Genomic DNA, 51,290 nt, shown 5'->3' on the forward strand with positions numbered 1-51,290 from the left:
GAGTGGAAGGAAATGGCAATGACCGGGCCCTGCTGCATCCAGTTGCGCACCACCAGTGAAGCGCCAATCAGGATTGCCAGGATCGGCACGATCCACACCAGCGACACATTCCAGCGCCGGGTGCGTACTTCAACCTGCCCCGCGCCTTCGCGCTCGTCAGTCTGCTGCCCCATCAGTGCGGCCTCCCCTCGTTGGCATGGCTATCCCAGATCAGGCGTGGATCGAAGCTCATCGCAGAAAACATGGTCAGCACCACCACCATGCCAAAGAACAGGATGCCCACCCGCGGCTCGATGGTGCCCAGCCCGCGCAGCTGCACCAACGCCGCCACCAGCGCCACCACCATGACATCGAGCATCGACCAGTACCCGATCAGCTCGACGAAGCGGTACAGTTGCGAGCGCTGGCGGCAGGCCCAGCGGGAACGGTGCTGGGCGGTGAACAGCAGCAGGCCGAGCGAGAAGAACTTGATGGCAGGCACCCCCACGCTGGCAATGAAGATGATCAGCGCAATGTCCCAGGCGCCGGCCTCCCAGAACTCCAGCACACCACCACCAATGGTGCTTTCGCTGCCACTGCCAAGCATTTCGGTGTGCATCACCGGCAGCAGGTTGGCCGGGATGTAGAACACCAGCGCCGCCAGCAAAAACGCCCAGCCACGAGCGATGGCATTGGCCTTGCGCCGGTGAATGGCGGCGCCGCAGCGCGTGCAGGTGTGGTCACCGCTGCTCAGATCACAGGCCTGGCCGCAGCCATGGCACAGGCACAGCCCCAGTTGGTCGGCGTTGGCCGGGTGACTCATACCTGCACCCACAAGTCGCGAATATCCTTACCGGCGATACGGATGATCAGCATGCTCAGCGCGGCCAGGGCCAGCAGGCCTATACCAGGGATGACATCGAGCAGCCCGGCCAGCTTGATCACCGCCACCATCGCCCCCAGCAGGCATACTTCCAGCATGCTCCACGGTCGCAGGCTTTCCAGGCCGCGCATGCACAGGGCAAAACCGGGGGCACGCTGGCCGGCCAGGGCAAAACTCAACACCCAGCACAACATGGCAATCTGCAGCACCGGCGCAAAGATGATCGACAACGCCATGACCAGGGCGATGAAGGTGATGCTGCCGTGGCTGAGGATCTGCACGGCATCCCATAACGTCGCCGAATGGGTGAGGCCCTGCATGCCGATGGTCATCACCGGGTAGGCGTTGGCGAACACCAGCAGGATGCCGCCGGTCACACTCAAGGCCAGCCGCTGCTCGATGGTCAATGACGTGTGCCGGTACAGCACGCCGCCACAGCGCTGGCAAAGGGCGCGCTGGTGCTTGAGCAAAGGCGTACGCTGGTACACCGTGTCGCAGTACTCACAGATGATCAGATCTTGGCACTGGGTCATGTCGATTCCACGGATAGACCTGCAAGCCGCACCTAAGTCAGCAAGCCTAGACGGGAAAACTGCAATGCGTCAGCGGATGTGCCCATTGTCCCGAACCTCCTGGCAAGCGCTGCCCGGAGGGCACCTGGTTTGTTTTCGGCAAGCCGTTTGGCTGGCCCACTCGATTTACGTTCGACCGGCCTGTCGCTGGCTTGCAGCCGGGCTATCCTGTGACACGGGCTTTCTGCCCGGTGGAGGTGTGCCATGCGTACATTCACGTGGAGTTACCTGCTGGTGCTGCTGTGTGCGGCATCGGCAGCCCAGGCGCAGTCGGTAGTGCCGCTCAAGGGCCAGAGCAGCCAGCAGATGCAACTGGACATCAACGATTGCAATACCGTCGCTACCAATGCCGCGAACAGCACCGCGACGTCCAGCGAAGCCCATGTCGGTGGCCGGGTGCGTGGGGCAGCAGCAGGCGCCGCCGCCGGTGCCGTGGGCGCGCAAGTGCGCGGCAACCAGCACGAAGAGCTGTATGACCGGGCCAGTGACGATGCCAAACAGCAATACCGGCAAAACCGTGCCGGCGAAACGGCCGCTGCCGGTGCGGCGGTCGGCGGCATGCGCCAGCGCCAGGACCGGCGCCAGGATCGGCGCAGCGAAGGCGAGGCCAAAACCCAGGCCCATGCCAGTGCCTACAGCGGTTGCCTGCAAGGGCGCGGCTATCAGATCAATCCTTGATCAGCGGGCACGCCATGCCCCTAGATGTACAGCATGGCGTGCCGCTTTCAGAACTTCGCCAGTTCTTCCCGGCAAAACTCCACAAACAACTGTGCAGGCTTGGTCAGTTGCACCCGCTTCAACCACGCCGCCGCCAGCCCCGACAGCGCCACCGGCTCGGCGATATCCAGCAGGGCCAGACGCTGGCCGTCGTAGGTGTATTCCGAATGCGGTCGGGTCACCAGCAGCGAAAAACCGAAACCCTGCCCGACCATGCCCCGCACCATCTCGATCGACGGTGAGCTGAAGACGATGTTCGGCGTCAAACCCATCTCGTTGAACAGGCTGACGAAGTAGGTGCGGCTGGGAGCCACGTCCAGCAGGATCATCGGCTCCGGGCACAGGTCACGCAGCGATACCTGGGCCTGGCCGGCAAAGCGGTGGTTTTCTGGCAGCAGCACGTAAGGTTTTTGCGGCGGCATCAGCGGCTCGGCTTCGATGGTGCCGTCCAGGTCATGATCGTAGAGAAACGCCAGGTCGAACGTTCCGGCAGTCAGGCCCTGTATCAGCTCTTGCTGCTCGCCGTCGCGCAGGCGGATATCCACGCCTGGGTAACGCTGGCGGAAGGCGGCGATCAGGCGCGGCAGATACAACGGTGCCACGGTTTCGAAACAGCCGATGTCGATCTGCCCGGCGACGGTGTCGTTGTCAGCCAGGGCGTTCTGCTCGAACTCGTGGGCCATCTGCAGCAGGGATCGGGTCTTGGCGTAGAAACGCTTGCCGCTGGGCGTCAACGACACACCCTGGGCATGGTGGCGAATGAACAGCTGCACGCCGAAACTTTCTTCCAGGCTCTTGATGGCCGTGGAAATGGACGGCTGGGCGATGTACAGCTGGCGAGAGGCTTCGGCAACGCTACCGGCCTCCACGGTGGTGACGAAGTACTTGAGTTGTCGCAGGGTATAGGCAGCCACGGGCACCTCTTTGACGCCGTTTTGGGCGCGCAGGGATCATGCCTGACACTTTAACCCCGCTGGCTGGCGGACGGGGGCCGGGTGATGAAGGATTTACCTATGGCTTGAGCAGTTTTTTTGTAGAGCGATCGCCCGAGCCCGGGAACAGCTGCTGGCCAAATACTCCCGAACGTCTTTACTGATACCCAACGGCCTCAGCATTACGGTGTACGCCTATGAAGATCGTGGTCACCAGCATTCTTGTCGACGACCAGGCCAAGGCCCTGGCCTTCTACCACTACGTACTCGGTTTCGAGCCCAGGCACGACATCCCCATGGGCCGGCACCGCTGGCTGACGCTGACCTCCCCCAACGATCCCAACGGCGTCGAGCTGTTGCTGGAGCCCGACGCGCACCCGGCGTCCAAGGTGTACAAGGCCGCGCTCAAGCAGGATGGCATCCCCGCCACCTCGTTTGGCGTGCGCGATATACAGGCCGAATACACCCGCCTCTGCGCGGCGGGCGTGCAATTCACCCAGCCGCCCACCGACATTGGCCCCGTCACCGTGGCCGTGTTCGATGACACCTGTGGCAACCTGATCCAGATCGCCCAGAAACACAGACAGCCCCACGCGCACCAATAAGGAAAACAGATGCGCCACGAATTCAGCGAAGTACTGAACGACCTGGTCGATTACTTTCTGCTTGGCGATATCCAGTTGCTCGAACGTTTCAAGCAGGAGCATGAGCTACCGGACGACCTCGCCTACGCCTTTACCCATGGTGACATCGGCGACAAGGCGGTACGCGAAGGCGTCGTGCTGCCGCTGGCGGGGTCGACAACCTGCCCTACCGCATTCTGTTCACCCTCGATGGCCATACCCCGGCCCTGCGCGAAGCTGGCAGCCGCCTGAAGCACCGGCGTAATGGCTATGTTTTGCGGGTCGAGCACGGTGCGCTGATGCTGTACACCTGGCGCATCCTGCAGCACTTCACACCCAAGACCCTGGGTGACCTGATTGCCCGCTACCAGGTGCCGGGGCGGCCGATCATCGAGCTGGACAATGGCTGGTATGACGTGGAGGTACTGGCGGGGGCGCTGGTGCGCGACGGGTTGTACGAGCCGGCGTTCGAGTTCGTGCTGAAGAAGCGCTGGGGCCGGGGTGAGGCGGCGCAGGTGGATACCGGGTACGCCTTTGGCCTGCGCGGCTACTTCGATTGATTAATGGGCTGTACCGGCCTCTTAGCGGGCTCGCCCGCTCCCACAGGTACAACACAGGCCGTGAAATCTGTGTTGTATCTGTGGGAGCGGGCGAGCCCGCGAAGAGGCCGGCACAGCTGCCCCATCAGTTGATATCCCGGTCCTTGGTCTCGGGCAGGAACAGGATCCCCAACACCGCCGTCATTACCGCGATCACGATCGGGTACCACAAGCCGTAATAGATATCCCCGGTCGCCGCCACCATGGCGAACGCAACCGTCGGCAGGAAGCCGCCGAACCAGCCATTACCGATGTGGTAAGGCAGCGACATCGAGGTGTAGCGGATACGCGCCGGGAACAGCTCCACCAGCCAGGCGGCGATAGGCCCATAGACCATGGTCACGTAGATCACCAGGATGGTCAGCAACAGCAGCACCATCGGGTAGTGGATCTTCGCCGGGTCAGCCTTTTCCGGGTAGCCTGCTTCTTTCAACGCACCACTCAAGGTGGCGGTAAACGCCTCGCTCCGCACTTTGAAGTCCGCTGCGGCCATGCTGCTGCCTTCAAAGCTCGGCAGCACCCGCTCACCAATACGAATCTGCGCCACGCTGCCAGGTTCGGCCGCCTGGTTGGTATAGGGAATGGCGCGCTTGGCCAGCAGGCTCTTGGCAATGTCGCAGGAGCTGGTGAATTTGGCCTTGCCCACCGGGTCGAACTGGAACGCGCACTGGCCAGGGTCAGCCACCACCACGACCGGGTTCTGCTCCTGGGCGACGAACACATCCGGGTTGCCGTACTCGGTCAACGCCTTGAAGATCGGGAAATAGGTCAGCGCAGCGATGATGCAGCCGGCCATGATGATCTTCTTGCGGCCAATGCGGTCGGACAGGCTACCGAAGAAGATGAAGAACGGCGTGCCGATCAGCAACGAGCCGGCAATCAGCAGGTTGGCCGTCTGCGGCTCGATCTTGAGCATCTGCAACAGGAAGAACAGCGCATAGAACTGCCCGGTGTACCAGACCACGGCCTGCCCGGCGGTGCCGCCCAGCAGCGACATGATCACCACCTTGAGGTTGTCCCAGCGGGCGAACGACTCGGTCAGCGGTGCCTTGGATGCCTTGCCCTCGGTCTTCATCTTCAGGAACACCGGCGACTCGTTGAGCTGCATACGGATGTACACCGAGATTGCCAGCAACAGGATCGACAGCAGGAACGGTACCCGCCAGCCCCAGGCCTCGAACACCTCGGTACCCATGACCGTGCGACAGGTCATGATCACCAGCAGCGACAGGAACAGCCCCAGGGTCGCGGTGGTCTGGATCCAGGCGGTAAAGAAGCCGCGTCGGCCCTTGGGCGCATGTTCGGCCACATAGGTGGCCGCGCCGCCGTACTCGCCACCCAGGGCCAGGCCCTGCAGCAAACGCAAGGTGACCAGGATGATCGGCGCGGCCACGCCAATCGTGGTGTAGCTTGGTAGCAGGCCCACCAGTGCCGTAGACAGGCCCATGATGACGATGGTGATGAGGAAGGTGTGCTTGCGCCCGATCATGTCGCCCAGGCGACCGAACACGATAGCTCCGAACGGCCGTACGGCAAAACCGGCAGCGAAGGCCAGCAAGGCGAAGATGAACGAGGTGGTTTCATTGACGCCGGCAAAGAAGTGCCTGGCGATGATCGCGGCCAGTGAACCATACAGGTAGAAGTCGTACCATTCGAACACCGTGCCCAGGGACGAGGCGAAGATGACCTTGCGCTCCTCCTTGGTAATGCCGCGTTGGGGCGCGCTACTGCCCGTGGATGCGCTGTCGATAACCGCCATAGGTTGCCTCCGTCTTGTCGTCAGGCAGGCCGGAGCACCTCACAACCACTTCACCGTCGCACCCAGGCCCTGGGGCTTGCTTTGGTTGCGCGAAGCACGACGAGGCGGGCCGCCTCGGATCGCAGCAAGGTAAATGAAGCATAATCGGGATTGCCGGGATATCCACCCGCCTGGCCATGCACAAGAGGGCGGCATGAACGATACGGCATCACCGGGTGGGCTGCCAATGACAGTGCTGCGGCAATGAAACCAATGAAGAACAGTGCGGCGTAGAGGGTGCGCATGCAGAAGCTGTAGCGGCACATCACGGACTTTTGTGGGAGCGCCAGCCGTCAAGACCGACTATGTCCGCAAAGGCATCACCGCAAAAACCGTGCGACCGCCTTCAATACTGCCTCCGCCTGCTCCCGATGCGGCACATGCCCGCACCCTTGCAGCAACTGCATCGCCGCCGGCCCGCCCGCCAGCGCCACCAGTCGCTCGGGGTGCGCGGGCGAGCCAAACTCGTCGTCATCGCCATGCAGGCTCAACAAAGGGCAGCGCACCTGCGCCAACGCAGCATCCAGGTTCCAGTCGGCAAAGTCCTCGGACAGCCAGTTGTCCACCCAGGCGCGCAGCACCCATTCGGCCTTGTTGCCGTGGTAGCGTTGCAGCCGTTGCAACTGCCCGGGCTCGGCAAACTGCAGGTCGGCTGCGCGAATGCCTTCAAGGGTGCGTGCTTCGACAAACGCCTGTGCCGACTCGGTAATCAGCCCCACACACTGGCTGGCGAAGGCCGCCGCGCAGGCCACGGCCATGCCGCCGCCGACGCTGTGACCAAACACAATGAAATCACTGATGCCGAAATACGTGCGCAGCGCCGCGAAACCCTGCTGTGCCTCGCGCTCGACAAAGCCCAGGCGCAAACTGCCCGGATGCGCGTCCGAACGGCCAAAGCCCAAGCGGTCGTAGGCGATTACCCGGTGCCCGGTGGCTTGCGCCAACTGCGCTGGGAAGTCGCGCCACAACGCCACACACCCCAGCGAATCATGCAGCAGGACAATGGGCGCCCCCTGTGCCTGCAACGGCGTCCAATCCTGGGCGAACAACTTGCCTTGCGCGGTGTCGACCCAGTGCTCGCGCATGTGCAGGTCGCTCATACCGCCTCCGCTACCGGCCCCTTCAACTCGACCTGGTTGCCATCCGGGTCAAAGCAGTACAGCGAAAGCCCCTCGCCTTCAGCGCCATAGCGCTTTTCTGCCGGTTCCACTTTTACCCCGGCAGCTTCAAGGTAGGCGATCAAGGCGGCCTCGTCGAACGGCTCGATACGCAGGCAGAAATGGTGCAGGTTGCGCCCTTCCAGCCCCGGCGCCGCCCCGCCTGGCCGCCCCAGCGGGCCGTCCAGGGTCACCAGGTCGATCATCGCCGTGCCCGTGGCCAGGTGCACCATGCCCAGGTCTTCGCGCACGCGGCTGACATGGCAACCGAGCAGCTCGGTGTAGAAGGCAACACTGCGCGGCAGGTCGCTGACCCGCAAAACAAGATGATCTATGTGCTTGATAGCGAACGGTCGCATACCGGGCTCCTTGTGCCGTGAGTGCGAATAGTTTCGCCACCATAGCCCAGCTTCGCCCGGAGTGAACAGAACCAGCTACTCGTTTACCAAGCGTTGCAGCACGCCCCCTTCATGGTGCGCCAGGATCCGCAGCAGCTGGTCGACCAGCGCCCGGTCCGGGGCATCCAGGTGGAAGTGGTGCCCGCCGGGGTGCCAGGAAACCTTGGCATGGCTGGGCAAGGCTGCCTGACGCCGGGTAAAAGCCTCGCCGGTGAATGCCCCTTGACGGCCGAACAGCAGGTACAGCGGGCAGCGGATCTGGTTGAGCAGGTCGCATGCGTCGCGCTCGGTCAGCGGCATGGGTTCGGGCAACACCAGCCGCGGGTCGTGGCGCCAGCAATAGCCATCGCCCAGTTGCAGCAGGTCGCGCAACGCCAGCAGCCGTGCGGCACCTTCCGACAGTTCGGTGTCAAGGCGCTCGCGCCGTTGCGCCAGGGCGGTGTCAAGGTCGTCGAAGCGGCCGACGTCCGGCTCGGCAAAGCCCGGCAGCTGGCTGCGCTGGACCATACGCTTGAGCCGGTAAGCCCGCGCCAGGTGCTGCACGCGGTCATCCTCGGCCACCGTGAACGGTGCCCCCATGCCGTCGAGGAAGGTCATGCTGGCAATGCCACTGGTCATGGCCGCCAGTAGCGACGCCACACCGGTGCCCATGCCATGGGCCAGCACATGGAATTGCGCCAGGCCCAGGCTGTCGGTCACCGCCAGCATGTCTTCGGCATGCTCCCACAGGTAATAGCCACTGTCGCGGCGGCGATGGTCCGAACGGCCATGGCCGACCAGGTCGGGGGCCACCACAAAGCAACCGTCCAGCATCGGTGCCAGGCGTTCGAACGAGGCAGCGTTATCCAGCCAGCCATGCAAGGCCAGGACGGGAATACCGTCTTCGGCGCCCCAGGTGCGGACCGCTATTTCAATACCATCGAGGTCGAGCAGGTGATCTTTCGGACTGCACAGCGAACGCATTGCAATTCTCCTTGGCTGAAGCCTGCAACATGACCTGCCTCACCCTCTCGCAGATGCTCCCTCGCTGCCAGCCCCCCACCGACCCGCGCATACGCAGGACCGACCGCGGCCAACAACTATCTACCGCACCCCGACGCCTTGATCAGCGTGGACTATCTCCTTCCACAAAAGAGATGGTGACCATGACAACCCCGACACCGTTACATCAAAGCCAGATAACCCGATCGTTACCGAAATGGAGCAAGGCGCTTCAACCCACGCATACACGCAAAGTGGTGCAGAGCCTGTACAAGGAGTACCTCGATGAAGATGGCGCCCCTTACTCGTGGTATGCCACTGCCGATGGGCCAATGCGTGAGCAGTTGCACAACGCGTTGCAAACCCGTAACAAACGGCTGGCGCAAGTCAAAAAGGCGCTAGGCGAGTTCAAGGACATCATCGCGTTCTGCGGCCCTCTGTTGACCGAGCGGTTGAAGCTGAATGTGCCTGTAGACAGGGCGCAGTATGTGTTCCAGCCCTTTGAGTCAGAGGCCAACATCTGGGTCGGCGTTCCCGATGTGGAAACGCCTTTGGTACCGGACGTGGAAGCGGACGTGCTGGCCACCCGCCCCGTAGGCCAGCCGCAAACACGCAGCTTGCTGGAGGCTGCCCTGCACAACTTCGAGGGGCTGGACGAAGTCGGCCCCTACAGCAGGCTCACCAACGCCCCAGGCAGCGACACGCCCCTGGCAGGCCTGACGATGGCGGACTTCGTCAGGCATTGTCGGGCGCTGGACCTTGGCAAACGCTATCAAGACCATTTGCTTGCAACCCATGAAGGAGCCAATCGCGCTGAAATCCAGCGCCTGTCGATTGCAGCGAACCGTGAGGCCTTGAGGGTCCAGGCATTGATCGCCAAACTCAAAGGCCTGCTGAGCCAGGCCGGGCTCGATGCACTTGGGCAACTGTGCGACGGCAACCCTCACCCCACCTATGAAAACGAGGCGTTGCATTGTTGGCACTTCAACCTGTTCGATATACCCGTCCATGAAATGCTGTTCATCGGGCCAGACAATCCTGACCGGACAAACCCCTGCGTCCTGTATATGCCTGGCGACAGCGAGCACCCTATAAGGGAGTTTGCTTCTCGCCAGGAAGCCGGCAAACACCTGCGTAGCCGCCTGTTGCAAAGCGAGTTTCGCCAAAGCGTGGTGCATTTCGCCTACAAAGACAGGCAAAGGGAACTGGCCGACAAACTGGAACATGCGCTGTTCGAGCAGGATGAAGCAGGCATACGCAAACCCAGAAAAATGCCCGTAATCCCCTTCACCCTCTCGCCAATCAGAACCGACCCTTGGGCGACCGTGTACAACGCCCACCTTGCGCGGATGAAAGCCGACGCAAGAACCATTGCGGTCCCCACCGCCGAGGTCGACGCCAGGGCACGCGACAAGCGACTGAAGCACTGGCTCGAGTTGGGCATGAATGTGCTGAACGTCGCTGCGTTTTTCGTGCCCGGGTTGAACACAGTCATGCTCGGCGTTTTCGCTTACGACCTGATGGGCTCGGTTTTCACCGGGTTCGAGGCGTGGGAAGAAGGCGATACCCGGGAAGCACTGGCGCAAGTGGAATCGTTGGCAATCAATGCGGCAGTGATTGCCGGCTTTGCTACCGGCGCCAAGCTCGTCCAGGCGTCAGGCTTTGTCGATGCGCTGACGAGTGTGTGGCATGAAGACAAAGAAGTGCTCTGGCACCCCGACATGACGCCCTATGCGAGCACAACGGTGATCCCTGATGGGGCCCAACCCGACTTGCTCGGCCATGTGCACATCGATGGGAAGACCTTTCTCCAGCTGGATGGGACGCTGTACGAAGTGTTTCAGGACGCAGACCAGCAATGGTACGTGCGCCACCCCGAGGATGCACAGGCCTATGCCCCACGCTTGCTCCACCACGGTAATGCCCGCTGGCAACTGGCTCATGAGCAGCCTCTGGAATGGGACCGCGAACAGCTCATGCGCCGCCTTGGCGACCATAGCGCAGGCCTGGACGACAGCGAACTGGACCATGCCATGCGCGGTACCGGTACCGATCCAGACGTGCTGCGCCGCGCTCAGGCAGGGGGCCTGCGCCCACCCGCTTTGTTGATCGACGCGCTGCAGCGCTTGCAACTGGACAATCAAACTCAACAGATCATCAACTGCGTACGCCATGGGTTGCCGCTGGCTGCGTACAAGAACTTCGCCTTGCCTGAGTTGCTGCGCCTGCCGGGGTGGCCCGAGGGGAACGTGCTGAAGGTTTACCAAGGGCCAGAACCCTGGGGCGAATCTGTGCGCTACGGCCCCCCGCACACGCTGGGCCAAGTGGACATCGAAATTACCCGTACCGACCTCGACAATGGCCAGCTGAGCCAGACCGTGCTGGATCAGATGGATGAAGGAGCCATTGAGCAGTTGCTAGGTGACACACCCGCCGAGCACCGATCGCACGCGCTGAACAACAAGCTCGCGCAACACCTGGAACAGCATCGCGAGGCGCTGTTCGAGAGCCTGCTAGAAAAACCCCGTCCCACACGCCCAGCAACCGCACAAACCCTCGCCCGGCAGTTTCCCGGGCTACCGGACAGCGCGCTTGAAGAACTGCTTGCCAACATCAGCAACGCCGAACGGCAACGCCTGACAAACGGGCGGGTGCCGCTTCGCATTGCCGAGGAAGCTCGCCTTCTGCAAGCTCGAGTGCGACTTGACCGCGCCATCCTCGGTATTTTCAGGACCAGCCTGGCCAACGACGACAGCCTGCGCCTACAACAGGCGCTGCAAGCCGAACACCCGCAGGCTGACCCTGCCCAGTTGCTGGAACTCGCCCTCGGCGATCGCCAGCACTGCGCCTCACTGCTCGGCCAGCAACCCATCAATCCCAGGTTCCGCTCCCCCTTGCGATTGGCCAACGGCCAGCTTGGCTATCCCCTGAGCGGCCGTGGCTTGCAAGGGCGAGCCTTGCCGGCCGCGCGAAGACTTCGGGCACTCTACCCCGAACTCAGCAGCCAGGACATCAGCGCGCTGCAAACCGAACTTGCCCAGGGAGGCGACCTGGGTAGTGCAATCAGCCAATTGGAAGCCGAGCAGCGCACGCTTAACCGCGATCTGAACCGCTGGGTCAGCACCTCACGCACCCTTGAAGAACGCTTTGATCGCCAGCAATTCACCGAGCGACTGATGAGTGCTTCGCGCCGTGAAGGCGGCGCGCAACGCGCAGTGCTGGAGCTGAGCCAGATGCAACTGGAAGCGCTGCCAGCGTTCACTGCCCGTATGCCGCATATCCGGCAACTCGTCCTTGATGGGTTGCAGATGCGACGCCTGGAGGGTGGCTTCCTGGCAAACTTCCCTGACCTGGACACCCTGGAAATCATCGGTAACCCGGAGATGGACGCTGAAGCATTGTTCGAGGCGCTCAAGTCTGCACCACGGCTACGCGAACTGGGCCTGACAGGCAATGGCCTGACTACCCTTTCAGCCACTGCTCAGCAGGCCATTGGGGCGATGCCTGGCCTGCGGGTGCTCGGCCTCAGCCGTAACCGGCTGCAGCTCGATAATGCCAGCTTGGCCTTCCTGACGCGTTTGCCCCTGGATGGACTTGGGCTGGGCCACAACCAGATCACACTTGATGAGAGCCTTGCCGTCCAGTTTCAGGACATGATCCATCCCAAGGTATTGCACCTGTCGGGCAACCCACTGCGGCTGGCGCCAGACCTGCGCTTCATGGCCCGCCTCAGCCACCTGGACCTTGACCGCTGCGAACTGCAGCAATGGCCCGACAGCCTGACAATCCTCATGAGCCAGCCCCAGTACCAGCTGCGCTATCTGAACCTCTCCTCCAACCGCATTCGTACCCTGCCAGACTTGCCAAGTGTACTACGCACCCCGTTCGCCCGCGATGTCGCCGCTCGCTTGCCTGAGCGCCGCTGGCTGTTCAACTACAACACGCTGGAAGCCGAGGCACGTGCGCGCTTGGGCAGCAGTGGCGTCAATGTATTCGAGCACGCCGAAGACGTCTCCCCGTGGCAAGGCTTTTTCCGTGACGGGGCAAGCAGTGCCGAAGAGCAGCTGTGGAGCAATCTGTTTGATCAAGGTGAAAACGCAGCTTTGCTGGGGGTACTCGAGCGTCTTGCCCAGTCGGCAGAAGCGCGGCGTGATGCCCAGGCCCTGGGGGCGCGTGTATGGGACCTGCTGGATGCCGCTGCCCACGACACCGTGTTGCGCGAACGCCTCGCGACAGTCGCCGGGGACTTCCCCCCAACCTGCGGCGACGCAGGTGCCGACGCATTCAGTGCCTTGGAGATAGAAGTGCTGGCCCACGACGCTGCCGGCCATGCCGGTAGTCGGCCGGCCGATCTACTGAACCTGTATCGAAAGTTGTATCGTCGCGATCAGGTCAATCAACTGGCGGACCGCATCAGCTGGAAACGGTCCTTGCGCCAGCAGGCGCTACTGAATGATGGTTTCGATGAAGGCCTACCCTCATACGATGTGCTCGACGAACCCTCTGCCTTTCCGGACTCCGCCCTGGCAACCGGGCTGGTGGACGATATCGAGCTGCGCCTGGCCTTGCGCCAGTCCTTGGCTACCGTGCTGGACTACCCTGAGCCGAGCAGCGGCATGCTGTACCGCAGCACGGCCAGGATCAACCAGACAATCATCGACAAGGTGAAAGCTGCGGTCCTTGAACTGGATACGGATGCCACCGCTCGAGAGCAATGGTTGACCCAGCAACCGGGCTGGGTCGAGTACTTGAAACGAGAGCATGCGGCACAGTTCAGCCTGATAACCAACTTCTGGCGGCCAGGCCTTGACTACCTCTATTACTGCCTGGATGAAACCGCCGACCCAGTGACATCCCTGGACAGCTCTGTGCGACGAGCCTTGGCCAGGGTCATGCCTGAAAGCCCGGTGGATGCCGAGGGCAGGCTGCGTCGCGTCGCGCTCAACGAGCAGCAGTATCGCCAAGGCGTGGACGCGCTGACTGCTGAGCAGCAGCAGGTTGAAACCGGTCTGCTGATCAGCCTCACCCGCCAGACGCAAACAATCGGCCGCTGAGCCCCACTCACTGTCCGCGCAGGTCTTCGAAGAAGGCCTGCCTGCCATCCACCCGGCCGGACGCCCGTGGGGCCGCTGCGGCGTCACCACTGGCGGCCTCCACGTGCCAATAGCAGTGCTGCACCGCGCGGGTCACCGCCACGTAGGCCAGGCGCTGCACTTCTTCCTTCTGCGCCGTATCGAACGGTTGGGCATCCCCGGCCTTGCCCAGACCCGCCTGGCGGTACACCTGGTTCTTGTAGGGCGAGCTGGTCAGGTACTGGCAGTCGCCCAGCATGAACACCGCATCGGCCTGCAGGCCCTTGGCACTGTGGTAGGTCAACTGACGCAGCCGGCGCTGCTCGGCCGGCAACGCCGCCTCGGCATGCAGCACACTCTGCAGGTGCTCGCTCATCAAGGCCCTGTCGCTGCCCTTGCGGTACAGCATCATGACCGTCTCACCCCGTTGGTAGTGCTCGATCAGTGTTTCACCCAAGGCGGCCTCGTCACGGTCGAACACCTTGACCGCAGAGCCCGGCAATTCGGCTGCCGGGCCACTGGCGCGGGCTTTCTTGCCGGCAATCGCCGGGGTGCCTTTGACCAGGTGCTCGGCCGCGTCGATCACCTGCTGCTGGCAACGGTAGTTGTCGACCAGCATCACCCGCGTGTTGGCCGGCGACGGGAAAGCTTTAGTGAATTCCATGAAGTACTTGGGCGAACTGCCCCGCCAGCCATAGATCGACTGCCAGTCGTCCCCCACACACAGCAGCGACGAATGCTGGGCATGGCGCCCGGTGTGCATGGTCGGGCCACGTCGGCGGATTTCAGCCAGGCTGGCGCGCAGCCAGCTGACGATCTGCGGCGACACGTCCTGGAACTCGTCGATCATCAGGTGCGCCAGAGGCCGCAACAACGGGTCGGGCAGCAGTTGCAGGTTTTCCGGGTTGTTCTCGCTGAACAGGGCGAACATGCGGTTGTAGCTCATCACCGGCGGCGACTGGTCCAGCAGGTGTGCTTCCAGGGCCTTCCAGTACAGGGCCAGGGCCTCGAAGAACAAGGCATCGCTGTCGCCGGACGGGAAGCTCATCGCCGCCACCGCGTTGTTCACGTCCAGGCCAAGGTTCTCGATGAAGTTGGCCGCGCCGACAAAGGCGTCCAGCAACGGCGCCGGTGCCAGTTCGCCCTTGACCTTGTACTCGAACCCCGGGCCGGCAACGGCATCGCCAGCCAACGAGGCCGCCAAGCGGCGGGCCATGGCGTAGTTGTCGAGCCAGATCAGCGGCCGGTCGCAGAAGGCCTGCAACAAGGTTCGTTTTACCGCCCACTCGGCACGCACCGCCAACTTGGCACCGGGGCGCTGGTACTGCGCGCTTTCAGCCGGGTCGAAGCCCAGCACCACCAACGGCCCCTGGCCACCCAGGCGGCCATGCACATGGAAGCGGCTGCCACGGATGTCGACAGTTTCGCGGCAAGGCTCGATGCCCTTGATCGGCCAGGCGCCGGCGGCGAACCACAGGTCCTCGATTACGTCGCACAGTTCTTCGTCGCGCTGGGCGGCCAACTGGGTCACCTGTGCGCGCTTCTGCACGTCAGGGTTGTTCGGGTCCAGTGGTTTGAGTTGCAAGGCTTCGCTGCGCAACAGGCCGACCAGTTCGGCAAAACGTGGGCTCTCACCCAGCACGCTGCTATAGCACTGGTTCAGTTGCTGGCGCTGGGCATCGTTCAGGCGCAGGTCGAACGGGTTGCTGTCGGCCTCGGCCTCGCGCCCGGCAGGCATCTCGTTGCCCAGCGTCTCGAAGGCGCGCACCTGGCCGAAGCCCGGCAGGCTGCGTACCAGCGGCAGGATGCGCGAATGGAAGGTACGCACCAGTTCGCGGGCCTGCACCGGTTGCAGGCTGATCTGCCACAGGGCGAATACCTGCACCAGGCGCTTGATGAAGTCCTTGCGCGACTCGCGGGTGAACGTGACCACGGTCATCGCATCCAGCTCGTAACCCAGATAATGGCGCAGCAGCAGGATGCGCAAAACCAGCGACGTGGACTTGCCTGCCCCGGCGCCGGCCACCACACAGGTGGACGGGGTGTCACTGAAGATCAGCTTCCACTGCGCGGCGCTGGGTTGCGCCTCGGCGGGCAGGCGTTGGGCGACGTCGGTTTTGAAGCGCTTTTTCAGCTCGGCTGTCAACGGCAGGCGCCAGTCGTCGAACAGGTTGTCGTCCTGACCGGGCACGGCAGCGATGTCAGGCCGGGTATCGCGGATCACCAGCACCTGGCGCCCGGCTTCGTAACCCTCCACCCGCCCGCGGTCGAACCCTTCACGCACGCCATCGGCATGGCCACTGCGCTGGCCGGTCGCGTGGCCGAGGAACCAGGAGTCACGGTGCTGGGCTTGCAGACGGGTCAGGCCACGCCCCAGCAGGCGGGCGGCCAGGCGGCGAAACCAGGGCAATTGCGCGGGTGGGGTAAGGTCGGCGGGGGCCTGGGGTTGCTCGTGGGCCACGGTCACTCCGTTGAAAAACAAAAACAGCTGGCATGTTCGCCGCATCGACGGAAAATCGCCAGCGAATGCTTGCAGATCAGTAGATTAGGCGATGAAGCGAATAAAGCAGGGCAGTAATTTACATCGAACAATATGATCGTTTTAAGCCGATATTTACGCTTATTTTCGATGTTTCATTGGCGCATCATGGCGTCATTCCACTGATTCAAGGAGCACGACCATGCTGCAACTACGACCCTTTGAAGGCCTCGGCCACGCCAACCACGGCTGGCTCGATGCCCACCACCATTTCTCATTCGCCGAATACTACGACCCGGCGCGCATGCACTGGGGCAACCTGCGGGTATGGAACGACGACCTGATCGCGGCTGGCAACGGCTTCCCGCCGCACCCGCACCGCGACATGGAAATTATCACCTATGTGCGTGAAGGCGCGATCAGCCACCAGGACAGCCTGGGTAACAAAGGCCGTACCGAAGCCGGTGACGTGCAGGTGATGAGCGCCGGTACCGGTATCGTGCACAGCGAGTACAATCTGGAAGACGTCGATACGCGTATTTTCCAGATCTGGATCGTGCCTGAGCGCACGGGTGAAGCACCGCAGTGGGGCAGCCGGCCGTTTCCCAAAGGGGAGCGTGGCGAAGGCTTCGTGACCCTGGCCAGCGGCCGTGCCGGTGATGAAGACAGCCTGCAGATTCGCACCGATGCGCGACTGGTAGCTGCCACTTTGCGTGCAGGTGAAACCGCCGAGTACCGCTTCGATGCCGCACGCCGGGGTTACCTGGTGCCGGCCAAGGGGCTGGTGGACGTCAACGGGCTGCGTGCCAAGGCACGGGACGGTGTAGCGATCGAGCAGGAAGACGTGCTGCGGGTGACCGCCATCGAGGACAGCGAGATCGTGCTGGTGGATGTGGCCTGATGGATCGGGCTGGTGCAGGCTGCCTTGCAATACCTGTACTGGCCTCATCGCCGGCAAGCCAGCTCCCACAGGCACCGAACAGGTTTCGGGCCCACGCCATATTTGTGGGAGCCGCCTTGTGTCACGAAAGCGGCGCGCAGCGCACCCGACTGTCGACAAGCACCTCCCAATCCCGCTGAACATTGGCGCCATCGGCCACCCTGCACTAGCGTTGTGCTACCAGCCAGCCCCAACGTTCATGCGGAGCCCTCACCCATCATGCCGGACCTGCGCCCGAACCCAACGCTGCGCCTGGAGTACTGTGCCGACCAGCCGATTCACCACGCCTTCCTCGAGCAGGCCGGCCGCTGCCCGGATGCCACCGCCATCCTTGCCCGGCACACCAGCTGCAGCTATGCCCAACTGGCGCAGATAAGCCAGGGCATTGCCGCGTTTCTGGTAGAAAACGCTGCCAGTGGCACCGATCGTGTGGTCATCGTCGCCAGCCGCAGCGCCGCCCTGGTGTACGCCATGCTCGGCTGCCTGCGTGCCGGCCTGGCCTTTACCGTGGCCGACGCTGCATACCCTACCGCGCGCATCGGGCAGATCATCCGTACACTGGCGCCTGCCGTCGTCCTGCGCTGTGGTAATGCATCCCTCGACGCCTCCGGCCCCATTGTGGTTACGGTGCCGCAAGCCCCCGCCGAGGCACTGCAAGCCTTTCCCTGGCAACAGGTCGCGCTGCCCAGCGTCAACCCCGAGCAACCGGCGTACATCACCTTCACCTCGGGCAGCACCGGTGAACCCAAGGGTATCGTTACTCACCACGCGCCGCTGGTGCACTTCATCGACTGGCATGTGCGCCAGCATGGCTTTACCCAGGCTGATACTTTCTCCCTGCTTTCCGGTCTGGGCCACGACCCGGTATACCGCGACGTGTTCACGCCCCTGTCGATTGGCGCGACCATCGCCTGCCCCGCCCAGCCGACCCTGACCGACCCGTCACAGCTGGCAGGCTGGATTCAACAGCACGGCGTGAGCGTAATCCACCTCACCCCGCCGCTGGGCAAGCTGATCGAGACCGGCGCACACATGAATGGCCAGGTACTCGATCAACTGCGCTACCTGTTCTGGGGCGGCGATGCGCTCAGCCCGGCGCTGTACCAGCAGATCCGCGCCATTGCGCCCTGTGCTGTCAGTGTCAACTTCTATGGCACCACGGAAACGCCACAAGCCATGGCCTTCCATGCCCTCTCCCCTGACTGGGACAGTTCACGGGTGCCCTTGGGCAAAGGTATCGCCAATGCGCAGTTGCTGGTGGTCAACGCGGCCAACCAGCTGGTCAGCGTGGGCGAAACCGGTGAAATCCTCATCCGCAGCCCCTATCTGTCGCAGGGTTACTGGGGCGACCCGGCGCTGACCGAGGCCAAGTTCATCGTCAACCCGTTCACCGGGGACGCAGGCGACCGCTGTTACCGCACCGGTGACCTGGGCACCTACCTGGCCGATGGCAACGCCAGTTTCCTGGGGCGCGGTGACAGCCAGGTGAAAATCCGTGGCCACCGCATCGAGCTGGCGGAAATCGAGAACGCCATCACCCGTCACCCCCACATCGGCCAATGCGTGGTCGTGGCCAACCACGACAGCGCGTCGATCCGGCTGGTGGCCTATTGCGTTTGTCAAAAGCCCACCAGCGCCGATGAACTGCGCCAGGCGCTCGCCGGCCAGCTGCCGGACTACATGGTGCCGGCGCTGTTCATGTTCCTCGAGGCCCTGCCGCTCACCCCTAACGGCAAAGTGGACAAACGCGCCTTGCCTGCGCCATTTGACGACAGCGCCAGCCTTCCCTTGTCCCCCTTGGCGGAAAAACTGAGCACGGCCTGGGCGCGCATCCTCCAGGTACCGCGCCTGGACGCCAGGTTGAGCTTTGTCGAACTGGGCGGCGACTCGCTGTCGTTCGTGCAAGCCTCGCGGGTGCTGGAGGAGCTGATCGGCCACCTGCCGCAGCGCTGGGAAACGCTGCCGGTGTGCCAGCTGGCCGAGCTGAATGCGCCCCCGAAAAGCGCGTGGCGGGTGATGGAGATGCCGGTGTTCGTGCGGATGCTGGCCATCATCCTGATCGTGGTCGGCCACCTGAGCGAGTTCGACCATTGGTTGATCGTCGGGGAAACATCGGTGCTGTTCCTGGTCTCCGGCATCAGCCTGGCGCGGTTCCAGCTCAAAGCCATCGAAGAGCGTGGCGATGCGCGCACGCTGCTCAGGTCGCTGACGGCCATCGTGGTGCCCACACTGTTGTACACCGCGCTGATCCAGCTGGTGTTCGACCGGTTGCACTGGCAATCGCTGCTGCTGGTGTCCAACTGGTTCCCGGCCAGCGAGGTCAGCCTGTTCAATTACTGGTACATCGAAGTGCTGGTACAGATGATCCTGATCATCGGTGTGGTGCTGTCCATCCGGCGCGTGCGCCAAGCCGTCCTCGCCGACCCGTTCCGCTGCCTGATCATTGCGGCCTGTGCGCTGGTGGCGCTGGATGTGCTGCTCAGCCGCTTCGTGTTCGACGCCAGTGCGCTGCTCAACCGGGTACCGCAGCACTTTCTGGCGGTCATGGTGCTGGGCATGGCCGTGCACCATGCTGATACCACCGCGCGCAAGTGGGTGGCCAGCGCGGTGGCCGTGCTGGTGGTCGGCGAGCTGGACCTGATGGCGGTTGCCGGCGTTGGCTGGGAGGCTTTCTCGCGTTATATCGATATCGCCCTGCCGGCGATGCTGGCCCTTATCTGGTTCCGCTCGGTGCCAGTGCCCGCCCTGGTAGCACGGGGCGGCGCGGTCATCGCATCGTCAACCTTGTTCATCTACCTGACGCATTTCCAGTTCCAGTCGCTGGCGGACCATATCGTCAGGCACCCGCTGTTCGAGGTCGCCCTGGCACTCGCCGGAGGGGTACTGGTGGGTTACTGCTGGAACACCCTGTTGCGTCTGCTGTTTACGCGATGGAACAAGCAAAACCAGGCGCGTGGAGCCGATGCGGCCGAGCGTGCTACCTCTGCTTGAGCTGACTTGCCGGCAATGGCGCTGCGATTGCAAACCCTGAAACACTCTGCCTAAAATGCGAACCATTAACATTTGTAAACATTTTCAGGCGGCACGGATGAGCATTCCGGATATAGCTTTTACTTCTCAAGTCAGCCAGCTATACCGCGCCCAGAGCAAATGGTTGCATAACTGGCTGAAACCGCGGGTGAACTGCAGCCACCTGGCAGCAGACCTCGTCCAGGATGTGTTCGTGCGTGTCATGTCTGCTGCCGACGCTGCCGCAAAGCTCGACGCCGTACGCGAACCCAAAGGCTACCTGGCAACCATCGCTCGCCGCCTGATGATCGATCACCTGCGCCGGCTGCACCTGGAAAGGGCCTGGCTACAGGTGCTCGCCGAGCAACCCGAAGCACTGGACATCTCACCTGAGCAACGCGTGGCGTTGCTGCAAACCTTGTTCGAGCTCGACGCCATGCTAGCCGCGCTCGGGCCCAAGGTACGTGAAGCGTTTTTGCTTTCGCAGATCGATGGCATGCCCTACAAACACATCGCCACCCAGCTGGGTATTTCCGAAGTCAGTGTGCGCCGCTACATTGCCAAGGCGGCCGAGCACTGCATGATCTACAGCCTTGGGCATGGCCACTGAGCATGAACCTGAATGCCGAGCAACTGGCTTCGTTGCGCCAGGCCGCGCACTGGTTCAGCCAGCTCAACAGCGGTGAGGTGCAGGCCAGTGATTACTCAGCCTGGCAGCTGTGGCTGAATGCGACGCCCGTCAATGCCTGGGCCTGGCAGCAGGCAGAGCGCCTGCAAACGCGCATGGCAGCCAGCGAAAACCCGGCGTCTGCACGCGTACTGGCGCTGGCAGCCCACGGCCGCAACGCTAGCCGTCGGCGGGTGGTCAAGGCTGGCTTGATACTGCTGGGCGGCGGCGCGCTGGGCCTGGGGGGATACCGGGAGGTCAAGCAGTCTCCACTGCTGGCAGACGTGCGCACCGGCGTGGGCGAACAGCGTTCGCTGATGCTGAGCAATGGCACTGCGTTGATGCTCAATACCGCCTCTGCAGTCGATGTGGATGACGCCCTCGGCCCTGCACGCTTGCTGCTGCGCCAAGGTGAAGTCATGGTCACGGTGCCAACTCGCCAGCATTGCACGGTCAGCACCCGAAACGGCACGGTCGAGGCAGGCGAAAGCCGCTTCGCCCTGCGTTTGTTCGATGACGGCAGCAGCCTGGAGGTATTTGCCCGGCAGGCGCGTGTAACCCTGAGCTCGGGCCAGACCCTGCTGGTAAACAGCGGCGAGCGCTGTCGGTTCAACGACCAGGGCTTCGCCGCGCTGGAAACCGTCCCCTTGGCCGCAGATGCGTGGGGCCGGGGGTTGCTGATCGCCAATGACCAGCGCCTCGACGCGTTCATCAGCAACCTTTCACGCTACCGCCCGGGCTGGCTGCGCTGCACGCCAGCCGTGGCAGGCCTGCGCATCAGCGGCACCTACCGGCTCGACGATACCGACCAGATCCTGCGCGCGCTGACCACGTCACTGCCGGTGCAGGTCCAGGTGCGTACGCGTTTATGGGTCACCATCACGGCAGGGTAAAAAAATGCTGAGCGCCTGATCACTTTGCCAGGGCTTATCCGACTCATAGGTATCCCGACTTTTACCTATCAGAGAAACGCGACGATGACCTGCCGCTTCAACACCAGGCCTTTCACTGCGCCAGGCCTGCGCACCTGCCTGCTACTGACTGCACTGCTAGCGGGGCCTGCCGCTGCCAGCGCCGCGCAAGCCCATGACTACCACCTGCCGCAGGGCGATCTTGGCGAAACGCTGACCCAGTTCGCTGCCGAGTCTGGCATCGTGCTATCGTTCGACACCCACTGGACGCGCGGTAAACGTTCGCCTGCTCTTGAGGGGCGCTATGACGTCGATCAAGCCTTGCAGATTCTGCTCAGTGGCACCGGGTTGCAGGCTACTCGGGAAAGCGACGGGCGCTATTCGCTGCTGTCAAGCACCCAACAGGGCGATGCCCTGGAGTTAGCCCCCAGCCGCGTCGATGCCCTGGGGCTGGGTAACGTCACCGAGGGTACCGGCGCCTACACCACCGGCGGTTCTACCAGCGCAACCAAGCTGCCGCTGACCCTGCGCGAAACGCCGCAGTCGGTCAGCGTGATCACCCGCCAGGTGATCGACGACCATGGCTCGCAAGACATCGGCGACGTGCTGCGCAACACGCCCGGGGTTTCGGTTCAGGCTTACGACAGCGAACGCATGGAGTACTCCGCACGCGGGTTTGCCATTACCAACTACCAGTACGATGGCATCAACACCATCTACGACGGCGTCTACGATGAGGGCGTGACCCACGTCGACATGGCCGCCTACGACCGCATCGAAGTCATCAAGGGTGCGACCGGCCTGATGACCGGCTCTGGCGACCCCTCGGCGACGGTCAACCTGGTGCGCAAGAAGCCCACCCACGACTTCAAGGCGTCGATCACCGCCAGCGCAGGGTCCTGGGACAACTACCGTACCGAAGGTGATATTTCGGGTTCGCTCAACGACAGCGGTAGCGTGCGTGGCCGCCTGGTGGGTGCCTACCAGGACCGCAAGTCGTACCTGGACCACTACAAGCAGAAAAAGGATGTCTACTACGGCATTCTTGAAGCCGACCTGACGCCAGACACCCTGCTCTCCTTCGGCATCGACAACCAGGCCACCACCCCGCGCGGGTCGTCCTGGACAGGTAACCCGACTTACTTTTCCGACGGCAGCCGCACCGATTTCTCGCGTTCACACAACCCGGCGGCAGACTGGAGCCGCCGCGACTTCCAGTCCACCACCTACTTCACCTCACTGGAGCAGGCCCTGGCCAACGACTGGAAGGTCAAGCTCAGCCTCAGCCACATGATCAGCGATCATGACACGCGCCTGGCGTCCGCCAGCGGCGGCAACCCGGACCCGGCGACCGGCGAGGGGATGTTCCTGTACTGGGGGCGCTGGGAAGGTCACCGCGTGCAGAACACCGCAGACGTGAATGTCTCCGGCCCGTTCACCCTGTTCGGCCGCGAGAACGAGCTGGTGGCAGGCTTCATGACCTCGCATTCGAAGCAGACCGGCGATACCTACGACGGCAGCGCGTTCGCCATGGTGCCCGGCTCCATATTCGACTGGAATGGCAAACTGCCGGAACAGAACTTCCCGAAAAACGGCGACTACACCACCACGCAAAGCCAGAACGGCGCCTACGTGGCCACCCGCCTGAGGCCGACCGACAAGCTTTCGCTCATCCTCGGCACCCGGGTCAGCACCTTCAAGTACAACGATGATCAGGACTATTACCCAACGTCTTCGTTGAGCGACACCCACGCAAGCTACAAGGAACACGGGGTGGTCACCCCTTATGCGGGCGTGGTCTATGACCTGGACGACACCTACTCGGTGTATGCCAGCTACACCTCGATCTATCAGCCACAGGTTTACAAGGACATCAACGGCGCCACCCTCGCCCCTGTCGAAGGTGACGGCTATGAAGCCGGGCTGAAGGCTGCCTGGTTCGACGGCAGGCTGAACGGCACCCTGGCGTTTTTCCGCATCGAGCAAGACAACGTCGCCTCCAACATCGGCACCAACCCGGTGACCAACGAAGGCATCTACAAGGCCATCGACGGCGCCACCACCAAGGGCGTCGAACTGGAGCTGGCCGGCGAACTGGCACCCGGCTGGAACGTCACCGCCGGCTACACCTACGCCCGTACCCGCGACGCCGACGACCAACGGATTTTCGGCTTCCCTCTGGCAACCACCAAGCCTGAGCACGTAGTGCGGCTGTTTAACACCTACCGACTGCCTGGCGCATTCGACCAGGTGACCGTGGGCGGTGGGCTGCGCTGGCAGAGCGGCTTCTACGGCAACATCTACAGCCCGATCGCCAACGACTACACCCGCATCAAACAAGGCGGCTACACCCTGGTGGACCTGATGGCCCGTTATCAGTACAGCGAGCACTTGAGCTTCACGGTCAATGCCAACAACGTGTTCGACAAGGTCTACCTGACCGGGCTTGGCAACTTCGATACCACGTACTACGGCGAGCCACGCAACATGATGGTCACGACCCGCTGGGACTTCTAGGGCTACTGCCTTGCGCTGCCCGTCCTGGCCTCATCGCCGGCAAGCCAGCTCCTACAAGAACCGCGCAGAACTTGAGACCTGCGCTGGACCTGTGGGTTGCCTGTGCTGGCCTCATCGCCGGCAAGCCAGCTCCTACAAGAACCGCGCAGAACTTGAGACCTGCGCTGGACCTGTGGGAGTTGCCTGCGCTGGCCTCATCGCCGGCAAGCCAGCTCCTACAAGAACCGCGCAGAACTTGAGACCTGCGCTGGACCTGTGGGAGTTGCCTGTGCTGGCCTCATCGCCGGCAAACCAGCTCCTACAAGAACCGCGCAGTGCTTGAGACCTGCGCTGGACCTGTGGGAGCTGGCTTGCCGGCGATGGGCCGCAAAGCGGCCCTGATTGTTCAACCGGCCGGTGTCAGAGCTACCCAGCCTGCACGATGATCTGGCTTTGCAGGTCGCGGATCATTGCCTCCAGCGCCGGTTTCATGGCCGTGAAGTCCTCCGGCGAGCAGACTACATCCGGGTGGCTGAACTTGAAACGCCGCTCCACCACCACTGCGTTGCCCTCTTGGGAATAGCGCGCACTGTAGTCGACATTGCCGTCATGCAGCTTCACAGGTTTCGGGATTGCCAGCACGTTGACCTGGGCGGGGAACTCGAAGCGCGAGGTCTCCACCGTGTCGTTGCCAATGCACACGAAGCTCTGGCTGCGTTCCTTCTCCAGGGTGAAGCTGTAGACGTTCTGCGAGATACCGCCCGCCAGGCTGGTAAGGGTCGCCACACCCACCGGCCCTGGCAGGTTGACCAGGTTTTCCGTGTGCCCATCCACATTGCTGACAAAGTCGCCGTTGGCGGTGGACGGCTCGATCTTGATCGAACCACTGCCACGCTGCCCATAGGCGGCCAGCACCCTTTCGACCAGCATTTCCCGGTCTTCCGGTTTCATCAACTTCAAGCCGAAGCGGCTCATCTCGCTGGCCCAGCCCTTCACCGTCGAAACATTGGTGAAGTCGGCACCACCATCGGCCTTGACCTTGAACAGCAAGTCACTGGAAACCTGGTTCAGTTGCATGGCCGGGGTTTTGCCAAACTCACCAGTGGCAGTCAGCAGCACTCGCTTGTTCAGCACGGTCAAGGGCAGGTAACCGGCAGCAACCGATGGGTCAGTCGAGTCCAGGTACAAGTCCAGGCCCGGCACATAGGTGATCACATGGTTCAGCACACCCAAGGTCGGCACTTTGGGGAACACATAGGCAGTGCCCTGGTTCACCAGCGCCGGGGTGCTCTTGATGCCTGCCGCGCCCAGCAGCGCTTCCAGCAGCGCAACATGGTCCTTGCAGTCCCCGTAGCGGTTGTCCAGTACGGTTTGCGCGGCATGCGGCACCACCCCGCCAGCGCCGACGTACACCGCCACATAGCGGATGTTCTCGCGTACCCAGTCACTGAGGGTCAGCGCCTTCTCCCGCGCGGTGGGCAAGCCGGCCGTCAGGCGCTTCGCCAGTTCACTGATCTGCGGAGTGACCTCGACCGTGGCCCTGGCCTGGTAGGCCTGGGCGAAATCCTTGAAGCCGGAGAACGTCGAAACCGCCAGGTAGTGGCCGTAGTCCAGGTACGACACTGCACCTGTCTCGATCCGCGCCCGCGCCGCCGGTACATAGTCCCAGCGATACACCGTGCGCCCTTCCCCGCTGGCGGGTGACGACGCCTTGAAACCACGGGCATCGGCCTGCAGCGGCATGCCCTGGGGCAGGTCGTAGGTCAGCGAAAACTGCCCGACCGGGTAGAACTGCGGCACGGTGATGTCTTCGAACTGCCCAGGGAAAAGCGGCGTAGCGCGGTTGCGTTGATAACGCAGCACCAGCCGGTCCCCCACCGCAACCTCGGGGAAGATGACCACCTTGTTGACCGAGTCCTGGAACATCGGCGCCTGCGCAGAAGCCTGCTCCTGCTGCTCCTTGATGTGCGCGGCATCCACCTGCACTTTGCGGCCGTCGGGCTTTTGCGTGTAGGCCTCGACCACCTCCAGCGTCTCCAGCGAACGGTTGTAGCTTACCGGGTGCTGGGCATTGGTCTTGATGGCGCGTTCTTCGTTGATCAGCATGACGCTGTCGACATCAAGACGGAAGCTGCCGTCCTTCTGCACGACGAACGTCTGCGCGACCTTTTCCAGGGTGACTGAACGGTCGATACCATCGGTAAAGGCGTGGGCAAGGCCCGCCCAGAGCATTGTGACAGGCAGCAGAACAGCTGCCAGGTAGGGCTTTTTAAGCATGGAGATCCTTCTCGATCAGCGGAATGCAATCGACAATGATACGCATTGGCACCGCATGATGGCAAAGTGACAATATTCTTTAGCGTTGTCCCGCCAGTTCGGCCAGCACTTCAGCCGAGGTCGTGACCTGGCGGAAGTGATGCTGCCACAGCTCGATCCCCAGCTTGGCCGACCGGTCCAGCGAAGACCCTACCGTCATGTCCGTCACCAGGGTGGGCGTCAGCCCCGCATCGAACAGGGCAAAGCCAGCGGCCAGCACACAGGTTTCGGTCTGCAGCCCACACACCAGCACCCGCTCCACACCCAGTTGCCTGATGTACTCGATGGCTTCGGCGCTCTGCCCGTAGCCATGCTTGATGAACACCTGGTCGGCCTCGACCAGGCTTTCGTCCTCGGCCGCCGGGTGCCAGCCGAGCTGCCGCTCGAACGGCGTGACCCTTTCGTCGTGCAACTCGACCGAGGCAATGGTAGGAATGTTCGCTGACAACCGCCGCAAGCCATCGACCAGCCACTCGGGCGGGCTGAAGGTGGACTGGACATCGACGATGAGCAAAACCTGGCGCATAGCGTTCTCCCGCCATTGGCAAAATGGCGCGGAGTATACCGCGTGGCGCGGGGGCTTGATCACCAGTCGTAGGTCATCTCTACCGACGCAACCCGCTCCTGTCCGTAATAGCAGCCAAACGCATAGTTGCAGTCGGATACGTACTCGCGATCGAAGATGTTTTGCACATTCACGCTGGCCTGCAGGCCGCGCAGGCTTGGGTCGAGCTTGGCAAGGTCGTAGCTGACGGTGGCGTCATACACGGCATAAGCCGGTACTTCGAAGGTATTGGCCGAGTTACCCTGCTTGCGGCCGGTGTAACGTGCGCCGGCGCCAAACGTCAGGCCATTGAGAGTGGCCTGGGTGAAGTGGTAATCCACCCACAATGTGGCAGACACCGGGGCCTGCGCCTCATTGCGGTTGCCCTGGTCGCCATAGGTGCTTTTGGTATAGAACGAGTCGATGTAGGTGGCAGCGGCCAGTACATCGACATTCTCGATGCTGGATTTGAGCTCCAGCTCCACACCACGCGAGCGCACCTCGCCATTTTGCGTCTGGTACTGCGGGTACTCGGTATCGCCGGTCAGCATGTTCTTCTGTTTCACCTGGAACACCGAAGCCGTGAACAAGGTCCCGTCGACAGGCTGGTACTTCAGCCCCACCTCGTATTGCTCGCCTTCGCTTGGCTCGAACGCCTTGCCACCGCGCTCGGGCGCTGCGGTGCCCACGGTTGGCAAGAACGACTGGGAATAGCTGACATACGGCGCCAGGCCAAACTCGGTGACATAGGTAAGGCCGATGCGCCCGGTGAACTTGGTGTCGCGTTGGGAGGCAATGCTGTGCGCCAGCAGATCCTTGTTGTCGACTTCCGCCCAGTCCTGGCGCCCGCCTACCGTCAGGATCCAGTTGTCCAGCTTGATCTGGTCCTGCACGTACACCCCGGTCTGGCGCAGGGTGTTGTCCCAACGGGTATCCAGCACCGGCGTCACGTTGCTGGTGGGGTAGTTGTTCTTGCCATACAGGTCGACCGGCAACACGTTGTAGGCGTTGTAGCCATCGTACTTGCGCGAGAAGTGACGGTAGTCCGCGCCGGCCAGCAAGGTGTGCCGCAGTGCGCCCGTGTCGAAGGTGTACTCCAGGTTGTTATCGATGGTGTAGGCGATGTTGTGCTGGCGCCAGTCAAGCTTGACCCGGTTGGCGCGGGTGTAGTCCACCACATCGCCTTGCGTCACGAAGCTGCGCAGGTAGAAGCCTTTGTAGCGGTCGCGCACGTCGGTGTAGCGTGCGGTAGAGCGAAATGCCAGTTCGTCACTGAAACGATGGCTGAAGTCATAGCCAAAGATGTACTGGTTGCGCTTGTAATCGTTGTACCGCGAGTCCCCCGAAAAGAAGTCCCGGTCGATATGCTGGCCTGTCGGGCCACGCTTGAGCGAGCCGATCATCGGCAACGTCTGATAATCGGGCTCGCCATCATCACGCTGGACTTGGGCGAGCAGCGTCAGGGACGTGTCTTCGCTTGGCGCCCAGGTCAGGCTAGGGGCCAGCAACAAGCGCTCGCTGTGCGTGTGAGCGACCATCTCGTTGCCCTTGTCGGCAACCCCGACCAGGCGATAGGTAAAGGCCTTCTGCTCGTCCAGCGGGCCGCTGGTATCGAAGGCACCGTTGACCCGGTTGTAGCTGCCAGCGCCAAGCTTCACCTGGTTACGCTGCTCGCGGGTGGGGCGTTTGGAGACCATATTGATCAGCCCGCCCGGCTGGTTTTGCCCGTACAGCACCGAAGAAGGGCCTTTGAGCACTTCGATACGCTCCAGCGTGTAGGGGTCGATCTGAGGTGCGCCCCCAAGGCTACCGGCATACGGCAGGTACGCGCCGTCCAGGTAGAGCGGCGTCGGGGCAAACCCGCGGCTGGTGATTTCGTCGGCAATGCTGTTGCGATCGGTAAAGCCACCGGTGGCCAGGCCCGGGGTGTAGCGCAGCGCCTGGGTCAGGTTGCGCGCGCCCTGGGCTTGCACCTGGTCGGCGGTGACCACGTTGATGGCCTGGGGGATCTCCAGGATGGGCGTGTCAGTCTTGGTGCCGGTGGCACTGCGGCTGGCAACGTAGCCATTCACCGGCCCATAGGCGGACTCCACGGCCGCGCCGGTCACGCTGGTGGTATCAAGCTGCAGGGTCGAATCGTCACCGACCATTGGCAGCAGCGAGTAGCTGCCATTGGCCTGCTTCAACACCTGCAACCGGTTACCCGCCAGCAACTGGCGCAGGCCGGCATCGGGGCTGTAGCGGCCACGCAGGCCGGGCGACTTCAGCGCCTGCACCGATGACGGCTCGAATGACACCGTCACCCCGGCTGCCGAAGCAAATTGCGTGAGCGCCGTGGCCAGCGGGCCTGCGGCAATATCAAACGAAGCTTCAGCCTGGGTTTGCGCAATGGCAGGGCTGGCGACCATTATCGTTGCCAGTGGGGTCGCCAGCGCCACGCTGAACAATGCGCGATTCACGGCACGCGCCAGTTTGGTCCTGGTGGAGTTGATCAATAGGATGCGGTTGCAATCGTTGACAGCGAGCATGCGGTTTCCTTTCGCCCTGCGGCAGTTTTTTCATTGCGCTTGGTGCGCGTCTACCTACAAGTCGAACGAGAACGACAATCGATAACCCCTCAGGCAAAAAAAATCGCCAGCCTTCAGGCCATGACACTCAATCAAGCATTTTGGGGCCGCGTTGCGGCCCATCGCCGGCATCAGGCAGCCTCGACGCGCGTCCAGTAGCGGCTGAAGCGACGAATGCGCACAGGCAGCGTGGTGGTCAGGTTTTCCAGGACGATATCGATGTCGCCCAAGTGAAACGCCCCGGACAGTCGCAACCCGCCCACGGCCTCATCACAGCCCAGGTACCCGGGCCGATACCGCTGCAGCTCGCTCACGACATCAGCGAGGCGCCAGTCATCCACGATCAACATCTCGCGGGACCAGGCGTCTGCCATCACCGCTAGCGGTGTCACGTTGCCCATCTTTTCGGTGCTGAATTGCAACTGTTGCCCGGCCTCTACCCGCACAGCCGCCATGGTCTGTGCACTGCGCACTAGCACCGCATGCTGCAGCACGCACACCCGCGTAACCTCGTCGTCGCAGCGCACGATAAAACGCGTACCCAGTGCGCGGACACTACCCTGGCCTGTATGCACGATGAACGGGCGGGATAATGCATCCGATGCGGTCTGCACCAGGATCTCGCCTTTCAGCAACTCAAGTGCGCGCCACTGGCCGTCGTAGCGGATATCAACCGCGGTGTCGGTGTTCAGTTGCAACTGGCTGCCATCGTCAAGCCGCAACGAACGCTGCTCGCCAACGCCTGTGCGCACGTCGGCCATCAACCGCGCAACGCCGCCATCACGCAGCACCACACCCCCTGTCGCGCCCGCGACCAGCAGCACCGACAGCACCTTGAGTACCTCACGCCGCTTGGCCCTGGCGCTGCTTAACGTTGGCCGTGCAATACCGGGGGTGACCTGCGCCAGCTTGCCCTGCAAACGTGCCAGGCGCTCCCAGGCCTGCAGGTGTCGCGGGTCACTCAACAACCAGCGCTGATGCGCCGCTCGCGTGCTGTCATCCGCCTCGCAGCGCAGTTCCACATACCAGCGTGCGGCAGCCTCTAGGGTGTTGCGGTCCAATGGTTCAGCACCCGCCATGGTTCAAGCCTCAGCCAGCATCAGGCAGTGGGTCAGTGCCCTCACGGCGTGTTTTTTGACGGTGGTGAGCGAAACATCCAGGCGCCGCGCGATTTCCACATAGCTCAGGCCATCGAGCTGGGCCATGAGGAAGATCTCGCGGGTACGCGGGCCAAGGCCATCGAGCAGCCGATCGATTTCCAGCAGGGTCTCGATGATCTGCAGGCGCGCTTCGGGTGAAACCTCTACCTGCTCGGGCCGTGCCGCGAGGGTTTCCAGGTAGGCCTGCTCCACGGCACGCCGGCGGAACATGTCGATCATCAGGCTACGGGCGACACTGCTCAGATACGCCCGTGGCTGTTGCAGCTCTGCCGCCTTGCGCAGGGTCAGCACCCGCATGAACGTGTCCTGGGCCAGGTCGGCCGCATGCTCCATACACCCGAGCTTGCGGCGCAGCCACCCGCACAACCAGGAGTGGTGGTCCTCGTAAAGCGTGTGCACGGCTTTTTGCAGGGAAGGGTCAGCACAGGACATGGTAGAACCGATCAGAGCGTCTTTAATAATGACTCTCATTTAACCCGAGTCTGACCGGATTTCGCAATTGCTTTGCATAGCTGACTCGAAACACAGCTTGCGAAACGTGAACCAGGGTTCGAAGGAGCCTAGGCCACAATGCTTCTGTTCAACCCCAAGGCCCATGCAGCGGCCATCCTCTCCCCTACAGCCTCGAAGGCCGGATGGCTGTTGCGATAATCCGAAAGCTCCGCCATCGCACGGTTCATGCCGACTTCCACTCGGTTGAGCAACTCCTCGCAGCGCGCTTGCGTGAGGTTGCAGGCGGTGCGTCCGAACTGCACCAGCATCTTGCGCTTGGGCCACGCTTTCGACCCGCCCAGCAACAGCCCCATGATGTCGTGGCTGTTGTACACCGTCGTGGTCACCAGGTCATACGCCGGCGCGAGCCAGATGTCGGCGTGCTCGGCACAGTTCTCGTAGAGCAGGCCGAAATTCTTCAAATGTGCATCACCATTCTGGATACCGGCGCACAACGCGACCATGATGAAAAAGTCTTCCAGCGCACGAGGTACCCGCCCAGGTGTGACATACAGCTTGATCAACTGCGCGCAGCCCTGGTAGCTGCCATCGTACTTCTTGCGAGTGCCCCACCCCGAAAGCACGCACATGTCCTCAAAGCCCAGGTAGGCGTTGTCGCCGACGTCAAAGCGTTGAACAACCAGAAACCTCCCCTGCTGACTAAGCTGGAGCTCAGGTACTTGCAGGCCGCAATGCAACGCCGCGCGCATGCAGAAATACTCGTTGGCCGCCAACTGAGGAAAATCTGATTCGTTGAATGCCTTGACCAGGTGTGTCGCACCGCGGTGGGTGACCCGGTCAACATTGGGGGGGGCGGCCTCGATATCGCGCACCAGCACCTTCGGCTGAACACCGGATACCCCTGAATAGGCCGCGTAGGTACTCAAAAGCTCGGCAAACAGGTCTTTTGCGCCATCGTGAACCAGCACGCTGGACAGCTTCATGGCCGGCATGGGGTCGTCACCGAGATGCTGGGCGATGCTGATCCGACCCAGTTGGTGAGGGCCGACAATGCCTAGCAAGGCGAAATCATCAAAACCGCGCACCGACTTGCTGAACCGCCGCATCAGCTCTTCCTTGAGGTGCCCTTCCGGAAGGTTCATCTCGAACACGGGATGAATTCCATACTCCCACTTGTAACTCTCCAGGCGCGTTGGCATGGTCAGAGAGACGGCTTGCGCCTCACCAGCCGATGGGTTGTAAGTGAAGACCGTGTCACGCGGATTTTCGTTACTGCGCCCCAGGGTGCCGACAGTGGCGTCGCCCGCGCCGACGTACAAGCGATCACTCGAACTGATCATGGATACCCCCGGCCTTCAGCTCATCGAGTGTTCTACGCCGGCGCTTGGGCGTGGCCGTCAGTTCGTATCCCAAACCCTCCAGGATCGCTGCAACCTTGCGAATGCCGACTTCTGGGATCGAGTTGTTCTCGATCCCAGAAATGGTCGCACGACTCATGCCGTGACGCTGCGCGAGCTGGGCTTGTGAAAGCCCGGCATCCTTACGCAGCTTCTTGATCAATTTGCCCAATTCATCCATACATTTATGCACCGCATACAATGCATATCATCCCAAAAACATATTAATGCATCGTATTTGATTCAATAAAGTCTGTACAGGCGTTTCTTTACGGCCCTGTAAAGTCAAGGTTATCGGGTGCAATACCGTACAAGCGCAAGGCCTGCCCCACCACGCTGCTGAAGACTGGCGCCGATACCAACCCGCCGTAATAGCCCTGCTTCGACGGGTTGTCGAGCATGACCACCACCACGAATCTGGGCCTGCTGGCGGGCGCAAAGCCGGCGAATATCGCCCTGTAGGCCTTGCCCTGATAGCCATGGCCCTCAACTGCAGTTTTTCTCGCCGTACCGCTTTTGCCACCCACATGGTAGCCGGCCACTTTGGCCCGGTAGATCCCTCTCGGCGCCTCGACTACCTGCACCAGCATGTGCTTGAGCGCATCCGCCACTGGCGGTGCAATGGCCTGAGCCGTCGCTGGTGGCTGCGTCACCTTGAGCAGCGACACCGGTACACGCCTGCCGCCATTGACAAGGGTGGCGTAGGCACTGGCCAGTTGCACGGCCGTGACCGACACTCCATAACCGTAGGACAGCGTCGCTGTCTCGGTGGCCCGCCATTGCCGCCTGAGCGGCAGCAGCCCCGAACGCTCCCCCGGAAAGCCCGAGCCACTCGCCTGCCCCAGCCCTACACCTTGCAAGGTGTCTTGAATGGTCTGGCCACCGATATCGAACGCCACCTGGCTGATCGCAACGTTGCTGGAGCGCACCAGGATGCCGGTCATGTCCAGCCGCTCGCCTGCCGTGCGCGACGCATCGTGAATGGTAAAGCGGCCAATCTTCAGGCTGCCGGTTTGCACCAGCACGCTATCGGAGGCCTGCCAGCGGCCGCTTTGCAGGGCTGCGGCAACGGAGAACGGCTTGAGTGTCGACGCGGGCTCGAACACGTCCACCAGCGCGCGGTTACGCATCGCCGCCGGGCTAACATGCGCCCGGTTGTTCGGGTTGTAGGTCGGGTAGTTGGCCACGGCCAGCAGCTCGCCCGACTGCACATCCAGCACCACCACGCTGCCCGCCTCGGCACCGTTGTCCACGATGCCCTTTTTCAGTTCGCGACTGGCCAGGTATTGCAACCGCAGGTCCAGGGACAACGCCAGGGCTTGGCCCGGTTTTGCCGGCAGGCTCACACCCAGGTCCTCGATCACATGACCACGCCGGTCCTTCAGCACCTGCTGCTTGCCGCGCTCACCGCGCAACACGGCATCGTAAGCCAGCTCAATGCCTTCGCTGCCGTTGCCGTCGATATCGGTAAAGCCGACCAGTTGCGCGGCAACTGAGCCGGCCGGGTAAAACCGTCGCGGCTCCTCCAGGCTGTACACACCCTTGACGTGCAAGCGTTGCACCGCCTGCAACAAATGCTGCGCCTGTTCGGGGGCAAGGCGCCTGCGCAGGTAGATGAAAGCTTTGCCGGTGCTGCGCTGCAACAACGCTTTCAGTCGGTCGCGTGGCATGCCCAATGCATCGGCGAGCGCCGGCCAGCTTGGCTTTTCCATGGCCAGTTCCCGGCCATTGGCCCACAGCGTCACCACCGGCGTGCTGACCGCCAGCGGCTGGCCGTTGCGGTCGGTTATCAGCCCGCGCGGGGCAGCAATGTCCAGATAACGCAGGCTGCGCGCATCTCCCTGCTGGCGCAGGAAGCGGTTATCCAGCACCTGCAGGCTGACAATGCGCCAGCACAGGACCGAGGACAACAGCAGGACCAGGAAAATGACCAACCTGAAGCGCCACGGGTAACCCGGCGAAGTTGTTGTAGCGAATGCCATGGCTTGGGTTCACAACCGTTCAGGGCTGCATCCAGTGCGGCGGCGCAATGCCAAGCACGTTCAGCGTGGGCAGGTTGACGCTGCCAGTGAGGGGCAGCTCATGCGCCATTTGCAGCAGGTAAAGTGCTTCCTGTGTACCCGCTCCGATCAGCCCATCGATTTCACCCTGATACAAGCGCAGCTCCGACAATGCCAGCTGTAGCTGCTTCACCAGTTGCGTGCCCGGTGCTGCTGCCTGGCTTTCTTCAGGCAACACGTCCGGCACGTGCGGGGCAGCACTCGAAAGGTTGGCGCAGAGTGCCAGCACCACAAGGCAAACGCCTTGCATCAGCACCACACCATTACTGAAGCGGGTCATAGCCAAACGCATCGCTGTGGCTGTTCCATTCCACCACCACCCGCCGGTTGTATTGCATGGTCTCTGCACCACTGCCCTCGTGCGCCGGGTAGCGCTCGCCGTAGGCACGCGTGTTCAGCTGATCGTACAAAGCCCCGTATTTCACCAGGTAATAGGCGATCATATCGGCGCGAGCCTGGGCCAGTACCACGTTCTGCTCAGGCGAGCCCTCGTCATCCGTATGGCCTTCGATGAACACCTCGGCCTGTGGGTGGGCAAGCAGAAAGACCGCTACCTGCCCCAACCTGGCGATGTCCTGGTCGGTAACGGCCGCGCTGTCCGTGGCGAAGTACACGACCAGGCCCCCGGCCGTTTCGCGCTCATCCGACTGCAGGCGCAGCGCGCGTTCATTGAAGGCATCGGCCTCGTCCGCGGTCACCCGCAAACGGTGCTCGCTGGCAGCGTGGTCGGTACTGCAGGCTGCCGTGGCGAGCATGCACATGGCAGGCAGCAGGTAACGCAGGCAACTGTTCATAAGCCCCCCTCGCCGTTGCACAACAGGCACACACCCAGCCACTGATAGAGCTTCAGCAGCAGAAAGTCCCAGGCACGGCTGAACCAGCCGCCCTCGTCGACCGTCTCCATCACGACCAGGGGCTTTTCCGCGATGTGCCGGGAACCGATCTGGAAATTGATCACACCCACCACCTGCCCCGCCTGCAACGGCGCATGGAGTTCGGGGCTGTCGAGGATGGCACTGACGCTCACTTCAGCGGCCTGCCCATAGGGCACGCTGATGGCCGGGTGTGCGCCTGCATTGAGCTTTACGTTGTGCGTATCACCAAACCAGACACGCTTGCTTACAAACACTTCGTCAGCCTTGATCGGGGTAACCGTCTCAAATGCTCGAAACCCCCACTTGAGCAGCTTTTCACTCTCCTGAAACCTCAGCCGGTCCGACTCGGCGCCCAGCACCACGGCAATCAGCCGGCGCCCGTCGAGCACCGCCGAAGTCACCAGGCTGTAGCCACCCGCAGCGGAATTGCCGGTCTTAAGACCGTCGACAGCCAGGCTGGTACTCCACAACAGCCGGTTGCGGTTGCGCTGAACCACCTGGTTGAAAGAAAACGCCTTTTTCTTGTACAGGGCATATTCAGCCGGCAATTGTTCAATCAGTGCCCGGCTCAATAACGCCATGTCCCGCGCGCTGCTGTATTGCCCTTCGGCGGCCAGACCATGCACGGTCTTGAATTGGGTATTGAGCATGCCCAGTTGGCGGGCCTGTTCATTCATGGCATCAACAAAGGCCTGTTCACTGCCGGCCAGGTAATCTGCCACCGCGATACAGGCATCATTGCCAGATTGAATGACAATGCCCCTGTTCAAATCATCAATGGTCACCCGGTCACCGGGTTTCAGAAACATCAACGACGACCCCTGCAACTGCGCGTTGCCAGCCGCCGAAGCGTCGGTGTCGATCGTTACTCGGTCATTCCCGTCGACAGTGCCACCCTGCAGAGCCTGGCCCAGCACGTAACTGGTCATGATCTTCACCAGGCTGGCCGGGTCTACCCGGGCGTCGGCATTTCCCTGCGCCAGCACTTCGCCGCTTTCAGGGTCCATCAACAACCACGATTGCGCAGCAACACCCGGTGCTGGCAGATAATCTTCGGCCTGCGCCAACCCTATATTCAGCACTAGCAACTGTGCAACTAACGCCCCCAACAACCCGCCGACAACTCGAATACCTTTCATACACTCCACAACCTGAAACACATCACAACTCATACATTCAGAACACACCTGAAGTACGCCCCTGAATTATTTGTCGGTGCATTCTGCGAGTGCGTATACTATAAATCAATCAACTATCAGGATATCTGATATGCATAATATTGATATCGATAGCGTCGACCTGAACCTGCTTCGGGTATTTGTCGCGTTGATCGAAGAAGGTGGCGCCAGCCGCGCTGCACTACGCCTAGGCGTCACCCAACCCGCCGTCAGCGCCGCCCTCGCCCGCCTGCGGGAGGTCTACGCCGACCCGCTGTTCGAACGTACCGGCCGAGGCCTGCGGCCTACCGTGCGGGCCAACGAGCTGGCGCCACTGATTGGCGAGGCACTCAACCGCTGCCGGCAAGCCTTGGCACTGTCGGTGGCAGGCAAGGACATCAAAGGCCGCACCATCACTGTCGGGCTTTCGGACGATGCCGAAATCGCCCTGGGGCAAGGCCTGCTGGCATTGGTCGACAAACACCTGGGCGGGTTGCGTATCCTGTTCAGGCAAACCCATAGCGGCCTGGTGCAGGACATGCTGATGCGCCACCAGGTGGATATCGCCGTGTCTGCAGGTGGGTTGTCCTCACCCCTGATTGCCCGGCAGCGCCTGGGCCGGGGCAATTACCTGGGCATTGCCGATGCGCACAACACCCCACCGGTCAGTGCAGAGGACTATGCCCAGCGGCCGCACCTGCTGGTGTCATCGGGTGGTTTTGTCGGCATCGTCGACGAAGGCCTGAATGCTGCCGGGTACAAGCGCAGCATTCGTGCCTCTACCTCACACTTTGCCGCCGTGCCGTTCCTGCTGGTGGGCTCGGAGCTGATCACCACGGTGCCTACCCACGCCGCACGCGCCATGGAGCGGGTGTCGACGCTCAAGACCTTTCCTTGCCCGGTAGCGCTCCCCTCCTACGACCTGGAGATCGGCACGCGGGTCGGCAGCAAGCATGACAGCACACTGCAAACGGTCAAGGCTTTGATCATCGAGCTGGTTGAGCAGTCGTTCTGCCTGTCGTGACGGCCGTGCCCTCGATCAGCCGCGCCGGTATGGCAAGGATCAGCACCGTTGCCCCCAGGGTGAGCGCACCGGCAAACACATACAGGCCAAGGTCGAGGCTGCCGGTGCTGGCCTTCACCGCCCCCAACACCGTCGGGCTGGTGAAGCCGCCGAACAGGGCCAGCGAATTGATCAAGGCAATGCCCCCGGCGGCCGCCTGGCCACCCAGGTAGCGCGTGGGGATGGTCCAGAACAATGGCATCGAGGCATACAACCCCACCGCTGCCACGCTCAAGGTCACCAGCCCAGGAACCAACTGCCCCGGCACCCAGGTACAGGCAACCAAGGCACAGGCCGCCAGTACCATGCAGCTTGCCAGGTGCCAGCGGCGCTCACCCACCGCATCGGAGTGCCTGCCGATCACAATCATCCCCACACCACCGGCAAGGTACGGCACGGCCGTAAGCAGGCCGGTGTGCAAAGGGTCTGTCACGCCATAGCCCTTGATCATGCCCGGCAGCCAGAAGCCCAGGATGTACAGCCCGGCCATCACCGAAAAGTACACCAGTGCCAGGGCATAGACCCGCGGGTCGCGCAGCACCGCACCCAGCCTGTGGCTGCTGCCGGCAACGGGCGCTTCGACCTCCTGGGCAATGCGCGCGCGTTCCTCGGCACTTAGCCATTTGGCGTCTTCGGGCCTGTCGATCAGCAGCAAGGCCGCCAGGATACCCAGGACAATCGCCGGCGACCCTTCAAGCAGGAACATCCACTGCCAGCCATGCAGGCCATGCACGCCATCCATGGCCCCGATGATCCAGCCGGATAACGGCCCGCCCAGCACCCCGGCGATGGCGATGGCAGACATGAACACAGCGATCACACTGCCGCGCAGGCGTGCCGGGAACCAGAAGGTCAGGTAAAGGATGATGCCAGGGAAGAACCCGGCCTCGAACACACCCAACAGGAAGCGGGCGATATAGAACTGCTGTGGGGTCTGGACGAACATCATGCTGGACGACACCAGGCCCCAGGCAATCATGATGCGCATGATCGTCCTGCGTGCACCGATACGCGTCAGCAACAAGTTGCTGGGCACTTCAAACAATACATAACCAATAAAGAAGATACCTGCGCCCAGCCCATATACAGCATCACTGAAACCCAGGTCCTGTTGCATGCGCAACGCCGCAAAGCCGATGTTCACACGGTCCAGGTAAGAAACGATGTAACTGACAAACAGCAAGGGCAAGATCTTCCAGGCGATCTTGCGGTACAACAGGCGCGAATCGTTGTTCATTTCTGAAAAGCCTCGGATGTTTTTTTTATTGGTGCAGGGCTGCGTAATGCACAGAAACGTGAATCGGCCCCTGCCGGGCGGCAGCGCGACGCCAGGCAGGGGCCGATTCAACGGTGTCGCGTGTTCAGGTCACTGCTGGAACTTGACGGAGGCCTTGGCCCGTTCATCGACGATCAGGGTGAATACGTCGGGCCGCGAGTAGTGGCCAACCACATCGAAGTCGTAACGCGCCTTGACCAGCTCGGCCGAATCGATCTGCGCCACCAGCAAGCCCGGGCCGTTTTTCAGCGGGCCGGCAATCACCTCGCCCATGGGGCCGATGATCACGCTGTTGCCCTGCATCAGCAGGCGGTCATCGTCCCAATGCGGCAGGCTCACCCCAAGGTCGCGCGGTGAGGGCTGGAACTGGCAGGCACTGACCAGGAAGCAGCGCCCCTCGTGAGCGATATGGCGCATGGAAACCTGCCAGTTGTCGCGCTCGTCCACAGTCGGTGCACACCACACCTCGATGCCTTTGGCATACATGGCCGTGCGTAGCAGCGGCATGTGGTTTTCCCAGCAGATGGCAGCACCGATCTTGCCGACCGGGGTGTCGATCACCGGCAGTGTAGAGCCGTCGCCCTGCCCCCAGATCAGCCGCTCACTGCCGGTTGGCATCAGTTTGCGGTGGTTGCCGACCAGCCCCTGTTCCGGCGAGAAGAACAAGGCCGAGCAGAACAGCGAACTGCCCGCACGCTCGATCACGCCGACCACCAGAAGTGCACCGGTGCGTTGTGCCAAGGCTGCCAGCTCGGCAGTTTCAGCGCCCGGTACATCAATGGCATTGTCGAAATAGCGCTGGAAAGCTTCGCGGCCTTGAGGCAGGCGATAGCCCATGTAAGTGCCGAATATTTCACCTTTCGGATAACCGCCGAGCAAGGCTTCCGGCATGACGACCAATTGCGCGCCAGCGCGCTTTATTTCGTCTTCATAAGTCAGGATTGTTTCCAGCGTTTGTTGTTTGCCGTCAGGGTGAGAGCCAATTTGCAGTGCGGCTACAGTCGAGATAGTCATGGTTTTTTATTTTTCAGGTGGTGGATGTTCTGCATAGGTTCCACTTACCCGCGATATCGAGCAATTCGCATTGCTTTAGATCTGCTATCAGCTCTATTTATATCCTGAACAATGGCACGCTGTTACTGTGCCCCTCCCATGGACATCATCCCTGGCCTATGCAGCTCGCGGTAGGAGCAGCCTTGTGCGGCGAAGAGGCCATTGCAGCCGAAGATGATCTTCAGCCCTGGCGGCCTCTTCGCAGCACAACGCTGCTCCTACAGGTCCTGTGCTTGCCTTGGGAAATGGCGCAGCTGCCACGCCGCCTGGCTGTCGTCCTGGCGGAAGAACGTCCTCAAGTGCTCGACAAAACACGACACCTTGGCCGACAGGTTCAGACGCTCCAGGTACACGGCATAGATATCCGCAGGCGGCGTCTGGTAATCGCCCAGCACTTCCACCAAACGCCCGCTGCGCAGGTGGTCGGCCAAGTTCCACTCGGCCCGCATCAGGATGCCTTGCCCATCGAGAGCCCAGTTCAGGGCAACTTCGCCATCATTGGTGCTCAGGCTGCCACGTACCTTCACCGACTCGCTCTGCTTGCCGCGGCTGAGCCGCCAGATGCCGAACGCGGCATCGTTCTGGCGCAACACGATGCAGTTGTGGCTGGCCAGGTCTTTTGGCGCTTCAGGGGTGCCGTGGGCCGCCAGGTAAGCGGGCGCCGCGCACAACCGGCGGCGGTTGGCCGCGATCTTGCGGGCAATCAGGCGCGAGTCAGGCAGCTCACCAAAGCGGATAGCCACATCGATGGCATCGTTCGGCAGGGCGATGGGGCGGTCGGTGAGGTGCAACTGAACCTCCACCTCGGGGTAGCGTTTGGCAAACGACGACACTGCCGGCCCCACATGCGTACGACCAAAACCCAGCGGTGCATTGACCCGTAGCAGGCCCTTGGGCTCGGCACGGCTGCTGGAAACCTGGCGCTCCATTTCCTCGATCTCACCCAGTATCCGCCGGGCATTCACCAGGTAGGTCTCGCCCTCGGCGGTAAGGCTGATGCTGCGTGTTGTGCGGTTAAGCAGGCGCACACCCAGGCGCTGTTCCAGCTGCGCCAGGCGCTTGGAGACTGCGGGCGGCGTCAGGTTCAGTTCGCGCGCAGTGCCCGCCAGGCTGCCCACCCTGATCAGCTGGGTGAAGAACGCCAGCTCCGATACCGGATTCATAATTAACCTGAGGGAAATAATGAGTTGAATTTCATTGTATTACAGCATTTTTGAAAAACCATTACCTTTTGCCCTGCGTGATTAACCACAAAGAAGCTGGGCTTTTCGGCCGCCAAGGCCAGGTGTGACCTGCACCCCACGATCAGCCCGGCCGCCAGATAAATCCGACTCACAACAATAATTCGGAGACGGCAATGGCCAAGCGATTGTTCGGCAAGCTTTACGTACAGGTATTGATCGGCGTAACCCTCGGGGTGCTGATCGGGGTGTTCTGGCCACAGGTGGGCGCAGACTTGAAGCCCATCGGCGACGCCTTCATCAAACTGATCAAGATGGTCTTCGCCCCCATCATCTTCGCCACGGTGGTGCTGGGCATCGCCAAGATGGAAAACATGAAGGAACTCGGCCGCGTGGGTGTGCGTGCGCTGATCTACTTCGAAGTGCTGTCCACCTTTGCCCTGGTACTGGGGTTGGTGGTGGTCAACATCGTACAGCCCGGCCAAGGCATGAACGTCGACCCTGCCACCCTCGACGCCAAGAGCATCTCGACCTACACCGCTGCCGCTGCCGGCAACAGCGGCGGCTTCATCGACTTCATGCTGCATGTGATACCCGGCAGCGTGACCGACGCCTTCGCCAAGAACGAGATCCTGCCGATCCTGCTGTTCAGCACCCTGTTTGGCATCGCCCTCTCGCACCTCGGCCCTCGTGGCAAGCCCATGGTGGATGTGCTGGAGGCGTTCTCCCACGGCATGTTCTTCATCGTCGGCATGATCATGCGTGTAGCCCCGCTGGCCGCTTGCGGCGCCATGGCCTTCACCGTCGGCAAATACGGCCTGGGCTCCATCGTGTCGTTGGGCAAGCTGATGGCAACCATGTACCTGACCTGCTTCCTGTTCGTGGTGATCGTGCTGGGCACCATTGCCCGGTTGTCCGGCTTCAACCTGTGGAAGTTCCTCAAGTACCTGAAGGAAGAGCTGTTCACGGTACTGGGCACCAGCTCGTCCGAGTCGGTGGTGCCGCAGTTGATGAACAAGCTGGAAAAGGTCGGCGTGTCCAAACCGGTGGTGGGCCTGGTGATCCCCTCGGGCCTTACCTTCAACCCGGATGGCCAGTGCATCTACTACACCATGGCCGCCATCTTCATCGCCCAGGCCACCAACACGCCGTTGACCCTGATGGACCAACTGCTGGTGCTCGGCGTGCTGCTGCTCACCTCCAAGGGCTCCGCAGGGGTGACAGGTTCGGGCTTCATCACCCTGGCCGCAACCCTGGCGACCATGGACAACATTCCTGTGGCCGGCATGGTGCTGCTGCTGGGCGTGGACCGCTTCATGTCCGAAGCCCGCGCCATCACCAACACCATTGGCAATGCCGTCGGCACCGTGGCTATCGCCAACTGGGTCGGTGCACTGGACAAGCAACGCATGGCCCAGGCCCTGGACGGCCAGCTACCGGCAGAACCACAACCCACCGATACCCGCCCTGCCCTTGCACAACTGGAGGCCGGCACACCCACATCCTGACCTATCGATAACAGCAAAAAGAACCCGCCTTGTGATGCAGTGAGGAAATAATCATGGACAAAGAAACCGCCGTGTCATCGCTTACCGACGTGATGGCCAAGTTCACCGCCTACATCGGCAAACGCCTGCCCAAAGACGTGAAGGAAAAGACCGCCAAGTTGCGCGCCGCCGAAACCAACCCGCTGGCCATCGCCGTGTACGACTCGATGGCCGACAACCAGGAGTACGCCGACAAGCTCAACCGCCCTAGCTGCCAGGATACCGGGGTGATCCAGTACTTCGTCTCGGCCGGCGCGCGCTTCCCGCTGCTCGGTGAGATGGAAGGCATCCTCGAGAACGCCACCAAAGAAGCCACCATCCAGGGGCCGTTGCGCCACAACGCGGTGGAAACCTTCATCGAGAAGAACACCGGCACCAACACCGGCTCGAAAATCCCGTGGCTGGACTGGGAAATCATCCCCGATGCCGACTACGCCATCGTCGATGTGTACATGGCCGGTGGCGGCTGCACCTTGCCAGGCTCGGCTAAGGTGCTGATGCCGGGGCAAGGCTATGAAGGGGTGACCGAGTTCGTCTTCGATGTCATCACCTCTCGCGGCGTCAACGCCTGCCCGCCGCTGCTGGTGGGGGTTGGGGTTTCGACTTCGGTGGAAACTGCGGCACGCCTGTCGAAGAAGGCCATCCTGCGCGAGGTGGACTCCAGCCACCCCAACGAAAGTGCGGCAATGATGGAAAAGCTGCTGGAAGACGGCCTGAACGAAATTGGCATCGGCCCCCAGGGGCTCACCGGCAACAGCAGCGTAATGGGCGTGAACATCGAGTCCTCGGCCCGCCACCCCTCCACCATCGGCGTGGCAGTGTCCACCGGCTGCTGGGCGCACCGCCGCGGCAAGATCCGCATCAACGCCGACCTGACCTACGACATCCTCTCGCACGAAGGGGTAGTACTGTGAAAAAGATCCTGAGCACACCGATCAGCGACGAAGACCTGGCCAACCTCAACGTCGGTGATGTCGTCTACCTCACAGGCCAACTGGTGACCTGCCGTGACGTGGCACACCGACGGCTCATCGAGCTGGGCCGCGAACTACCGGTTGACCTGCGTGGCGGCGCGATTTTCCACGCAGGCCCCATCGTCAGGAAGAAGGACGATGGCAGCTTCGAGATGGTTTCCATTGGCCCGACCACCAGCATGCGCATGGAAAAGTTCGAAAAGCAGTTCATCGAGCAAACCGGCGTGAAGCTGATTGTCGGCAAAGGTGGCATGGGGCCTGAAACCACCACCGGCTGCCTGGAAAACAAGGCGGTGCATGCTGTGTTCCCGGGCGGTTGTGCAGTGCTGGCAGCAACCCAGGTGGAAGAGATCGAGCGCGCCGAGTGGCAGGACCTGGGCATGCCGGAGACACTGTGGGTCAACCGCGTGCGCGAGTTCGGGCCGCTGATCATCTCCATCGATACCAAGGGCAACAACCTGTTCGAGCAGAACAAGGCCCGCTTCAACGAGCGTAAAGGGGCAGTGATCGAAAAGATCAACAGCCAGGTGCGCTTCATCAAATAACCAAGCCGCTTTGGGGCCGCTGTGCGGCCCATCGCCGGCAAGCCAGCTCCCACCCCGATCGCATGAGCCTCAGGGCATATGCAGTCCCTGTGGGAGCCTGGCTTGCCGGCGATGGGCTGCGAAGCAGCCCCAAGACAACCAAATCAAGCCTTCGACAGTTCGCCAATTTTCTCCAGCCGCGCCCGCACGATGTTGCGGCTGATGTTCAGCAACCGCCCTGTCTGCAACTGGTTGCCGTGGCAATACCGATATGCCGCCCTGAACACCGTCTCCTCGATGTGCTCATACAAATTCGGCACGTTCTGCTCGAACAACGCCAGCAACGCGCTTTCCAGGTCAGGCGGTGCTGCGCTCGCTGCCGGCAAATACGCATGGGCCGCAGGCGCGGCCACCTGTGGCCGCATATCGACCAAGTGCAGATCCGCCGGTGCCACCACCTGATACCGGCAGACCAGCAACGCATGGTGAATGGCGTTTTCCAGCTCGCGGATGTTGCCCGGCCAGCTATGCGCCAGCAATTTGCGCTCGGCATCCGGGCTCAACGAAGCACGCTCGTAACCCAGGCGTCTGCAATGCTCTTCGATGAAAAATTCCGCCAGCGGCAGGATGTCCCCCGGCCGCTCGCGCAGCGGCGGCAAGCGAATCGTCGCCACATGCAGGCGGTAGAACAGGTCTTCACGAAAATGCCCCGCCACCACCGCATCGGCCAGGTTGACGTTGGTCGCCGCCACCAGCCGCACATTGATCGGGATCGGCGTACGTGAGCCCAGGCGCACCACTTCACGCTCCTGCAGCACCCGCAGCAACTTCACCTGCATGTTCAGCGGCAGGTCGCCGATTTCATCCAGGAACAATGTGCCGCCATTGGCCGCTTCGAACCAGCCGGCCTTGTTGCTGGTGGCGCCTGTAAACGCGCCTTTCTCGTGGCCGAACAGCTCGCTCTCCACCAGGGTTTCGGCAAAAGCACCGCAGTTCACCGCCACGAATGGTTCGCGCCCACGGCGGCTGAGGTGGTGGATATGACGGGCGACCAGCTCCTTGCCGGTGCCGGTTTCGCCGATGATCAGGGTATTGGCCTCGCTGGGCGCCAGGCGCTCGATGCGGCTGAGCAGCTCCTGGGAGCGCGGGTCCTTGAACACGAGCACGGTGGCACGTACCGACTTGGTCAGCTCGCGGGCATTGGGGTGGGTGATCAGCGACATAGGGGCATTCCTGGCAGTTGACGCGCAGGCCCATAGTGCATGAAACAAATTAGATCAAAAAATTATTAATTAGTATTTAGATATTCGAATTGGAAATATTCAAATTTCCAGCAACCGATTGCTGCTACAGCAGCAACCCGGCAGCACTTGCCTGTCCGCCGACCAGCAGACCTTTAATCCCACACCCACTTGCTGCTGGCTGGAGCCCCTGTAAATAAAGGGCTGTAGCCCCTTCATGGCATGCTGGCATGCATTTCGCTCTTGGCCTGTAGAACCTTTGCCTGGAGCTGCACATGAACAATCCCTGGCGTAATGCCCTCGCCCTGCTGGGCGGCCTGTTCCTCAGCCTGGCTGCGCTGGCAGCCGAGCCACCGGCGGCGGTGCGCATCGCCATTGTCGCGTTCACCCAGGGTGGAGCGCCGGTGTTCGGCGGCATCCCCGGGCGGGTGATCGAAGAAGGCTGGCTGGAACAGCAACTGGCAGCCCGCGGCGTGAAACTGCAATGGACCGCCCTGCCCCACGCCGGCGCCGGGCCGCAAATCAACGAAGGCTTCAGCAACAACAGCCTGGACTTTGCCGTACGCGGCGACCTGCCTTCGGTCATCGCCGGTGCCGGCCAGGTGCCGGGCAAGCTGGTGGTACCGGGTGGCAGCGGCAACAACATCTACCTGGTAGTACCGAGCGACTCGACGGTGCGCAGCATCCAGGACCTCAAAGGCAAGCGCCTGGCCTTGCACCGCGGCCGCCCGTGGGAGTTCGCCTTCAGCAACTTCCTGCAAAGCCAGGGCCTGGCACTCAGCGACTTCAAGATCGCCAACCTCAACCCGCAAGTGGGCGCCGCTGCGGTGTCCGCCGGCAAGGTCGACGCCGCCGTGCTGCTCAACGAAGCCTATGCCCTGGAAGACAAAGGCGTGGCGCGCATTCTCTGGTCGACCAAGCAAGGCGCCAACGACTGGCGGCTGGTCTCGGACCTGTGGGGCACTGACCGCTTCGTGCAGCAGCACGCCGACCTGACGCAACTGGTGGCCACCGCCTGGGTGCGCGCGGCCTGGTGGATCTCCCAGGAGCAGAACCGCGACGCCTACTACGGGTTGTCTTCGCGCGCCGGCGTGAGCGAAAGCGTGCTGCGCCGGGACGACCAGGACGACCCCGTCGCGTGGAAGGCGCGCTGGGCGCCGAAAACCGATGCCCAGCTCAAGGCCCACTACGACGCCCTGGGCCAGTACGCCCTGGCCAACCGGCTGATCCGCACGCCCTACGACATCACCAGCGACCTGGCCACGGGCTTTACCCGCCAGGCGCTGATCGACCTGCAACTGACCCACTACTGGCCGTCCCTCGACGCCCAGCTCAGCCAACAACCTTGAGAGCCTTACCCATGAAACTGCCTGCTTCGCTCGTCTTCGGCCTCAGCGCCCTGGCCCTGTCCGTCGGTGCCCTGGCCGCCGAAACCTACGCGCCCAAACCTGACCCGCAACAGGGCGATGGCCGTGTCTCGGCCTTTTACACCTGGAGCAAGGCCATCCCCGCCACGCCTGGCAAACTGCTGCGCAGCGAGCCACTGGACCAGGCGCTCAGCCTGCCCAATGCAGCCAGCGCGCAACGCATTCTGTACACCTCGCTGGATGGCATCGACGGCAAGACCCCCGTCGTGGTTTCCGGCGCACTGTTCATCCCCAAAGGCAAGGCCCCGGCAGGCGGCTGGCCGGTCGCCAGCTGGGGCCATGGCACAGTCGGCGTGGCGGATATCTGCGCGCCGTCCTGGGCTGGGCGTAGCTACCGCGACGTGCAATACCTCAACCGCTGGCTCGAGGAGGGCTACGCCATCGTCGCCACCGACTACCAGGGCCTCGGTGTACCGGGCGGCCACCCGCTGCTGAACAACCGCATGGCGGCCTACGGCATTCTCGATGCTGCCAAGGCTGTGGTTGCCGGCGTGCCAGGGCTGGCAGACAAAGTGCTGATCATTGGCCAGTCGCAAGGTGGCGCGGGGGCCTTTGCCGCGGGTGCCTATGCGGCGACCTATGCGCCCAAGCTGGGCGTCAAGGGCAGTATCGGCACGGGGGTGATCTACACCGTGGGCTCGAAGAATGTCGGTGAACAGGACCAGGACAAGGTCGACCCGGCCCTGGCCTATGGCTTCTACACCCTGCTGGCGGCGCAGCAGTACGACCCGAGCATCGACCCGCGCGACTTCTACACAGACAAGGCCTTGCCGCTGTTCGAGCAGGCGCGCACCAGCTGCCTGTCAGCCTTGGTCAGCGACGTGGTCGGCACAGGCCTGACCCCGGCCAACGCCAAGAAAGACTACAAGGGCGACCAGCTCAAGCCATGGCTGGCGCAGGTATCGTACCCGACCCTGAAACTGGCCCAGCCGATCTTCATCGGCACCGGCGCCGAGGACAAGACCCCCGCCGCCGCTACCCAGGTGGCGCTGATGCAGGACGCCTGCAAGGCCGGCTCGGTGGTGCAGGGCCACCTGTACAAGGGCCTGGGCCACAGCGAAACGGTGAATGCCTCGCTGAAGGACTCGATCCCCTTCGCCCGCCAGGTCATCAGCGGCCAGCCGGTTACCCCCAATTGCAGCCCAAGCGTCCAGTAAAGAGGCCCGCCAATGAGTATCGAATTCTTCACCCGCCTGCCCTTGCATGGCGAAACCCAGTTCCTCCCCGGCGACCCACGCAACCGTGGCGACTGGCATGCGGGCGGGGCCAGCACCGGTGCGGTGTCAGGGTTCGCCGTAGGGGACCACTTCACCTATATCGACTACCTCGGCCAAATCGCCCGCGCCGCTGAAATAAACGGCTTTGGCGGCGCGCTGATGGTCAACGCCCCCACCGGCGAGGAGCCGTGGACGGTGTGCTCGCTGCTGGCCCGGGAAACCCGCACGCTGAAATTCGTCACCGCGTTCCAGCCCTATCACTACACCCCGTGGGTGGCCGTGCAGCAGGCCGCGACCTACCAGCGCGCCACCGGCAACCGCCTGGTGTGGAACATCATCAACGGCGGCTCCGATGCCATCCAGCGCCAGGTCGGCGACTTTGAAGACCATGACCAACGCTACGCCCGCGCCACCGAATTCATGGACGTGGTGCGCGGCTATTGGCACAACGAGCAGTTCCACTACGAAGGCACCTACTACCGCGCTGAAGGCGGTGGCCTGCGCGGCCCGCTGAAAAAAGCCGAGTTGCCGCTGATCTGCACCGCTGGCTCGTCGGAGGCAGCGCGGGAGTTCGCCGCCAAGCACGCCGACTTCTACCTGATGCGTGCCGAGCACCCGAACGAGATCGCCGCGCTGATCGCCGACATCCGCGCCCGGGCGCTGAAGTGGGGCCGTACCGACATCCGCTTTGGCCTGTCCATCGACGTGATCGCCCGCGAGACCGAAGAAGCCGCGCTGGCCGAGGCCAAGCGTTTCTTCGACGAAGGCGTGGCCAAGGGCACGGTCAAGGCCCGCGCCGCCCACGCCGGCCTGCGCACGGCGCGCAAGCTGAGCTACGAGCACGGCTACAGCGACCAGGACGAGCAGCAGGCCTTCGACGACTTCTTCATCCACCCCAATGTGTGGACCGGTTTTGGCTACATCGGCATCCCGCCGGGCTGCGCACTGGTGGGCAGCTACACCAACGTGGTGGCGCGTATCCGCGAGTATCACGGCATCGGTGTCGATCTGTTTTTCCTCGCCGGCTACCCGCACCTGGAAGAGGCCTATCGCATTGGCGAGCACATCCTGCCGCACTTCCGTGCACAGCGCGCAGCCCTTGCCCGCCCGCTAGCCGAACCCGTGCAACTGCACGCCAGCAACGGGGCCTGACGCAATGGCCAGGGACGGTTACCCACTGAGCCGGCGCGGCTTCCTCGGCCACGCCGGCGTGCTGGCGGGCGGGCTGCTGGCCGGCTGCGGCCAGGCCGACAGCCCGCCCCATGCTGCAGCCGACCAGCCCCGCCATGGCGGGCGCCTGCGCCTGGGCATCATCGACGGCAACCAGAGCGGCAACCTCGACGCCCACAAGCCCATTGGCAGCGGCATCGTGCGTGGCTTTGCGCTGTACAGCAAACTGTGGGAATGGGACGAGCAGATGCAGCCGCGCCTGGCGTTGGCCGAGTTCGCTGAGCCCAATGCCGATGCCAGCAGTTGGACCTTGCGGCTGAAACCGGGGCTGGAATTCCACCACGGCAAGACCATCGACGCCGACGACCTGATCTTTTCCATCCGCCGCCTCACCGACCCGCAGTTGGCCTCGCCCTATGCGGCGCTGCTGCACTGGGTGGACCGCGACAACCTGGTCAAGCTGGATGACCGCACCGTGCGCCTGGGCTTTCGCGAGGGGCGCAGTTACCTGCCACTGGCGGAAACCTGGGTCAACTTCGGCGGCATCGTACCGGTGGACTACCACCCGGTCACCAACCCGGTCGGTGCCGGGCCGTACAAGCTTAAAAGCTTCACCCCGGGCCAGCGCTCGCTGTTCACCCGCTTCGACAACTACTACAAACCTGGCAAGCCCTATGCCGATGAACTGGAGATCATCGACTTCAAAGACCAGACCGGCCGCCTGGCGGCGTTGCGTGCCGGGCAGATCGACATGGCCAACGTCATGTCCACAGAGCACCTGCAGGTGCTGCAGGCCGACCCACGGCTGCGGCTGCTGAAGTCGGTGAGCGGCAACTGGCTGTCGTTCGACATGAACACCGCCAAGGCGCCGTTCGACGACCCGCGAGTGCGGGAGGCATTCCGCCTGCTGGCCGACCGCGAGGAACTGGTGCGCCGTGCGCTGAATGGCCAGGGACGGGTGGCCAACGACCTGTATGCACCGTTCGATCCCACCTTCGACCACAGCATCGGCCCGCGCCCCTACGACCCGCAGCGGGCAGCGCAGTTGCTGCGCGAAGCCGGCCATGAGCAGCTGCAGGTGGAACTGGTGACCACACCAGGGCCGGGGCTGGCTTCGGCCCTGGTATTGGCCGAGCAGGCCCGACGTATCGGCGTCACCCTCAACGTGCGCCAGGTAGACCTGGCCACCTTCCAGGGCCCGCAGCGCGACGACTGGACCTTGAGCACCGGCGGCAGCATCGGTGCGCCGTACCTGGCCAGTGCCATCCACACCGACGCGCCGTTCGCGGTGGCCAACAAGACCCACTTCCACGACCGCGAATTCAGTGAGGCCTTCCTCGCCGCCATGGCCCAGCCGGACCTGGAGCAACGCAAAGCGCTGGTGCACCGCGCGCAACGCATTCAGTACGAGCGCGGCGGCATGCTGATCTGGGGCTTTGCCGACCTGCTCGACAGTGTCAGCACACGCGTGGGTGGCGCACAGGCGGAGCAGTCGCTGTTCAGTACCTGGCGCTTCGAGAGCCTGTGGCTCAGAAGTTGACCTGCAGGCCCTCTACCGCCTGTCCCGGCCCTATCGCCGGCAAGCCAGCTCCCACAGGGATAGCGCAAGCCTTCAAGCCTGCGCAGGCTCTGTGGCAGAAGTAGACCTGCAGGCCCTCTATCGCCTGTCCTGGCCCTATCGCCGGCAAGCCAGCTCCCACAGGGATAGCGCCAGCCTTCAGGCCTGCGCAGGCTCTGTGGGAGAAGTTGACCTGCAGGCCCTCTATCGCCTGTCCTGGCCCTATCGCCGGCAAGCCAGCTCCCACAGGGATAGCGCCAGCCTTCAGGCCTGCGCAGGCTCTGTGGGAGAAGTTGACCTGCAGGCCCTCTATCGCC

The 51,290-nt window shown here is 62.6% G+C and carries 41 protein-coding genes and 1 pseudogene (1 of these 42 only partly in view); 17 read left to right on the plus strand and 25 right to left on the minus strand.

The window, feature by feature from the left end:
- The 3 genes in view from ACN6NG_RS18425 to ACN6NG_RS18435 are tightly spaced (each overlapping or abutting the next) and all read right to left on the minus strand, a layout consistent with a single transcriptional unit that may run on beyond the window.
- On the minus strand, nucleotides 1-173 hold the beginning of the coding sequence (locus ACN6NG_RS18425) for a PqiB family protein (RefSeq protein ID WP_063422914.1). Its footprint begins 1,468 nt before the window's first position; the window shows 173 of its 1,641 coding nt (coding positions 1-173); it begins with the start codon at nucleotides 171-173; its stop codon lies beyond the left edge, outside the window.
- On the minus strand, nucleotides 173-802 hold the full coding sequence (locus ACN6NG_RS18430; protein ID WP_063422913.1) for a paraquat-inducible protein A: 630 nt from the start codon (nucleotides 800-802) through the stop codon (nucleotides 173-175). The genes ACN6NG_RS18425 and ACN6NG_RS18430 overlap by 1 nt, the downstream gene beginning before the upstream one ends.
- On the minus strand, nucleotides 799-1,395 hold the full coding sequence (locus ACN6NG_RS18435) for a paraquat-inducible protein A (protein WP_063422912.1): 597 nt from the start codon (nucleotides 1,393-1,395) through the stop codon (nucleotides 799-801). Before ACN6NG_RS18435 ends, ACN6NG_RS18430 begins: the two co-directional genes overlap by 4 nt.
- 243 nt (nucleotides 1,396-1,638) lie before the next feature.
- On the opposite strand from ACN6NG_RS18435, the gene ACN6NG_RS18440 reads away from it, so the two are divergent.
- Entirely contained in the window at nucleotides 1,639-2,112 is a 474-nt protein-coding gene (locus ACN6NG_RS18440; protein ID WP_028613554.1) for a YMGG-like glycine zipper-containing protein, read from the plus strand.
- Nucleotides 2,113-2,159: 47 nt separating this feature from the next.
- On the opposite strand, the gene ACN6NG_RS18445 is transcribed toward ACN6NG_RS18440, so the two are convergent.
- Nucleotides 2,160-3,065 (minus strand): LysR family transcriptional regulator, encoded by a 906-nt coding sequence (locus ACN6NG_RS18445; RefSeq protein ID WP_016500346.1) that lies wholly within the window; start codon nucleotides 3,063-3,065, stop codon nucleotides 2,160-2,162.
- A 215-nt stretch (nucleotides 3,066-3,280) separates the two neighbouring features.
- Here ACN6NG_RS18445 and ACN6NG_RS18450 point away from each other — a divergent pair, with 215 nt between their 5' ends.
- On the plus strand, nucleotides 3,281-3,688 hold the full coding sequence (locus tag ACN6NG_RS18450; protein WP_063422911.1) for a VOC family protein: 408 nt from the start codon (nucleotides 3,281-3,283) through the stop codon (nucleotides 3,686-3,688).
- A 9-nt stretch (nucleotides 3,689-3,697) separates the two neighbouring features.
- A pseudogene (locus ACN6NG_RS18455) lies at nucleotides 3,698-4,266 on the plus strand (hypothetical protein).
- Between the two features lie 124 nt (nucleotides 4,267-4,390).
- Here the strand turns inward: ACN6NG_RS18455 and ACN6NG_RS18460 are convergent.
- The 5 genes from ACN6NG_RS18460 to ACN6NG_RS18480 all read right to left on the minus strand — a co-directional run bounded on the left by ACN6NG_RS18460 (nucleotide 4,391) and on the right by ACN6NG_RS18480 (nucleotide 8,621).
- Nucleotides 4,391-6,064, minus strand: a complete 1,674-nt coding sequence (locus tag ACN6NG_RS18460; protein WP_063422909.1) for an MFS transporter — start codon at nucleotides 6,062-6,064, stop codon at nucleotides 4,391-4,393.
- 50 nt (nucleotides 6,065-6,114) lie between these two features.
- Complete coding sequence (locus ACN6NG_RS18465; RefSeq protein ID WP_155737816.1) at nucleotides 6,115-6,348, minus strand: hypothetical protein; 234 nt, start codon at nucleotides 6,346-6,348, stop codon at nucleotides 6,115-6,117.
- A 75-nt stretch (nucleotides 6,349-6,423) separates the two neighbouring features.
- Nucleotides 6,424-7,203: an alpha/beta fold hydrolase gene (locus ACN6NG_RS18470; protein ID WP_063422908.1), complete on the minus strand. Its 780-nt coding sequence runs from the start codon at nucleotides 7,201-7,203 to the stop codon at nucleotides 6,424-6,426.
- On the minus strand, nucleotides 7,200-7,619 hold the full coding sequence (locus ACN6NG_RS18475; protein WP_063422907.1) for a VOC family protein: 420 nt from the start codon (nucleotides 7,617-7,619) through the stop codon (nucleotides 7,200-7,202). Before ACN6NG_RS18475 ends, ACN6NG_RS18470 begins: the two co-directional genes overlap by 4 nt.
- 75 nt (nucleotides 7,620-7,694) lie before the next feature.
- Nucleotides 7,695-8,621, minus strand: coding sequence for an alpha/beta fold hydrolase (locus tag ACN6NG_RS18480; RefSeq protein ID WP_016500352.1), 927 nt, complete (start codon nucleotides 8,619-8,621; stop codon nucleotides 7,695-7,697).
- A 275-nt stretch (nucleotides 8,622-8,896) separates the two neighbouring features.
- Between ACN6NG_RS18480 and ACN6NG_RS18485 the strand changes: the two genes are divergently transcribed.
- On the plus strand, nucleotides 8,897-13,693 hold the full coding sequence (locus ACN6NG_RS18485; protein ID WP_474315407.1) for an NEL-type E3 ubiquitin ligase domain-containing protein: 4,797 nt from the start codon (nucleotides 8,897-8,899) through the stop codon (nucleotides 13,691-13,693).
- Between the two features lie 7 nt (nucleotides 13,694-13,700).
- On the opposite strand, the gene ACN6NG_RS18490 is transcribed toward ACN6NG_RS18485, so the two are convergent.
- Nucleotides 13,701-16,217 carry a UvrD-helicase domain-containing protein gene (locus ACN6NG_RS18490; RefSeq protein WP_063422905.1) on the minus strand — a complete coding sequence of 839 codons (2,517 nt, stop codon included), beginning with the start codon at nucleotides 16,215-16,217 and terminating at the stop codon, nucleotides 13,701-13,703.
- 175 nt (nucleotides 16,218-16,392) lie between these two features.
- On the opposite strand from ACN6NG_RS18490, the gene ACN6NG_RS18495 reads away from it, so the two are divergent.
- The 5 genes from ACN6NG_RS18495 (at nucleotide 16,393) to ACN6NG_RS18515 (ending at nucleotide 24,234) form a co-directional block, all read left to right on the plus strand.
- Nucleotides 16,393-17,091: a pirin family protein gene (locus ACN6NG_RS18495; protein ID WP_049275402.1), complete on the plus strand. Its 699-nt coding sequence runs from the start codon at nucleotides 16,393-16,395 to the stop codon at nucleotides 17,089-17,091.
- Nucleotides 17,092-17,349: 258 nt separating this feature from the next.
- Nucleotides 17,350-20,121, plus strand: coding sequence for an amino acid adenylation domain-containing protein (locus ACN6NG_RS18500; RefSeq protein WP_474315411.1), 2,772 nt, complete (start codon nucleotides 17,350-17,352; stop codon nucleotides 20,119-20,121).
- Nucleotides 20,122-20,218: 97 nt separating this feature from the next.
- The gene (locus ACN6NG_RS18505; protein ID WP_016500357.1) at nucleotides 20,219-20,749 is read left to right on the plus strand and encodes a sigma-70 family RNA polymerase sigma factor; all 531 of its coding nucleotides are present in this window, start codon (nucleotides 20,219-20,221) and stop codon (nucleotides 20,747-20,749) included.
- A 2-nt stretch (nucleotides 20,750-20,751) separates the two neighbouring features.
- The gene (locus ACN6NG_RS18510; RefSeq protein ID WP_474315413.1) at nucleotides 20,752-21,699 is read left to right on the plus strand and encodes a FecR domain-containing protein; all 948 of its coding nucleotides are present in this window, start codon (nucleotides 20,752-20,754) and stop codon (nucleotides 21,697-21,699) included.
- Between the two features lie 84 nt (nucleotides 21,700-21,783).
- A complete protein-coding gene (locus tag ACN6NG_RS18515; protein ID WP_474315416.1) occupies nucleotides 21,784-24,234 on the plus strand; it encodes a TonB-dependent siderophore receptor in 2,451 nt (816 codons plus the stop codon).
- 405 nt (nucleotides 24,235-24,639) lie between these two features.
- Here ACN6NG_RS18515 and ACN6NG_RS18520 read toward each other — a convergent pair whose 3' ends face one another.
- The 11 genes from ACN6NG_RS18520 to ACN6NG_RS18570 form a co-directional block, all read right to left on the minus strand.
- Nucleotides 24,640-26,490: a DUF3857 domain-containing transglutaminase family protein gene (locus ACN6NG_RS18520; protein WP_353455156.1), complete on the minus strand. Its 1,851-nt coding sequence runs from the start codon at nucleotides 26,488-26,490 to the stop codon at nucleotides 24,640-24,642.
- Between the two features lie 79 nt (nucleotides 26,491-26,569).
- On the minus strand, nucleotides 26,570-27,055 hold the full coding sequence (locus ACN6NG_RS18525) for an isochorismatase family protein (RefSeq protein ID WP_063422900.1): 486 nt from the start codon (nucleotides 27,053-27,055) through the stop codon (nucleotides 26,570-26,572).
- A 59-nt stretch (nucleotides 27,056-27,114) separates the two neighbouring features.
- A complete protein-coding gene (locus tag ACN6NG_RS18530) occupies nucleotides 27,115-29,601 on the minus strand; it encodes a TonB-dependent siderophore receptor (RefSeq protein WP_474315419.1) in 2,487 nt (828 codons plus the stop codon).
- Nucleotides 29,602-29,771: 170 nt separating this feature from the next.
- Nucleotides 29,772-30,719 carry a FecR domain-containing protein gene (locus ACN6NG_RS18535; RefSeq protein ID WP_063422899.1) on the minus strand — a complete coding sequence of 316 codons (948 nt, stop codon included), beginning with the start codon at nucleotides 30,717-30,719 and terminating at the stop codon, nucleotides 29,772-29,774.
- 3 nt (nucleotides 30,720-30,722) lie between these two features.
- Entirely contained in the window at nucleotides 30,723-31,232 is a 510-nt protein-coding gene (locus tag ACN6NG_RS18540; RefSeq protein WP_063422898.1) for a sigma-70 family RNA polymerase sigma factor, read from the minus strand.
- Between the two features lie 128 nt (nucleotides 31,233-31,360).
- Nucleotides 31,361-32,593: a type II toxin-antitoxin system HipA family toxin gene (locus ACN6NG_RS18545; RefSeq protein WP_353455153.1), complete on the minus strand. Its 1,233-nt coding sequence runs from the start codon at nucleotides 32,591-32,593 to the stop codon at nucleotides 31,361-31,363.
- The gene (locus ACN6NG_RS18550; protein ID WP_043196736.1) at nucleotides 32,577-32,831 is read right to left on the minus strand and encodes a helix-turn-helix domain-containing protein; all 255 of its coding nucleotides are present in this window, start codon (nucleotides 32,829-32,831) and stop codon (nucleotides 32,577-32,579) included. Before ACN6NG_RS18550 ends, ACN6NG_RS18545 begins: the two co-directional genes overlap by 17 nt.
- A gap of 88 nt (nucleotides 32,832-32,919) precedes the next feature.
- Nucleotides 32,920-34,632: a peptidoglycan D,D-transpeptidase FtsI family protein gene (locus ACN6NG_RS18555; protein WP_474315422.1), complete on the minus strand. Its 1,713-nt coding sequence runs from the start codon at nucleotides 34,630-34,632 to the stop codon at nucleotides 32,920-32,922.
- A gap of 19 nt (nucleotides 34,633-34,651) precedes the next feature.
- Entirely contained in the window at nucleotides 34,652-34,990 is a 339-nt protein-coding gene (locus ACN6NG_RS18560; RefSeq protein ID WP_474315424.1) for a peptidoglycan-binding domain-containing protein, read from the minus strand.
- Nucleotides 34,974-35,504 (minus strand): OmpA family protein, encoded by a 531-nt coding sequence (locus ACN6NG_RS18565; RefSeq protein WP_474315426.1) that lies wholly within the window; start codon nucleotides 35,502-35,504, stop codon nucleotides 34,974-34,976. The genes ACN6NG_RS18560 and ACN6NG_RS18565 overlap by 17 nt, the downstream gene beginning before the upstream one ends.
- On the minus strand, nucleotides 35,501-36,724 hold the full coding sequence (locus ACN6NG_RS18570; RefSeq protein ID WP_063422893.1) for a serine hydrolase: 1,224 nt from the start codon (nucleotides 36,722-36,724) through the stop codon (nucleotides 35,501-35,503). Before ACN6NG_RS18570 ends, ACN6NG_RS18565 begins: the two co-directional genes overlap by 4 nt.
- A 130-nt stretch (nucleotides 36,725-36,854) precedes the next feature.
- Here ACN6NG_RS18570 and ACN6NG_RS18575 point away from each other — a divergent pair, with 130 nt between their 5' ends.
- Complete coding sequence (locus tag ACN6NG_RS18575; protein WP_063422892.1) at nucleotides 36,855-37,766, plus strand: LysR family transcriptional regulator; 912 nt, start codon at nucleotides 36,855-36,857, stop codon at nucleotides 37,764-37,766.
- Here the strand turns inward: ACN6NG_RS18575 and ACN6NG_RS18580 are convergent.
- The 3 genes from ACN6NG_RS18580 to ACN6NG_RS18590 form a co-directional block, all read right to left on the minus strand.
- Nucleotides 37,729-39,042, minus strand: a complete 1,314-nt coding sequence (locus ACN6NG_RS18580; RefSeq protein ID WP_258656504.1) for an MFS transporter — start codon at nucleotides 39,040-39,042, stop codon at nucleotides 37,729-37,731. The genes ACN6NG_RS18575 and ACN6NG_RS18580 overlap by 38 nt on opposite strands.
- Nucleotides 39,043-39,171: 129 nt before the next feature.
- Entirely contained in the window at nucleotides 39,172-40,095 is a 924-nt protein-coding gene (locus ACN6NG_RS18585) for a carbon-nitrogen hydrolase family protein (RefSeq protein ID WP_063422891.1), read from the minus strand.
- A gap of 257 nt (nucleotides 40,096-40,352) precedes the next feature.
- A complete protein-coding gene (locus ACN6NG_RS18590) occupies nucleotides 40,353-41,297 on the minus strand; it encodes a LysR substrate-binding domain-containing protein (protein ID WP_063422890.1) in 945 nt (314 codons plus the stop codon).
- 194 nt (nucleotides 41,298-41,491) lie between these two features.
- Here ACN6NG_RS18590 and ACN6NG_RS18595 point away from each other — a divergent pair, with 194 nt between their 5' ends.
- The 3 genes from ACN6NG_RS18595 to ttdB are packed head-to-tail and all read left to right on the plus strand — an operon-like array spanning nucleotide 41,492 to nucleotide 44,381.
- Nucleotides 41,492-42,823, plus strand: coding sequence for a dicarboxylate/amino acid:cation symporter (locus ACN6NG_RS18595; RefSeq protein WP_474315431.1), 1,332 nt, complete (start codon nucleotides 41,492-41,494; stop codon nucleotides 42,821-42,823).
- 53 nt (nucleotides 42,824-42,876) lie between these two features.
- The gene (gene ttdA / locus ACN6NG_RS18600; RefSeq protein WP_019472939.1) at nucleotides 42,877-43,776 is read left to right on the plus strand and encodes a L(+)-tartrate dehydratase subunit alpha; all 900 of its coding nucleotides are present in this window, start codon (nucleotides 42,877-42,879) and stop codon (nucleotides 43,774-43,776) included.
- A complete protein-coding gene (gene ttdB, locus ACN6NG_RS18605; RefSeq protein ID WP_003259286.1) occupies nucleotides 43,773-44,381 on the plus strand; it encodes a L(+)-tartrate dehydratase subunit beta in 609 nt (202 codons plus the stop codon). Before ttdA ends, ttdB begins: the two co-directional genes overlap by 4 nt.
- A 143-nt stretch (nucleotides 44,382-44,524) precedes the next feature.
- Here ttdB and ACN6NG_RS18610 read toward each other — a convergent pair whose 3' ends face one another.
- Entirely contained in the window at nucleotides 44,525-45,583 is a 1,059-nt protein-coding gene (locus tag ACN6NG_RS18610) for a sigma-54 interaction domain-containing protein (RefSeq protein WP_016486053.1), read from the minus strand.
- A gap of 293 nt (nucleotides 45,584-45,876) precedes the next feature.
- On the opposite strand from ACN6NG_RS18610, the gene ACN6NG_RS18615 reads away from it, so the two are divergent.
- Genes ACN6NG_RS18615 through ACN6NG_RS18630 form a run of 4 tightly spaced genes read left to right on the plus strand, consistent with a single transcriptional unit; the run spans nucleotide 45,877 to nucleotide 50,955 of the window.
- The gene (locus ACN6NG_RS18615) at nucleotides 45,877-46,950 is read left to right on the plus strand and encodes an ABC transporter substrate-binding protein (RefSeq protein WP_063422887.1); all 1,074 of its coding nucleotides are present in this window, start codon (nucleotides 45,877-45,879) and stop codon (nucleotides 46,948-46,950) included.
- 11 nt (nucleotides 46,951-46,961) lie between these two features.
- Nucleotides 46,962-48,185 carry a lipase family protein gene (locus tag ACN6NG_RS18620; protein ID WP_353455147.1) on the plus strand — a complete coding sequence of 408 codons (1,224 nt, stop codon included), beginning with the start codon at nucleotides 46,962-46,964 and terminating at the stop codon, nucleotides 48,183-48,185.
- A gap of 12 nt (nucleotides 48,186-48,197) precedes the next feature.
- Nucleotides 48,198-49,397: an LLM class flavin-dependent oxidoreductase gene (locus ACN6NG_RS18625; protein WP_474315435.1), complete on the plus strand. Its 1,200-nt coding sequence runs from the start codon at nucleotides 48,198-48,200 to the stop codon at nucleotides 49,395-49,397.
- Nucleotides 49,398-49,401: 4 nt separating this feature from the next.
- Nucleotides 49,402-50,955, plus strand: a complete 1,554-nt coding sequence (locus ACN6NG_RS18630) for an ABC transporter substrate-binding protein (RefSeq protein WP_063422884.1) — start codon at nucleotides 49,402-49,404, stop codon at nucleotides 50,953-50,955.
- The last annotated feature ends 335 nt before the right edge of the window (nucleotides 50,956-51,290 follow it).

The sequence above is a fragment of the Pseudomonas sp. TSO6 genome, from assembly GCF_056098905.1.

Bases quoted from the DNA above. Each gene is read 5' to 3' on its own strand.
- ACN6NG_RS18430 (WP_063422913.1), bottom strand. From the start codon at position 802: ATGAGTCACCCGGCCAACGCCGACCAACTGGGGCTGTGCCTGTGCCAT.
- ACN6NG_RS18435 (WP_063422912.1), bottom strand. From the start codon at position 1,395: ATGACCCAGTGCCAAGATCTGATCATCTGTGAGTACTGCGACACGGTG.
- ACN6NG_RS18440 (WP_028613554.1), top strand. From the start codon at position 1,639: ATGCGTACATTCACGTGGAGTTACCTGCTGGTGCTGCTGTGTGCGGCA.
- ACN6NG_RS18450 (WP_063422911.1), top strand. From the start codon at position 3,281: ATGAAGATCGTGGTCACCAGCATTCTTGTCGACGACCAGGCCAAGGCC.
- ACN6NG_RS18460 (WP_063422909.1), bottom strand. From the start codon at position 6,064: ATGGCGGTTATCGACAGCGCATCCACGGGCAGTAGCGCGCCCCAACGC.
- ACN6NG_RS18465 (WP_155737816.1), bottom strand. From the start codon at position 6,348: ATGCGCACCCTCTACGCCGCACTGTTCTTCATTGGTTTCATTGCCGCA.
- ACN6NG_RS18470 (WP_063422908.1), bottom strand. From the start codon at position 7,203: ATGAGCGACCTGCACATGCGCGAGCACTGGGTCGACACCGCGCAAGGC.
- ACN6NG_RS18475 (WP_063422907.1), bottom strand. From the start codon at position 7,619: ATGCGACCGTTCGCTATCAAGCACATAGATCATCTTGTTTTGCGGGTC.
- ACN6NG_RS18480 (WP_016500352.1), bottom strand. From the start codon at position 8,621: ATGCGTTCGCTGTGCAGTCCGAAAGATCACCTGCTCGACCTCGATGGT.
- ACN6NG_RS18490 (WP_063422905.1), bottom strand. From the start codon at position 16,217: ATGCGGCGAACATGCCAGCTGTTTTTGTTTTTCAACGGAGTGACCGTG.
- ACN6NG_RS18495 (WP_049275402.1), top strand. From the start codon at position 16,393: ATGCTGCAACTACGACCCTTTGAAGGCCTCGGCCACGCCAACCACGGC.
- ACN6NG_RS18500 (WP_474315411.1), top strand. From the start codon at position 17,350: ATGCCGGACCTGCGCCCGAACCCAACGCTGCGCCTGGAGTACTGTGCC.
- ACN6NG_RS18505 (WP_016500357.1), top strand. From the start codon at position 20,219: ATGAGCATTCCGGATATAGCTTTTACTTCTCAAGTCAGCCAGCTATAC.
- ACN6NG_RS18510 (WP_474315413.1), top strand. From the start codon at position 20,752: ATGAACCTGAATGCCGAGCAACTGGCTTCGTTGCGCCAGGCCGCGCAC.
- ACN6NG_RS18515 (WP_474315416.1), top strand. From the start codon at position 21,784: ATGACCTGCCGCTTCAACACCAGGCCTTTCACTGCGCCAGGCCTGCGC.
- ACN6NG_RS18520 (WP_353455156.1), bottom strand. From the start codon at position 26,490: ATGCTTAAAAAGCCCTACCTGGCAGCTGTTCTGCTGCCTGTCACAATG.
- ACN6NG_RS18525 (WP_063422900.1), bottom strand. From the start codon at position 27,055: ATGCGCCAGGTTTTGCTCATCGTCGATGTCCAGTCCACCTTCAGCCCG.
- ACN6NG_RS18530 (WP_474315419.1), bottom strand. From the start codon at position 29,601: ATGCTCGCTGTCAACGATTGCAACCGCATCCTATTGATCAACTCCACC.
- ACN6NG_RS18535 (WP_063422899.1), bottom strand. From the start codon at position 30,719: ATGGCGGGTGCTGAACCATTGGACCGCAACACCCTAGAGGCTGCCGCA.
- ACN6NG_RS18540 (WP_063422898.1), bottom strand. From the start codon at position 31,232: ATGTCCTGTGCTGACCCTTCCCTGCAAAAAGCCGTGCACACGCTTTAC.
- ACN6NG_RS18545 (WP_353455153.1), bottom strand. From the start codon at position 32,593: ATGATCAGTTCGAGTGATCGCTTGTACGTCGGCGCGGGCGACGCCACT.
- ACN6NG_RS18550 (WP_043196736.1), bottom strand. From the start codon at position 32,831: ATGGATGAATTGGGCAAATTGATCAAGAAGCTGCGTAAGGATGCCGGG.
- ACN6NG_RS18555 (WP_474315422.1), bottom strand. From the start codon at position 34,632: ATGGCATTCGCTACAACAACTTCGCCGGGTTACCCGTGGCGCTTCAGG.
- ACN6NG_RS18560 (WP_474315424.1), bottom strand. From the start codon at position 34,990: ATGACCCGCTTCAGTAATGGTGTGGTGCTGATGCAAGGCGTTTGCCTT.
- ACN6NG_RS18565 (WP_474315426.1), bottom strand. From the start codon at position 35,504: ATGAACAGTTGCCTGCGTTACCTGCTGCCTGCCATGTGCATGCTCGCC.
- ACN6NG_RS18570 (WP_063422893.1), bottom strand. From the start codon at position 36,724: ATGAAAGGTATTCGAGTTGTCGGCGGGTTGTTGGGGGCGTTAGTTGCA.
- ACN6NG_RS18575 (WP_063422892.1), top strand. From the start codon at position 36,855: ATGCATAATATTGATATCGATAGCGTCGACCTGAACCTGCTTCGGGTA.
- ACN6NG_RS18580 (WP_258656504.1), bottom strand. From the start codon at position 39,042: ATGAACAACGATTCGCGCCTGTTGTACCGCAAGATCGCCTGGAAGATC.
- ACN6NG_RS18585 (WP_063422891.1), bottom strand. From the start codon at position 40,095: ATGACTATCTCGACTGTAGCCGCACTGCAAATTGGCTCTCACCCTGAC.
- ACN6NG_RS18590 (WP_063422890.1), bottom strand. From the start codon at position 41,297: ATGAATCCGGTATCGGAGCTGGCGTTCTTCACCCAGCTGATCAGGGTG.
- ACN6NG_RS18595 (WP_474315431.1), top strand. From the start codon at position 41,492: ATGGCCAAGCGATTGTTCGGCAAGCTTTACGTACAGGTATTGATCGGC.
- ttdA (WP_019472939.1), top strand. From the start codon at position 42,877: ATGGACAAAGAAACCGCCGTGTCATCGCTTACCGACGTGATGGCCAAG.
- ACN6NG_RS18610 (WP_016486053.1), bottom strand. From the start codon at position 45,583: ATGTCGCTGATCACCCACCCCAATGCCCGCGAGCTGACCAAGTCGGTA.
- ACN6NG_RS18615 (WP_063422887.1), top strand. From the start codon at position 45,877: ATGAACAATCCCTGGCGTAATGCCCTCGCCCTGCTGGGCGGCCTGTTC.
- ACN6NG_RS18620 (WP_353455147.1), top strand. From the start codon at position 46,962: ATGAAACTGCCTGCTTCGCTCGTCTTCGGCCTCAGCGCCCTGGCCCTG.
- ACN6NG_RS18625 (WP_474315435.1), top strand. From the start codon at position 48,198: ATGAGTATCGAATTCTTCACCCGCCTGCCCTTGCATGGCGAAACCCAG.
- ACN6NG_RS18630 (WP_063422884.1), top strand. From the start codon at position 49,402: ATGGCCAGGGACGGTTACCCACTGAGCCGGCGCGGCTTCCTCGGCCAC.